The sequence below is a fragment of the Paraburkholderia sp. MM5384-R2 genome, assembly GCF_014201025.1.
Classification (GTDB): domain Bacteria; phylum Pseudomonadota; class Gammaproteobacteria; order Burkholderiales; family Burkholderiaceae; genus Paraburkholderia; species Paraburkholderia tuberum.
In genome coordinates this window covers 1-55851 of sequence record NZ_JACHDI010000023.1, presented here as the reverse complement: position 1 = coordinate 55851, position 55851 = coordinate 1, and the positions used below count along the sequence as shown (strand labels likewise).

The following is a 55851-nucleotide window of genomic DNA, read 5'->3' as shown; positions in this document are numbered from 1 at the left end:
TGCGCCACATCGGCGCGATCTGAACCCAACGCCAACAGGAGCGCCCATGCTGCTGCTCAACCCCGGCCCGGTGACGCTCACCGAACGTGTCCGCAACAGCCTGTTGCAGACGGATCTGTGCCATCGCGAGAGCGAGTTTTTCGATCTCCAGGAAGAGGCGCGCACGCGTCTCGTCGACGTGTACGGGCTCGACCCGAACGAATGGCAGGCAGTACTGATGACCGGCTCCGGCACGGCCGCCGTCGAAAGCATGACAGCCGCGCTGGTGCCGCACAACGGCAAACTGCTGGTCGTCGAAAACGGTGTGTACGGCGAGCGTATCGCGCAGATCGCCGCGCAATACGGCATCGCGCACGAAGCGCTGAAGCACGACTGGATGGACGCGCCCGATCTGGCGAAGATCGCCGACCGGCTCGACGCCGACAAGTCGTTCACGCACGTCGCGGTGATTCATCATGAAACGACCACGGGCCGTCTGAACGACATCGCGGCGCTCGGCGCCTTGTGTCGCGAGCGCGGTCTGCGTCTGCTGGTGGACGGTGTCAGCAGCTTCGGCGCCGAAACGATCGATTTCGCGGACGCGAGCCTCGACGCGCTCGCCGCGACCGCCAACAAGTGCCTGCATGGCGTGCCGGGCGCGTCGTTCGTGCTGGTGCGGCGCGCGGCGCTCGCACACGCGGCGAGCCGCACGTACTACCTCGATCTCGCGCGGCTCGCGCGTTTGCAGGATCAGCGCAACACGCCGTTTACGCCGTCGGTGCACGCGTATTACGCGCTGGTCGAGGCGCTGCGTGAGCTGGCCGACGAAGGCGGCTGGCGCGCGCGTCACGCGCGCTATGCGGCGCTTGCCGAGCAGGTGCGCGCTGGGCTGGCGGCGCGCGGCATCGACAGTGTGTTGCCGGCCGGGCAGTCGTCGGTGGTGTTGCGCGCGTACCGCTTGCCCAACGGTATCGCGTATCCGCAACTGCACGACGCGCTGAAGGCGCGCGGCTTCGTGATCTATGCGGGGCAGGGCGGGCTGTCGGCGGAGCTGTTCCGCATCTCGACGATGGGCAACGTTCACGCGGCCGATATCGACCGCCTGCTGCAGGGCTTCAGCGACTTGATGTGCTGACGCTGCGCCGAGCGGCGCGCCGCGACCGCGCCGCTCGCGGCTCCCTTACACCGGATCCTTGTCCGGCGGCCCGTCAGGCCGCTGCGGCTCCTCGACATGATGCCCCGGCGACGGCGGCACGAGCGGGTCGGCTTCCGGGTCGCGGTTCGGATCGGCGTTCGGGTCGGGAATCGGGCTGGTGTGCATGTCATAGCTCATTGCGTCACCCTTGCGGTTGAAATGCGCGGGTCCGGCCGAAGCGGCTTGATACCGCCGATGTGTGCCGCCGCGTCGGCTATCTGTCTTCAAGCGTAGGCGCTCGCCGCGCTTCCTGCTCGCTCCTTTTTGCTATTTCTTCGCGCGTTTGCGGCCGGCGCTGAGCTGCCAGTAGCGCTCGATCGCGAACACGTCGTCGTAATTACCGGCGCCGAACGCCCGCAACTGGCTCGCGTACGCGTTGACCGCTTCGCGTTTCAGATGCGCGCGGCGCTGCACGTCGATCGTGTGGCCCGCGCTCGGCGTTGCCGGCGTCGCGACGATGCCGCGCTGCGCGAGATCGGCGAGCCGCGCCTGCACCGCGCCCGGCGTGAGCCGGTGAATCGCTTCCTCGTAACCGAACCAGTCCAGATGCGTGAGCCGCGGCAGGATCTCGCAGCACGCTTCGAATACCCGCGCGTGATCGTCGTGATGCAGGCCAAGCGGCATCAGCAGCGTGTTCGCGGTCGTGCGGTAAATCGTTTCCTCCAGCGCCGCGGCCATCTGGCTGATCGACGGCGAGTCGGCGTACTGGCTGTCGCGAAACGGCATGCGCAGCGGGATCGCGTCGAGCACTTCGAGCGCGCGGTTGTCTTCGATCGTGCGTTCGCGGACCGCTTCATGGGCGTTCGCGAAGCCTGCTTTTTCGTCCCACTCCGTGTGCATGTCGTGTTCGGGCGGCGCGGCGAACACGGTGCAGACAGCGGCGTCGGGATGGGCGGCGAGCAAGGCGCCGCAACTGAAGACGGCGTCGTCGAAATGGGGCGAGACGATGAAAAGGCGTGGAGTGGTTTCGCTCATGGGCTTGCGTGTGGGGATTCGAGGCGGCACGGATGAGGCATCGAGGCTGCCGGTCGTCAAGGCGCCGCGTGCGCAAAAAACGTGACGTCACCTCAGCTTAGGCGCAATTGGCGCGGCTTGCGCGCGAAACTTGCGGGGCGCAAGGCGCGTGCCTGAAAGTCCGCGGATCGAACTCTCGATCCGTCCATCCAGTGACGGTCGTGGCTTTCCGGCTCGTCGCGCGCCGCCGTCAGGGGCCCTTGAAGCGCACGTTTTTTGTGTACTTCGCGAATTCTCCGAACACGAGTCCTTATAGCGACGCTCGCTCCAGAAACTTTCTGATCTCGAGAGAGTAGGCGCCAGGGTGCGAAAACCTGAACATGTGACCGGTGCGCGGCATGACGACTTCCCGCGAACCCTTGATGCCGTTCAGCAGGACCCCCGCGGCTTCTTTGCCGATCAGCTTGTCTTCCTCGGGAGTCAGGATCAGCGTGGGGACGTCGATCCTCCTCAGCAAGGCCGTATAGTCCGTCTTCTCGATCGAGCGGATGCGATTGACGTAGGCCTTATGCGAAGTCTCCCTGATGAAGAAGTCGCGGCTCTTTCTGGTTGACCAGGGTATCTCTCCCTCCTCGTCAAACGACGAAGCCAACTGCGCTGCGTGGAATGAAAGAGTTAGCTGTCGATAAAAGGGCCCGGGGAAGAACGGTGCAAGCGCCGCCAGCGTCTTGAGCAAGGGCGAAGCGATCGGGCTCCTGGCAAAACCACCAGAGAGCACGAGGCCTTTCAGGCCCTTCGGCTGCCGCGTCGCAACCGCGATCGAGCAGACCGCGCCATACGAATCGCCAACCAGCACATAGCTCTCGAGGTCCTTCACCTGGTCAGCGATGAAGTCGGCCAACGTTTCCAGCTCGCACACGTCGTCCGGCAAACGAAGTGTACGCATCGGGCGACCCTGCAAGCAGGTCAACTGGTTGAGCTGCCACGGAGCTCCTGCGAAGCAAGGGATCATGACCAGGGTGGGGTCTGTTCTCATGGGGTACTCCGAGCGGTTGAATAATCGACAACCGAACTCTATGTGGCCCGAGGTATTCGATCCAATGGCATTTACACAGCATGTCGATGCACGAGATTCATGGCCCCCTTGTCGCTGCAACCGCGGCAAGCCCCTGCCGATGTTCAGTGGGCGATCATCATGTTGGTAATCCACTGAACGGCGGGTTCGTTGGCGCGCCCTCGGGCTCGAATCACAAGCACCTCCCAGCTCGGTAACGCCAGGGGGAGCTCGAAAAGGCTCAGTTGCGCGGGATCCTGCATCCGGAGTGCGACCCGCTCGGCGATAACCGCAATCGATTGCGAAGCGCCGACCATGAAAGGAGCAGCCAGAAAGCTGGGGCAGGTCGCGCTCACCTTGCGGGTACGACCGACGGCCTCCAGCGCATCGTCGACAGCGCCTCGCGTATCGCCGCGCGGCGAGACCAGAATGTGCGGCAGCCGAGCGAAGTCATCCAGTTCCATGTGCAGCTTCTTGCCTCGCTTGACCAGAGCCGGGTGCCCCTTGCGCGCAATGCCGACGAAACGCTCCTTGTGGACAAGCTGGCAATCGAAACGCTGCGGGATCTGGGCAAAGGAGCCGGACCCTAGCACGATGTCGAGATCGCCGGCGTCCAACATGCGCAACGCGGATTCGCTATTGGCCGGCCTGAGCCTCAGCACGACACCCGGCGCAGCGGCCTGGATCCCGGCCAGAACGGGGGCGATGACGGTCAATATGGCGTGATCAGTGGCCGCCACTGAGAGCATCGCTTGCACGCGAGCTGGATCGAACGGGCCACGTGGACTGGCGACGAGCCTGACCGACTCGAGCACCGCCGCCACTCGCGGCATTAATTCGACGGCCAGCGGCGTCGGCTCGATCCCGCGGGGGTGACGAATGAACAGCTGATCAGCAAAGGCAGTACGCAGCCTCGATAAGGCGTGGCTGGTGGCGGACTGGGACAAATGCAGTCGTTCGGCGGCGCGGCCGACGTGCCTTTCGGTCCAAAGTGCCTCAAGTACAACCAGCAGGTTGAGATCGAAACGCGTCAAATCCAGGGGCTTCATGCCGTATCAGTGTTCCTTTCCTTGTCCGGCAAGATTCTCGATGTCGACCGGCTGCGGGCAGCCAGTCTCGGCGAGGCTGATGTTGGCGGCTAGAGCGTGCGCAAATCGTCCGGCGTGTCCACGTCGCGCAGAATGCCGGGATCGTCGACGTCGATGCGCGTCAGCGCGTGTGACCTGAGCAGTGCTTTCGCGCCGGTGTCGCCGTCCAGCGCGAGTAGCGCGTCGCGATGCTCGCTGCCGAAGCCGACCGGATGGCCGCGCTGGCCGTCGTAGAACGGCGCGACGAGCGGCGCGCCGTTGTCGAGCGCGCGGGCTACCGCTTCGATCGTCGGAACCGCAATGCGCGGCATATCGGCGAGCGCGACGATCCAGCCCTCGGCGTCATCGCTCGCTCCGATACCGGCGGCGAGGCTCGCGCCCATGCCGCGCTCGGCGCTCGCCGCAAACACGACATCACAGCCGGCATCGTTCAGCGCGCGAGCGAGCGCGTCGGAGCCCGGCCGCACGACAGCGAGCACCCGCGTCACGACCCGCAGCAGCCGATGCGCGGCTTCATGCGCAACCGGCGTGCCGTCGGGCATACGTGCGAGCAGTTTGTTGTGCAGCCCGTGCGGATCGAAGCGCGAGCCGAGACCGGCGGCGAGCAACACACCAGTGGCGAGCGAGGCGTAGGCCATCGGCGGATACCGGTAGACAGGAATGCCCCCGATTGTGCGATGCAACGGGGCGCGAAGCAAGCGGCAAGGCACGCCCGATGCAAGCCGCCCGCCGCTTTCGCTTTCACTCCAATTCCGGCACTGCCGCCGGTTCAGGTCCGCACCACCTTGTCCAGCGTGATCGGCAGATCGCGCACCCGCACGCCGGTCGCGTTGTACACCGCGTTCGCGATCGCGGCCACCACGGCCGTGATGCCGATCTCGCCGATACCGCGCACGCCGAGCGAGTTGATATAAGGATCGGGCCGGTCGATGAAGGTGATGTCGAGCGTGCCGATATCGGCATTCACCGGCACGTGATACTCGGCGAGGTTCGCGTTCGTGAAGCGTCCGAAGCGCGCATCGAGCGTGCTTTCCTCCTGCAGCGCCGCACCGATGCCCCATACGATGCCGCCCATCATCTGGCTGCGCGCGGTCTTCTGGTTCAGCACGCGGCCGACGTCGTACACCGCGACCACGCGCGGCACGCGGATCGTGCCGAGCTCGGCATCGACGCGGACCTCGACGAACACCGCGCCGAACGAGTGGAACGAGTACTTCTGCTTCTCGTCGCCGGGCTTCACGGTCGCGCTCGCCTCGATCGGCTTGCCGCCCGCGCGCGCGATGATCGCCGCGGCCGGATCGCGCTTGCCCGGTTGCGAGCGGCTCACGACCCAGCCGCTTGCGACGGTGACGTCATCGAGCGGCAGGCCATGCACGGGCGACGCCGCATCGGCAAGCGCCAGCGCGATCAGCCGGCTGCGCGCCTGGCTCGCCGCGTCGCGCACCGCGGGCGACACGCTGGCCGCCGACTGCGAGCCGCCCGAGACCGGCGCGCGCGGCAGCGACGAATCGCCGAGCGCGAAGCGGATCTGCTCGGGCGTGAAGCCGAGCGCATCGGCGGCGACCTGGGTCATCACCGTGTAGGTGCCGGTGCCGATGTCCTGCGTGCCCGATGCGACCACCGCGGTGCCGTCCGGCAGAATCTGCGCAAGCGCCGACGCCTCGCTGCGGTTGGCCGGATAGGTCGCGGTCGCCATGCCCATGCCGATCAGCGTGTTGCCGTCGCGCCTCGAACGCGGCGCGTGCGGGCGGCGCGACCAGCCGAACTTCTCGGCGCCGATCCGATAGCACTCGCGCAGCGACTTGCCCGACCACGGCTTGTGCTCCTGCGGATCGCTGTCCGCGTAGTTTTTCAGGCGCAGCGCGAGCGGGTCCATCTTCAGCGCGACGGCGAGTTCGTCCATCGCCGATTCGAGCGCGAACGAGCCGGTGGTTTCTCCGGGGGCGCGCATGAAGGTCGGCGTGCCGACATTGAGTTGCACGAGCCGGTGCGTCGTTATCTGGTTGGGCACCGCGTACAGCATGCGCGTGACCATGCAGCAGGTCTCGGTCCAGTCTTCGATCATCGACGTGTTCGAGATGCTGTCGTGACGCATCGCGCTCAGCGTGCCGTCATGCCGCGCGGCGATCACGAAGTGCTGCTCGGTGCGCGGCCGCGCGCCGACCGGGCCGAACATCTGCGGGCGTTCGAGCGCGAGCCGCACAGGCCGCCCGGTTTGCCGCGCGGCCATCGCGCACAGCGACACGTGCGACCACGACGAGCCCTTGCAGCCGAAGCCGCCGCCGATCAGCGGCGAGATCACGCGCACGTCGGACACAGGGATGGCGAACGTCTTCGCGAGCACCTGCGCGGCGCCGCTCACGCCCTGCGTCGAGTCGTAGACCGTCAACTGCGGGCCGTCCCATTGCGCCATCGTCGCGTGGGGCTCCATCGGGTTGTGGTGCTCGATCGGCGTCGTATAGGTCGCTTCGATATGCACGTCGCCGCTTTGCATGCCGTCCTCGAAGCTGCCGCGCTGCGTGTCGGTCTGGCGGCCCTGCGGCTTGTCCGGCGCATGCGCGTGCGCCTTCGCCTGCTCGAAGTCGAGCGCCGCGGCGCCCGGCTGATAGGCGATGCGCAGCTGGCGGGCGGCATCGGCCGCATGTTCAAGCGTATCGGCGACGACCACCGCGACCGGCTCGTTGCTGTAGTGCACTTCGTTATCCTGCAGAAGCGACAGATGCCGGCCGGCCGGCGGCGCGAGCGCGGGCCGCCCGCCATTCGGCAGGCGCGGCGCGTTCTGGTAGGTCATCACGAGCAGCACGCCGGGCACGGCCTCGGCGCGGCTCGCATCGATCGACGCGATCGTGCCGGCCGCGATCGTGCTCGTCACGAGCACCGCATGCGCGAGGCGCGCCCCGGGGAATTCGGCTGCATAACGCGCGTCGCCGGTCACCTTCAGCAGTCCGTCGACGCGATCGAGCGGTTGTCCGATCAGATTCATGCGACACCTCCCGCGTTGCCGGCTGCCTGATTGACCGCACGCACGATCGCGCGCTGCGCGAGCTGCACCTTGAAGGCGTTGTCGTGGCGCGGCTGCGCGCCGCTCAACGCGGCCGCGGCGGCGTTCTTCAGCGTGGCCTGGCTGAGCGGCTGGCCGCTCAGCATCTGCTCGGCCACGTTCGCGCGCCATGGTTTGTGCGCGACGCCGCCGAGCGCGATGCGCGCGCTCTGAACACGCTCGCCGTCCATCTGCAACGCGGCCGCGACCGATACGAGGGCGAACGCGTAGCTCGCGCGGTCACGCACCTTCAGATAGTGCGAATGCGCGCTGAAGAGCGGCGGCGGCAGATCGACCGCGGTGATCAGCTCGCCGGGCTGCAAGGTGGTATCGACATCGGGCCGGTCGCCCGGCAGCCGATGGAAATCGGCGAACGCGATCGTGCGCTCGCCGCTGGGGCCGCTCACGCGCACCAGCGCATCGAGCGCGGCCAGCGCGACGCTCATATCCGACGGGTTGACCGCAATGCATTGCGGGCTCGCGCCGAGGATCGCATGCGCGCGGTTATGGCCGTCGAGCGCCGCGCAGCCGCTGCCGGGCAGGCGCTTGTTGCACTGCGTGAACGCGGTGTCGTAGAAGTAGCCGCAGCGGGTGCGTTGCAGCAGATTGCCGCCGACCGTCGCCATGTTGCGCAACTGCGCCGAGGCGCCCGCGAGCAGCGCTTGCGACAGCAGCGGGTACTGCTCGCGCACCAGCGCGTGATTGGCCGCGTCGCTGTTGCGCACCAGCGCGCCGATGCGGATGCCGCCGCCGGGCAGCGTCGTCACCGAGTCGAGGCCGCCGATGTGCGTGATATCGATCAGCCGCACCGGCCGCGCGACGCCGCCCTTCATCAGATCGAGCAGATTCGTGCCGCCGCCGATGAATACCGCGCCCGGCTGTTGCGCGGCGCGCACCGCGCTGGCGACGTCGCCGGCGCGTTCGTAGGAGATCGCATCCATGTCGGTCTCCGTCAGGCGTTGTCGTGCGCGGCGCGGACCGCGGCGACGATGTTCGCGTACGCGCCGCAGCGGCAGATGTTGCCGCTCATGCGTTCGCGGATTTCGTCGTCGGTGAGCGCGGCGGGACGCGCGCGCACGTCGGCGGTCACGGTGCTCGCCGTGCCGTTGCGGAATTCGCCGAGCAGGGCGGTCGCCGAGCACAACTGGCCGGGCGTACAGTAGCCGCACTGGAACGCATCGTGTTCGATGAACGCGGCCTGCACCGGACTCAACGCGCCGTTGCTCGCGAGTCCTTCGACGGTCGTGATGTTCTCGCCTTCGTGCATGACCGCGAGCGTCAGACACGAGTTCATGCGCCGGCCGTCGACGAGCACCGTGCAGGCGCCGCATTGACCGCGGTCGCAGCCTTTCTTCGTGCCCATCAGACCCGCGTATTCGCGCAACGCGTCGAGCAGCGTCACGCGCGGTTCGAGCTGCAGCGTGTACGCGCGGCCGTTGACGGTCAACGTGACGGGGCGCGGCGGCACCACGGGGTTGCCTGGCGGCGCGGGTGAGGCGGGCGCCGGCGCTTGCGTTTGCGCGCGCAGATGCGGCGCCGCACCGATCGTCGCGGCGGCCGCCGCCGATTGCAGGAAGCGGCGTCGTGACAGTTGGGAAGGCGTGGTGGCGGGCTCGGCGGTGGACTCTGATGCGGGGGTGTCCCCGCAATGCTGACATTCTGTAGGCGTAGTCATGACGACTGTTGACTCCACTGAAAGGTCAATGCAGGCTGACGACGCGTCGATGTCCAACGCATCGCGTTGAAACAAAACCATTGCGCAGCAATTTGAATGTCGTTGCAGTTACCACGGTATTAAAAACTCGCTGCAAGCGCAAAGCCGATCTGCGCAATAAAGGCAGGCCAATATGCGCAATGACCGCGATGGAGCCCGGCTGGAGCCGCGCAAACACGGGCAAAGCTGCACGTCGCAACGGGGAAAATGCGAAATCGACCTCCGGGCTCAGCGCGCCCGGCAGGCTGCCAGGATGCCTCGCAGCAAATCGATCGGCGGCGGCGGACATCCGGGGATCGTCACGTCGACCGGCAAGATCGACGAAACAGGGCCGCACACCGCGTAACTGTCGGCAAAAATGCCGCCCGTGCACGCGCATTCGCCTGCGGCAACGACGAGTTTCGGGGCGGGTGTCGCGTCGTACGCGGCGAGCATGGCCGCTCGCATATTCAGCGTCACCGGCCCGGTCACGAGCAGGAGGTCGGCATGCCGCGGACTCGCGACGAATTTGATTCCAAGTCCTTCGATGTTGTAGTACGGGTTGTTCAGCGCGTGGATCTCCAGTTCGCAACCGTTGCATGAACCCGCGTCGATCTGCCGGATGCACAGCGCCCGCCCGAGCAGATCGAGAATATCCTCGCGAATGCGTCGCTCCTCGTGATGCCACGCGTGTTCCGCCGCCGGTGCGGGTTCGCCGGGAAAATCGGTGCGCGCGAATTGCCGGATCAGTTGCCACATCAGAGATCGTGCCCCGCGTAGTTCAGGTTGAACGACTTGTTGATCAGCGGGAAATCGGGAACGATGTTGCCGATGATCGCGTGCTCGAGCGCCGGCCAGTTCTGCCACGACGGATCGTGGCAATGGCATCGGGTGATGACGTCGCCGGGGGCGAGATCGAGGGCGACGAATACGTCCCCCCGCCAACCTTCCACCCAGCCTATGCCTTGCGCGGGCGCCGTTGCAGGCGTCGTGGCGACGACCACCGGACCATCCGGAAGATTGGACAGCAGCGTGCGGATCAGGCGCAGGGATTCATCGATTTCGGCGAAGCGCACCGCGACGCGCGCGGCAACGTCGCCGCGCGCGTCACTGACCGCTTTGACGGCGATATCGTCATATGGAGCGGGCCGCAAGTTGGCGCGAACGTCGAAGGTTCGACCGCTGGCGCGGGCGGCCATGCCACGCACGCCAAAATGCTCGACGACAGCGGGGGTCAATCGGCCTGTGCCGAGGAATCGATCCTGCAGCCCGGACTGGTCATCGTAGACCTTGCGCATGACGTGGACCTCGCGTTCGATGCGTTCGCATTGCTCCGCCAGCACCGCCGCGTCGTCGGGGCGAACGTCGATCGATACGCCACCCGGCACGATGCGATCCATCAGGTACCGATGTCCGAATGTACGGGCGTTCATCCGTATCCAGTCCTCCTTGAGCCGCGAGAACTGCGCGAGTCCGAAGCCGAACCCGGCGTCGTTGCCCAGCGCGCCGAGGTCGCCGAGGTGGTTGGCCACGCGCTCGCGTTCCAGCAGAAGCGCACGCAGATATAGTGCGCGCTTCGACAGTATCGTGCCGCTGGCTTGCTCGAGCGCCATGCAAAAGGCCCATGAGAACGCGACGGTCGAGTCGCCCGCAATCCTGGCGGCCACCCGATGACCGCGCGATGCAGGAGTACGCTCGAACAGACGCTCGACGCCGCGGTGGGCATAGCCGAGACGTTCTTCAAGGCGCAACACCTTCTCGCCGACGACCGAGAACCGGAAATGCCCCGGTTCGATGATGCCGGCATGAATCGGCCCGACCGCGATCTCGTGTACGCCATCGCCCGCAACCTGCACGAATGGGTAGTCCGCCTCGCTCGAATCAAAGTCTTCGACACCCGTCGCCTGCCGTTGCAGCGGGAAATAATCTTCGGGCCAGTTGCCGTGATTGAGCCACGGCCGCGTGTCCTCGGCGCCACGCGCCCGCAGGCCGAGCAGATCGAAGATCGCCCGTTGCATGCGAGTCGCGCACGGGAAAACGGTGGCGAGATCGGGATAGTCTCCACCGGCATCCTGCTTACGCCCGATCGCGAGGCGTACCCACAATATGCCGTCATCGCATTCGTACGCGGCATTCACCGAGAAACCGTCTTCGACTGCTTCGCTGCCCCACATTGCAACGAGGCGCCGCTGCTCGGATCTCGCGGTTCGCGCCAACTCGAGCCACCCTGATTCATCGGCGCTCACCACATGCGCTGGAATCTGGCCCGCACGGTGCGTGAGGCGGGTGGCGGCAATTTGCGTCGATTCGAGTCGCATCCGTCACCCCGCCAACATCGTTGCGGCCTGGCGATACCACGTCGCCAGGTAGGGTGGCACATAAAGCCCAAGCATCAGCCCCAAACCCAGATGCACGAATACCGGCAGCGGCGCGGGGCGATGCTCGAGCGGTCTGGCCGTCGTCGTTTCACCGAACACCATTTGCTGCACGCGCGCGAAGATCGCCGCGAATGCGACGGCGAGGCCGAGCAGCAACAACGGCGCCGTCCACGGTATCGTGTTCATCGCGGTGGTCAGGATCAGGAATTCGCTTGCAAACACACCGAACGGCGGCAGGCCGAGAATCGCGAGCGCGCCGAGCAACATGCCCCAGCCGACCGTCGGGCTGACCTGAAGCAGCCCGCGAATGCCTTCGATCGCCTGGGTACCGGCCTTCTGCGTCGCGTGGCCAACCGCAAAGAAGATTGCCGACTTGACGAGGGAATGGACGGTCATGTGCAGCAGACCGGCGAACGTCGCGACCGGGCCGCCGAGGCCGAACGCGAACGTCATCAATCCCATATGCTCGATCGACGAATACGAGAACAGCCGCTTGACGTCCTTCTGCCGAAACAGCGAGAACGAGGCGATCAGCACCGACACGAGCCCGAACCCGACCAGCAATCGCCCCGGCAGGCCGTTGCCAAGCGCACCGTCCGCCAGCACCTTGCAGCGCAGCACCGCGTACAGGGCGACGTTCAGCAGCAGCCCGGACAGCACCGCTGAAATCGGTGTCGGGCCTTCGGCGTGCGCGTCCGGCAGCCAGTTGTGCATTGGCACGAGTCCGACTTTCGTGCCGTAGCCGACCAGCAGGAACACGAAGGCGATCGACACGATGGACGGGTCGAGGTGCGTCTTGACGGCGGCAAGGCTCGTCCACAGCAGCGCATCGCCGTCGGTCAGTTGCCGGCTCGCGGCGAGGTACAGCAGGATCGTGCCGAACAATGCCTGCGCGATGCCGACACCGCACAGGATGAAGTACTTCCAGGCGGCTTCGAGGCTCGCGGCGGTCCGATAGACGCTGACGAGCAGCACGGTCGCGAGCGTGGCGCCTTCCATCGCGACCCACAGCACGCCAAGGTTATTGGTCAGCAGCGCGAGCAGCATCGCGAACATGAACAACTGGTACATGCTGTGATAGAGGCGCATGCGCGTCGCCGTCATCCGGCCGCGCGCCTCTTCGACCTGCATGTACGGCCGCGAGAACAGCGACGTCGTCCAGCCGACGAACGCAGTCAGCGCGACGAGGTACACGTTGAAGGGATCGACGAAGAATGCGCGTTCGAACGCGAATGACGGTCCATGTTCGACGGTACGCGCGGCGAGCACGAGCGTCGCCGCGAACGTCACGGCGCTGAAGCCGGCGTTCAGGTTGCGCGCGACATGAGCGGGTCGCACGGCCGCAAGAGAGGCGGCCGCGACGAGCGGAATGCCGAGCACGGCGAGCACGACGTGGGCGTCATTCATCTTTGAGTGTCTCGAGGTGACGGATGTCCAGGCTGTCGAACTGCTCGCGAATCTGGAACATGAACACGCCCAGAATCAGAATCCCGACCAGCACGTCGAGTCCGATACCGAGTTCCACGATCATCGGCATGCCATTGGTGGCGGCCGTCGCGGCGAAGAACAGCCCGTTCTCCATCGACAGGAAGCCGATCACCTGGGGAATCGCCTTCGCGCGCGTGATCATCGCCATGAACGACAGCAGCACGCACGCAAGCGCGATCCCCAGCGTGCCGCGCGCCGCCGACGTCGCGAGCTGGCTGATCGGCGACGCGACGTTGAACGCGACGATCACGAGCACGATGCCGATCAGCAGCGTCGTCGGAATGTTGATGAGCGGCTCGACGTCGGCCTGAATGTCGAGCTTGCGCACGAGGCGATACAGGAGCCACGGAATCACGCCGACCTTCAGCACGAGCGTCAGTCCGGCCGACACGTACAGATGCGCATCACCGGTCACGAAACCGAGGATCAGGTTGGCCAGAACGAGCGCGACACCCTGTAGCGTATAGAGGTGGATCAGCGACAGGATCCGACGCTGACTCAGCATCGCGAACGACAGCATCAGCAGCACCGCCGCGAGAAAATTGATCAGTTGCGTCGCGTAGGTGTGCATTCATGCTCCCAGTAGCAGGTGAACGAGCATGCCGATCACCGCGAGCAGGAAGGCGGTCGCGAGGAACTCCGGGACCCGGAAAATCCGCATCTTCGCGTTGGCGGTCTCGACCACGGCCAGCGCGGCGCCGCCCGCCATCAGCTTGACGAAGAGTGCCGGCACCGCGAGCAGCAGCGCGAGCGGATTACCCGCCGCGGCGATCCCCCACGGCATGAACAGCGCAATGCCGATGCACGAGTAGGCGAACAGTTTGAGGCTGGCCGCCCATTCCATCAGCGCGAGGTGCCGCCCCGAATATTCGAGGATCAGCGCCTCGTGGATCATCGTCAGCTCGAGGTGGGTGGTCGGGTTGTCGACGGGCAGCCGCGCATTCTCGGCGAGCGACACCAGCGTGAACGCTATGCCGGCGAACGCCAGGCTCGGATAGATCGTCAGCTCGCTGTGTCCGAGCGTCGCGACGATGCTCGTGAGCAGGGTCGACTGCGTGATCAGCGAGGCCGACAGCAGCACCATCAGCAAGGCCGGTTCTGCCAAGAAACCGACCAGCATCTCGCGGCGCGCGCCGAGCGTGCCGAACGCCGTGCCGATATCCATCGCCGCGAGCGACAGCGCGACGCGCGCGAACGCAAACAGGCCGACGAGCGCGATCGCATCCGCGGCGGGAGACAGCGGCAATTCGGTCGACAGCGTCGGCACGATTGCACAGGCGAGCGTCATCGCCGCCCACACGACATACGGCGCGCCACGGAACACCGGACTCGCGCCATAAGCGACGACGGATTCCTTGTTGAACAGCTTGTGGAGCATCCGGTACGGCTGCCAGATGCTGGGCGCGCGCCGGTTCTGCAGCCACGCGCGGCACTGGTTGACCCAACCCGTGAGCAGTGGCGCCGCGGCAAGCGCCAGGACGATCTCGAGGGTTTGCGATAGCACGCCGGATACGGTCACCATCGTCTCACCAGCAGCAGGAACACGATCAGCACGGCGAAGCTGTAGGTCAGGTACACGGCAATCTTGCCCGTCTGCAGCCGCCCCGCCCATTCCGCCGCGCGTTGCGTGAGTGCCGCGATACGGTCGTAGAGAATCGACCACGTGCGGTCAGCGACCGAGACCCGGTAAGCCGGCTGTGCGTCGAACGGCGTCGGCAGTTGCCGCTCGATGCGCAGCAGCGGCGCGAAGATCTCCCGGATCGGTTGCCCGAAGCCTTCCGCCGTATCCTGCATCCGCGCGGTCGTAAACGGGAAGCCGCAACTCCACGGCGCGGCCCGTCGCAGCCGACCGTGGTAGAAGCGCCGTACCAGCACCCACGCAAGGCCGCAGCAGGCGACGAAAAACAGCATGAACACGACGGGCATGTAACTCGCCCGTGCGGTCGACACCGGCACGAAGATCAGCCAGCCATGATTTTCCGCGCCGATCCCCGCACCGACGAGCACGCGCGTGACCCGGTCCAGCACCTTGACGAACTGCGTAGGCATCAGTCCGAGCAGTACACCGGCCACCGCGAACCAGCAGAACGCGAGCCGTTCCCAGGTATTCGCGTCATGTGCGCGACTCAGTTTCGCTTCTCTCGGCTGCCCGAGGAAGACGATGCCGTAGAACTTGACCATCGTGTAACCGGCGAGAGCTGCCGTCATCGCGACGAGCGCGGCCGCAATCGGCACCGTCATCGCCAGCACGGAATTCTGCAGACCCGGCGTGAACAGGAAGCTTTGCAGCAGGAGCCACTCCGCGACGAAACCACTCATGGGAGGCAAGCCGGCGCTGGCTGCGACGCCAGTGAGCACGGCCCAGGCGGTCCACGGCATGACACGGATCAGGCCGCCAAGCTTGCCGAGATTGCGCTCCCCGGTGGCGTGCAGCACGGCCCCGGTGCCGAGGAACAGCAGGCTCTTGAAGGCCGCATGCGCGACGATCTGGTAGAGCATCGCGCTCAGCGCAAGCGCGGACAGGGCCGTCATCCCGTACGCGCGAAACAGCACCGCGAGCCCGAGCGAGACGATCATCAGGCCGACGTTGTCGATCGACGAATACGCGAGCAGGCGCTTCATATCGACCTGGATCGTACTGAACACCACGCCGAGCAGCGCGGTGCCGATACCCAGCACGAGCAGCAGCACGCCCCACCAGGCGAGCTGCACGTGCAGCAGGTCGAACACGGTCCGGATCAGGCCATACAGGCCGACCTTCAGCACGAATCCACTGAGCAGCGCCGATACGGGGGACGGCGCCGCGGGATGGGCGTCCGGCAGCCACACGTGCAACGGGAACACGCCCGCCTTGGCACCGAATCCAACCAGCGCGAACAGGAACGCGAGCGATGCCCACAACGCGTCGGGCGACTGCGCGCGCAGATTGGCAAACGTGTAGTCACCGGTGCGAGCCTGCAGGATGCCGAAGCAAAGCAGCAGCGCGAGCGCGCCGACGTGGGAGATCAGGAAATACAGGTAACCTGCGCGGCGGATCTCGGCGATCCGATGGTTGGTCATCACGAGGAAGGTCGCGGACAGCGTCAGCGTTTCCCAGGCGACCATGAACACATACGCATCGTCGGCGATGAGCACGAGCGCGATGCTCGCGATGCAAACATGGTATTCGAAGCAGATGAGTCCCGGCGCGGACCCTTCGCCCTTACGGAAATAACCGGCGGAGAAGGCGCCGATTCCCGCGCTGACGACACCAAGCACGAACAGGAAATAGCCGGATAGCCCATCGACGCGCAGATGGAACGGCAACCCGGGCAGTCCGATCGGCAGCACCGCGGTGGTCGGTTCGGAGAAGATGCCGGCGAGTCCCGCCGCGCCCAGCAGCAGCCCTCCCAGCGCGCCGAGCGGAAACAACCCGTGTGCAACGAATCGCGTGCGATGCAGAACTCCGAGACCCAGCGTGCCGGTCGCAAGCCAGGCGGCCGCGACCAGCAGGACGAAATGGACGACCGTGAAGGGTGCCATCCGGAATGTCTCCAGTACGCTCGGATTGGGACGAGGAGCATGGAATGAGCTCCGGCTTGCCGGGCTCACTCAAACCGCATTATGACATCAGAAAACCAATCTGGATAACAGGATATGATAATGGCGTTATCATGTGAAACACATGTTCGAGCGAATCGGGCGCCTCTGTGCGCAACTCATTGAGTGAAGATCCTATGCCTGCGCAGTACTTTCGAAGCCTGACGGGGAAACACCGCAGCACGACCGCGAACCGTCAGCTCGGGTTTTCTCTTGCCTTCGTGGCCGGCGCCACCAATGCCGGCGGCTTCCTCGCGGTCAAGCAATACACGTCCCATATGAGCGGCATCGTGTCGGCGATCGCGGACCAGACGGCGCTCGGGGACATCCGGCTCGTGTTGGCCGGCATCGGTTCGCTGGCATCGTTTGTCCTCGGAGCGGGGTGCTCGGCCGTGCTCGTCAACTGGGGGCGCCGCCGCGGCCTGCAAAGCCAGTACGTGCTGCCACTGGCGGTCGAGGCCGCGCTGCTGCTCCTGTTCGGTCTGCTCGGCAGCCACCTCGCGCTACGCGAAGCGTTCTTCGTCCCCGTGACCGTGATCCTGCTGTGCTTCATCATGGGGCTGCAGAATGCGATGATCACCAAGCTGTCCGGCGCGGAGATCCGTACCACACACATGACCGGCATCGTCACGGACCTCGGAATTGAGTTGGGTAAGCTTTTTTACTGGAATCGATCGGCGCTCATTGACGACGCGCACGCGGTCATCGCAAACCGCGCGAAGCTGAAGATCCACGGCACGATGCTCACGTCGTTTTTCGTGGGTGGCCTGATCGGCGCAATCGGTTTCAAGCATGTGGGCTACGTGTCGACCGTGCCGCTCGCCGGCGTGCTCGTCACACTCGCGATCGTGCCCGTCGCCGACGATGTGCTGGCCTATCTCTATCGGTTCGAGCGCAGGCACTGACCTCATAGGAGGCGGGGTGAATCCTCGTCGAAAGCAAATGCATTATAATTTGGTTAGCATATTCGCCGACCCGTCCTCGTAATGGAAACGAAAACCGCACGCCTGACCGTCCTGATCGACCCCGCCAAGAAAGAAGCATTTGAAATGCTCTGCTCGGCGCAAGATCTGACGCCGTCACAAGTCGTCCGCCAACTGATCCGCGAGTATCTCGAGAGTCACGGCGTGACCTACAAGACCAAGAGTCCACTCGCCAAGCGGGGAAAGTGACGCCCAGGTCGAGGCGCGGTGCCGGTCAACCGCCGATTTCCCAGTGCCCTTGCCCTTGCGCATGCCAGATCAGCCGCTTCGGATCGAGGCGCTCTCCCGCTTTCAGGTGGCGAGCAGTGACGGACAGCTTGAGTTCGCCTGCAAAGTCAAACGAGAGGGCGCGCTCGAACAGGACCTGTCTGGGCGGCAAACGACGCCCGCTTTTCCAGGCAAACGCGACTAAGTTGCTGTCGTCGCCGCACCGAACGATCGCATAGGAAACGCCAAATACCGATTTCAGCCGCTCGAGGTGCCGCGGTATGGCCGGATCATCGTCCGTAAAGTTGATGACGAGGACGCCCGTCTCGGTTAAACGCTCGCGACAGGCGGCGAAGAACGCGATGTCCGCACACCGGCTCGCCATCCCTTCCGCACCAAACGCATCAAGCAGGATCACGTCCGTGCGGACGTGATCCTTCGTCAAGTAGTCCGCGCCATCGGCGCAAACCACCTTGAACCGCGCGTCGTCCGCCGGAATCCTGAACACGTCACGCAGCGCGATCACCTCGGGGCTGATCTCGACTGCGTCGATCGCGACCTCGGGCAGATGCCGATAGCAATACTTCGCCAGCGATCCCCCGCCTAGTCCGATCATGCAGATGTGCGTGGGAGCTGGCTGCAGCACCAGAAATCCCATCATCGCGCGTGTATAGCCGAGGGTGAGCTTCTCCGGATTCCTGAGCGACATGAAGCTCTGAGTGGCGAAGTGATCGAAGTGTAGCGACACCGCGTGCTGCGTCTCCAGCACAAACGGTTGCTCATTACTGATCGGCGTGGACATGAATTTGACGAACGCGTCGTACGAGGTTCGATCCTCAGCCATTCTCGGTATGCTCGGGTAGCCAGACAGTCGAGTGAATCATGCACTGCGGACCGCGCTTCCGGGCGGGGCCGCCAACGGGGAACGGCCCGTCAGACCTTCTTCAGAAAGCAGGCCTTGAGCATGAAGCTGCCGGCGTCCGTCTTGCAGTCGATTTCGTGATCGCCACCGACGATCCGGATGCTTTTCACCTTGGTGCCCATCTTCAGCGTGATCGACGAGCCCTTGACGCGCAAATCCTTGATCAGCACGACCGAATCACCGTCCGACAGCGCGTTGCCGTTCGCATCCTTGACGACGCTGCCCGCAGGTTCATCGCTCGCGTCGGCGCCAGCGTTCGCCGACCATTCGTGACCGCAGTCCGCGCACACGTACAGCGTGCCGTCAGGGTAAGTGTTTTCCATTGCGCATTGCGGGCATGAAGGGGCAGCGTTCATTGCAGCTTCCATTGAAACGATTTTGAGTCAGTCAGTAAAAAAACAGGCGAGCAACCCGCCAGGCCTGAGCCGGTCGTCGTGCCGGCGGCTCGTGGGTGCACAAAATTATAATGCAATACACATGCTCTTACCGTCCAATTATCATCGAACTTTCAGTCCCATTCATCAGACTTACGGGCAGCTTCGCCGCGGATGTCGACAGGTTTGAACTGGATGGAAAATGTCCGCTTTGCGGGTGATAAATTTGGAACTGGCCAACCGGGCCAAAATGGAGTCGGTGCTATGAGCAAAACCGATCGGGGATAACACCCTGATTGCCGCACGCGTTCGCGGGCGACCGAGTATCGCGACGTCGCGGCGCAATAGGCGAGGGAGGGATGATCATGGCGAAGCTGCGCATTGCGACGTTCAACATCAACGGTATCCGCTCGCGGCAGGCGGCGCTATTGCAATGGCTCGAGCGCGAGGCGCCGGACGTCGTCTGCCTGCAGGAACTGAAGGCGGTGGATAGCGCATTTCCAGTCGACGCATTGCGCGACGCCGGTTATGGCGCCGTGTGGCAAGGCCAGAGCGCATGGAACGGTGTGGCGATTCTGGCCAAAGGCGACGCACCGCTCGAACGTCGTCGCGGTCTGCCCGGTTTCGAAGACGACACGCATAGCCGTTACATCGAGGCCGCGGTCGGCGGCGTGCTGATCGTGTGTCTGTACCTGCCGAACGGCAATCCGCAGCCCGGCCCCAAGTTCGACTACAAGCTCGCGTGGTTCGATCATCTGATCGCGCATGCGGCGCAGCTCTACCAGAGCGGCCACCCGGTCGTGATCGCTGGGGACTTCAACGTCGTGCCGACCGACGAAGACATCTACAACCCGCGCTCGTGGCTAAAGGACGCGCTGCTGCAGCCGCAGAGCCGCGAGCGTTATCGCAGGTTGCTCGCGCAAGGCTGGACCGATGCGCTGCGCACGCATTTCGGCGACGAACGCGTGTACACGTTCTGGGATTATTTCCGCCGTCATTGGGATACGAATTCGGGGCTGCGCATCGATCATCTGCTGCTGAGCGCCGAGCTCGCGCCGCGCCTGCGCGATGCGGGCGTCGACCGTTGGGTGCGCGGCGAACCGCATGCCAGCGACCACGCGCCGACGTGGATCGAACTGGAAATGGGCGCCGGCCGCAAGAAGAAAAGCGGCTAGTGAAGCGGCGGGCGATCCGCTTGCGGCGGATCGCCCGCTTTGGCGCGACTGCTGCGCCCTGTTGTTCGGCGCCGATGATCCGGCGCCGTGCCTGCTTCAGTCGTAGTCGCGACCGCCGCGCGACCACAGCGCGCCCATCACGAACCCGGCGAGAGCAACCACGGCCAGCGTCGTGAACGGGTTTTCGGCCGTCGCATCGCGCACGAGGCTCGTCGTATTCGCGCATAACTGCTGCGCCTTGCCGCTCAATTCGCGCGCCTTGCCCGCCACCTGCGCGCTGGTGTCGCCGACGGCATCGCCGACCGCGCTTTGCACCTTGCCCGCGACTTCCTTTACCGCGCCTGCCGCTGAATTCGTATCCATATGCATCGCTCCTGTTGTCATATTTACGTGCGGGCCCGCTGCAATTGCAACGCGCTCGCACAAGGGTGCCGCGCAAGCCGTGCCAGTGCGGCGTGAGCCTGCGTCAGTGACGAAAGGGGTGCAAGAAGTGCGCCCGGCGACGGGACGCCATGCATCCGGCCAAACGGGACGTGCTGGAACATCATCGTCGGCGCCCGAAATTGATGCCGACGAACACGGCCAGCAGCATCAGAAATCCGCCGAACAGCAGCGCGGCATTGACGAGCACCTGGCGCAGCCCGAGCGTTTCGACGTCGATGAACGGATACGGATAAAAATCCGACAGGCTGCCGCGCCAGAACGTGATGCCGAGATAGGCGAGCGGATAGACGAGCCACAGCGGAGCGTGGCGCAACCGCAGATGAAAACGCGGCACGAATAGGACCCAGTAGAGCGCGGCGAGCATCGGCAGCACGCTGTGCAGCGACTCGTTGAGCAGGCGCCGGTAGGGCGACAGCGGCCACAGTCCGCGCAACAGCAGGTTGTACGCGAGGCCGACGAACACGATGTACGCGACCACCGCGGTCACGACCGTGGGCTGGCGGAAAAAGCGCACGAGCGGCGAGCGGTGCTTCCGCAGCACGATGCAGGTGAAGCAGAGCGCACTGGCGAGCACCGTCAGATTGGTCAGGTAGCTGCTCATGCGCGCGAGCGCGTCGAACACGGTGAGCCCGCGCGCGAGCGAGCGATCGATCGACAGGTCGGCTTGCGCGAGGATCGCCATCCACGCGATCAGCGCAATGACCGCCGCCAACGTCAGCGACGACACACTGGGCGTATGCAGCGGCAGCTCGGGCTCGCGCTGCGGAGCGAGGGTAGGGCGCATGCGCTCGATTCTACGCGCGGTGCGCGCGCGGCTGCATGTGCTTTCGCGCCCACGCGCGCCGGCGTTGGCAAAATACTACGGCGTACTACGCGAGCTACTGGCTGGCTGTCAAGCGGGTTGCAAAGCGGGTTGCAAGCTCGCCGCGACGGCTGCAAGCGCCGCGCTCACTGGCGGCGATTCATCGTGTGTTTCGACCCGTTATGATCGCGGCTGCAGCCCTCGATGTTAACGACGCCGTGCGCGGCAAGCAGTCTCTGTCAGCGCCGGCTCAAGACTCGCAAAACGGAGAGAAAGCATGAAAGCCAGCACCATTGCCGAACGGGAAGCGCGCGGCCGCGCCGCGCGCGAGCATTCGAAACGCTCGAGTCACCGGGCGGTCGGCGAGTTGCACCGCGATCCGATCGAGCTGCTGAAACAGAGCAGCGCGGAGCGCGTCGAGAATCTGGTGCCGCTGCGCTATGGGCGCATGGCTGCCTCGCCGTTCTCGTTCTTTCGAGGCAGCGCGGTTCTGCAGGCGCACGATCTGAGCAAGGTGCACGACACCGGCCTCACCATGCCGATCTGCGGCGACGGCCATCTGATGAATTTCGGCGGCTTCGCAACGCCCGAGCGGCAACTGGTCTTCGACCTGAGCGACTTCGACGAAGTCTCGATCGGCCCGTTCGAATGGGACCTGAAACGCCTGTGCGCGAGCCTCGTCGTGGCCGCGCGCCAGATGCGCCTGAGCCGCGGCACCGCCGAGAGTCTGGTGATGAGCGCGGTCGGCTCGTATCGCGATCGCGTCGCGCAATACGCGCAGTTCGGTGCGCTCGACCTGTGGTACGACCGCATCACGTTCGACCGCATGGCCGAGATCGCACTGACGCCCGAGCGCCGGCGCGCGGTGCGGCGCGGCATGGAGAAGGCCGCGAGCCGCACGCATGAAAGCCTGCTCGAAAAAATGGCCTCGTTCGACGGCAATCGTTGGACCATCCACGATGCGCCGCCCGCGCTGTTTCACGTGCACGGTGCGAACACGTTGTTGACGGCCGAGGAAACCGAAACCTACCGGACCGGCAACGTCGACAAGATGGTCGAGCAAGTGTGGGACGACTACCGCAAGACGATGTCGCACGATCGGCGCGAACTGCTGGATCAGTTCACGAGGCACGACGTCGTGTTCAAGGCGGTCGGCGTCGGCACCGTCGGCACGCGTTGTCTGGTCGTGCTGCTCGTCGATCACATGGGCAAGCCGTTGTTCCTGCAATTGAAGGAGGCGCGGCCGTCGGTCATCGCGCAGTTCTACAAGTCGCCGGCGGTCACGCATCAGGGCGAGCGCGTCGTGCAAGGACAGCGGCTGCTGCAGGCCGCGAGCGACGTCTTCCTCGGCTGGGGGACCGGGCCGCTCGGGCGGCATTTCTATTTCCGCCAGCTGCGCGACATGAAGCTGTCCGCGAATATCGAGCTGTTCGACAGCGATCTGCTCGACGGCTATGCGCGGCTATGCGGCTGGAGCATGGCGCGCGCGCATGCGAAGGCGAGCGGCCAGGCGATCGAGATCAGCGCGTACATCGGCCGCGGCGATCAGTTCGGCGAAGCGCTGAGCGGCTACGCGAGCGCCTACGCGGATCAGGTCGAGCGCGACTACGACGTGTTCATGAAAGCGTGCCGCGACGGCAAGCTCAAAGCGCGCACCGACGAGGACATGGCGGCGGATTTCCGTGTGTAGCGCTGCGTGCGCGTGGTGTCACTTCACGCGCACCGTCACGCTTCGGCGCGCGCTTCGCGCAGCGTGACGAAACGCAGATGGCGCTCGCGCGCCGCTTCGATCACGCTCGGCAGCACCGCGAGAATCAGCGGCTGGCCGTCGATCGTCAGCGCGGCGTTGCCATCGTGCAACAACAGGATGTCGCGCGCGGCGAGACCATCGAGCAGCCGCCGCGCAACCACCTGAGGGTCACGCTCGCGCGTATCGTAGCCGCGCCGTGTCCAGGCCGCGAGACGCAGATCGAGCTTGCGCAGCACCGGCTCCAGGAAGAGGTTGCGCAGGCCGGCGGGCGCGCGGAAAAACATCGGCCGCGCGCCGCTGACGGTTTCGAGCGTGCGTTGTGCGGCGGCGATCTCGCGCGTCAACGCGCGCGGAAACGTGACCGAAAACGTATGCACGTGCACCTGCGAGTGATTTTCGAGCCCATGCCCACGCGCGACGATCTCACGCGCGAGTTGCGGATAACGCTCCACCTTCACGCCGATGCAGAAGAACGTCGCGCGCACGTCGAACGCGTCGAGCAGATCGAGCACTTGCGGCGTGATGGCGGGATCGGGACCGTCGTCGATGGTCAGCGCGATTGCATCCGCGTTGCGTGGGTTTGCGGGCAGGCGGGTCCAGTTGGGCCCGAGCAGGGTGGTGCGCGGCAATAGTCCGGCGATCGTGAACAGCGCGTGATTCGCGACGATCGCGGCGAGCCACCATGGCCACGCGGCCGGTGCGACAGCCACGCCGATCAGCACGATCACGTGCCAGCCGATCGTGCCGTTCAGCAGTGCGGAGTTGCGGCTACGCGGCCAGCGGCGCGGCGGGTTCGGGCATTCATTCATCGAACGTGCTTCCAGTACGCCTTCCTCCGTCCCGGGAAGGCCGTGAATCTTGCGCGATGCGCAACCGCGAACGATACCATTGTTGCGCTAGTCGACGTGCCGCGTTCGGCGGCCACGTACCCCGCTGAAAGCGCGCTGAAAGACGTCGCGCGGTTTGCGATCGCCGATTCGCTGTTGTATGGTGCGGGGCGAAAAGAGTCGCGCGTGTCGATGGCGATCGGACCGATCGTCGCAACAAGCTCGCGTCGCTACCCAACACAACAGGAGATGCGTGATGTTGGAAACAGGAAACGGAAAAGTGGCGCTGGTGACAGGCGCGGGCAGCGGCATCGGTCGCGCGTGCGCACTGACGCTCTCGCAGCACGGCTATAGCGTGGTGCTCGCCGGCCGCCGCCAGGCCGCGCTCGATGCGGTCGCGCAGGAAGCGCGGGCGCTGCGCGGCGACGCGCTCGCGGTTGCGTGCGACGTGACCGACGCCGACAGCGTCGCCGCGCTTTTCGACACGATCCGCGCGCGCTTCGGCCGGCTCGACCTGCTGTTCAACAACGCGGGACGCAACGGCTCGCCCGTCGATCTCGACGAAGTGAGCATCGACGAATGGCGTTCCATCGTCGATACCAATCTGAACGGCGTGTTCCTGTGCACGCGCGCGGCGTTCGGCCTGATGAAGACGCAGAGCCCGCGCGGTGGCCGCATCATCAACAACGGCTCGATCTCCGCGCATGCGCCGCGTCCGAACAGCGCCGCGTACACGGCGACCAAACACGCGATTACCGGACTCACGAAGGCGGTGTCGCTCGACGGCCGCAAATACGACATCGTGTGCGGTCAGATCGACATCGGCAACGCGGGGACCGAGATGGCCGCGCGAATGGCGCGCGGCGTGCCGCAAGCGAACGGCGAGATCGCGGTCGAGCCGCTGATGGACGTGCAGCACGTCGCCGACGCGGTGCTGCACATGGCGAGCCTGCCGCTGTCGGCGAACGTGCAGTTCATGACGATCATGGCGAGCAAGATGCCGTTCGTCGGGCGCGGCTGAGCGGCGCGCAGCACCGGCTCACAACGCCGGGGCGGGGAGCGGGGCGCGCGCGTTCAACTTATACTGGGCGCTCCGCCGTCTTTCCACGCAAAGCAAGCCGCCGTGCCCCGCGCCACACCCAGCGACGACCCGCCGCCGCAGCCGCCCGTGCGGCCCGATCTCGACGACTGCTGTCATAGCGGCTGCACGCAGTGTGTGTTCGATCTCTACGATGAAGCGCTGGAGCGCTACGAGTTCGCCCTGGCTGCGTGGCACAAGCGGCAGGCGCAGAAGGCGCGGCCGGCGCGGCGACCGGACACGCAGGGCGCGAAGTCGAAACCGCAAGCCGACGCGCGTCGCTCGACACCCACGCGCGGCAAACCGAGCCCTCGCCGCTGATTCGCGCACGAATTCGCGCACGATCGTCCACCGTCCCCGTTATGACCGACCTTCAGCTCACGCCGACCGAATCTCTCGCCGATCCGCACACGCTCGACGATCTGCATCGCTTCGTGCAGCGTCATCCGCGCCTGTTCGTGCTGACCGGCGCGGGCATCAGCACTGACTCCGGCATCCCCGGCTACCGGGACGACAACGGCGCATGGAAGCGCTCGCCGCCGATCACGCTGCAGGAGTTCCTTGGCACGCCGGCGATGCGTCAGCGCTACTGGGCGCGCAGCATGGTCGGCTGGCCGCTCGTCGCGCGCGCGCAGCCGAATGCCGCGCATGTCGCGCTCGCGCGGCTCGAAGCGGCCGGTCACGTGCCGACGCTGGTCACGCAGAACGTCGACGGCTTGCATCAGCGCGCGGGCAGCCGCGACGTGATCGAGCTGCATGGCGGCATCGACGGCGTCAGTTGTCTCGACTGCGGCATGCAGCACTCGCGCGCGGCGATCCAGCAGACGCTCGAAGCCGACAACCCCGCTCTGCTCGACGTCACGGCCGAAGCCGCCGCCGATGGCGACGCGCATCTCGAGTGGCACGATGTCGGCGGTTTTCGCGTGCCGGCATGCGCGAACTGCGGCGGGTTGCTGAAGCCGTCGGTGGTGTTCTTCGGCGAGAACGTGCCGAAGGCGCGCGTCGAAGCGGCGTCGCATGCGCTCGATGCGGCCGACGCCGCGCTCGTGGCCGGCTCGTCGCTGATGGTGTATTCCGGCTACCGCTTCTGCGTGTGGGCGCAGCGCCAGGGCAAGCCGATCGCGGCGATCAACCTCGGCCGCACGCGCGCCGATCCGCTGCTGTCGCTGAAGGTGGCCGCGCCGTGCGGCGATATCTTGAGCGCGCTCGCCGGTCTGCTGGCTGGCGATTGAGAATGAGTAGATCCCGTGGATCACCGTCAAAACCTGAGGAACACCAGAGCCGACCATGACCGACTCCCGGCAACATTCGCCATCCGCCGAACGCAATCGCGAACCGATCCTCGCCGTGCTGCGCGAGGCGCTGCCGGCGAGCGGCCGCGTGCTCGAAATCGCGAGCGGCACCGGTGAGCACGCGATCTGCTTCGCCGGCGCGCTGCCCGGTCTCGACTGGCAGCCGAGCGATGCCGATGCGCAGGCGCGCGAGTCGATTGCGGCGTGGACCGCGCACGCGGGGCTCGCGAACCTGCGCGCGCCGCTCGCGCTCGACGTGCATCAGCCGGACTGGGGTGTCGATGCGCTCGACGCCGTCGTCTGCATCAACATGATCCACGTTTCGCCGTGGAGCGCGGCGCAGGCACTTTTCGACGGTGCGGGGCGGCGCCTCGTCGACGGCGGCGTGCTCTATCTATATGGTCCTTACCGGCGCGGCGGCGCGCACACGGCGCCGAGCAACGAAGCGTTCGATCAATGGTTGAAGAGCCGCGATCCCGAATGGGGCGTGCGCGATATGGAAGCGGTCGTGCGCTCGGCGACACGGCGGGGCTCACCTGCGAACGGGTGGTCGTGATGCCCGCGAACAACTTCAGCCTGGTGTTCACGAAGCGGGCAGGGTAGCGGGTGCACCGACGGCCCGCGCATTCGTCCACGCCTTGCGCCAAACCTCGGTCCGGTCCCAAACCGAACCCGCCGCGCAAACACCGACGCGCGCACAATACCTGTCGTCACGCGCAAACATGAGCACGACAGGAGCACGAGCAACTGGCGTGCTTGCCCCCTCCCAAGCGGCAAGCGCGCATTTCTTTTATCCTTTCACCCTCGACGCCGCGCCCGCCGTTTTCATGGCGCGGCGCCTCGACATTTTTTTGGACTCTGGAGAATTCAAATGGGCAAACAGGCAATCGGCGTGGTGGGGCTAGCGGTCATGGGCCGCAATCTGGCGCTCAACATCGAGAGCCGCGGCCACGCGGTGTCGGTCTACAACCGTAGCCGCGCGAAAACCGACGAACTCATCGCCGAATTTCCGGACCGCAAACTGGTGCCGGCTTTCACGCTGGAAGAGTTCGTCGACTCGCTCGAAAAGCCGCGCCGCATTCTGATGATGGTCAAGGCCGGCGAGCCGACCGACGCGACCATTGCCTCGCTCAAGCCGCTGCTCGAAAAAGACGACATCCTGATCGACGGCGGCAACACGCCTTTCACCGACACGATCCGCCGCAACCAGGAACTCGCGAAGGCGGGTCTGCATTTCATCGGCACCGGCGTCTCGGGCGGCGAGGAAGGCGCGCTGAAAGGCCCGTCGATCATGCCGGGCGGCCCGCGCGACGCGTACGACCTCGTCGCGCCGATCCTCACCGAGATCGCCGCGAAGGCGCCGGACGGCGAGCCCTGCGTCGCGTACATGGGACCGGACGGCGCGGGCCACTTCGTGAAGATGGTGCACAACGGCATCGAGTACGGCGACATGCAGCTGATCGCCGAAAGCTACGCGGTGTTGAAGCAGGTCGTCGGATTGTCGAACGAGGAACTCGGCAAGGTCTACACCGAGTGGAACAAGGGCGAACTCGACAGCTATCTGATTGAAATCACGTCGAAGATCTTCGGCAAGAAGGACGACGAAACCGGCAAGGACCTCGTCGACGTGATTCTCGACCGTGCCGCGCAGAAGGGCACCGGCAAGTGGACCAGCCAGAACGCGCTCGACCTCGGCGCGCCGTTGCCGCTGATCACCGAGGCGGTGTTCGCGCGCGTGCTGTCGTCGCTGAAGACGCAGCGCGTGGCCGCGAGCAAGGTGCTGGAAGGTCCGCAGGCGAGGCCGCTCGAAGGCGCGAAGGACGCGTTCATCGAATCGGTGCGCCGCGCGTTGTACTTCAGCAAGGTGATCTCGTACGCGCAGGGCTTCGCGCAGTTGCGCGCCGCGTCGGAAGAGTACAACTGGGATCTCGACTACGGAACGATCGCGAAGATTTTCCGCGCGGGCTGCATCATCCGCGCGCGCTTCCTGCAGAAGATCACCGACGCCTATTCGAAGGACAAGGCGCTCGCGAACCTGCTGCTCGACCCGTACTTCCGCGACATCGCGAAGAACTACCAGGCGGCGCTGCGCGAAGTCGTGGTGGCCGCGGTCAACGCGGGTGTGCCGGTGCCGGCATTCGCGTCGGCGATCGCGTATTTCGACGCCTACCGCTCGGAGCGTCTGCCCGCGAACCTCGTGCAAGCGCAGCGCGACTTCTTCGGCGCGCATACGTTCGAACGCGTCGACAAGCCGGGCAGCTTCCACGCGCAGTGGAGCTGAGCGGTTGAAAAAACGGCCCGGCGCGCCATGGAGACAGGGCGCGCCGGGCCGTTGCTCCGTTTGGATCCACAAGGAAACGCCGCATTATTACCAAATGTCTTGCGGGCTAAACGCGGACTTAAAGAATGACCAAATGATTATTGCGACGGCAGCAATAGAGTTTCACTGGTTTAAGGGTTTACCCTAGATCAAGACACCTCTAAACTTGTTTTCAATCGCTGAGGGATAAGCAGAAACCCGAAGCGCACCACACAACAAGTCCTTTGGAGGTTAATCATGAAGACCCTGATTTCCGCTGTTGCTATCGCCGCCGCCCTCGTTGTTCCGGTCGCGTCGTTCGCTCAAGCGAGTCAGCCGGCGACCCGTGCTCAGGTTCGCGCTGAACTGATTCAACTCGAAAAGGCCGGCTACAACCCGAGCGCCAGCGACGTGAACTACCCGGCCGACATCCAGGCAGCGCAAGCACGCGTCGATGCGCAACGCGGCACGGCCATCGCGGCCAACCCCGCAGACACCAGCGGCTACGGCGCTCCGGCTGCCGGCACGTCGCAAGCCGGCCACGCTGTCATTCCGGCGAAGGCCAACCGTGACTCGGTGTACTTCGGCAACTGATCGCAGTAGCAGTCCGCAGGTGTAGTGGGTAGTTGTAGTGCGCTGTAGGCGCCGCTTCGTGGAATAGCGCGAACGCGGCGGGCAAGAAAAAACGCCATCCAGTTCGTTCGGATGGCGTTTTGTCGTTTACGGCGCCGTGCTGCGACGTTCCCGTCAATGCAGCGTTCGCTGCCGCCGGCCGATGTCATCGAACAGCGCGCGGCTCGGCTCCAGCGCGAGCAGCCACGATTCGTCGTAGTCGCTCAGGTTGTCGAGCGCCTCGCGCAGCCGTTCGAGCGCCACCGCCGGCAGCTCGACGCTCGCCTCGACCCCGCTCGACAGTCCCGCGATGCTCGCCAGTTGCACGAGCGCATCGGCGGCCTCGGCAACTTCGGCGGCGAAGATCAGATGCGTGTTCAGCAGTTCGACGAGGCCGGTAGACGCCGCCACATCGTCGACGTTGAGTTGCACGGCCAGAAAGGTGGCTTTGTTCATCCTCGATTCCTCCCAGAATCCCAACGTTGTCGTGAGCTGCTCCGCGCGGCTTGACTGAGTATAGGCGATGGTCGATCGCCTGCAATGATCGGACGGAACGGCCGTGGCGGCTTGCTCGCCCAGACGCGCGGGCCACGCGACCTATAATAGGGCCAGCCGCGCGAGCGCCGATGCCGTGGGCGCACGGCGCCGCCCGCCGGGCTTGCGCGCTTGCCAATTGCTCATCGACCATGAAGATCATCCGCAGCAGAAGCTTCACCGCGTCGCGTGCCTGGGGCGCGCTCGAGATCGCGAACATGAGCGGCGTCACCACGCGTCTGCATTGGACCGACCAGCCGTACAAGTGGCACGTGAACGACGGCGAGGAGGTATTCGCCGTGCTCGACGGCCGCGTCGAAATGCGCTATCGCGAAGACGGCGTCGAACGCACGACAGTGCTCGAAACCGGCGACGTGTTCCATGCGTCGGTCGGCACCGAGCATGTCGCGCATCCGCTGGGCGCGGCACGCGTGCTCGTCGTCGAAAAGCAGGGCAGCGTCTGAAGAACACGGCAGTTTGACGGCGCGCGTGTGGCGGTCGCGCACGATATCCAGGCGGCAGCGGACAACCGCGACCGTGTGCAAGCGTGACGGCACGGCAATTGCTGCGGCGTCGATTGAATCGGATTGAGACACAGGTCGAGGAAAAGCAGATGACACAACAATGGCAACCGACGGCGATCCGCCTGCTGATGGCGGCGGCGCTCGGCGTGGCGATCGCCGGCTGCACGACGATGCCGTGGGAAAGCACGCCGTTTTACAGCAACGCGCCGTCGAGCACGACCAGCCTCGCGACCGTCCCGGTGCCCGCCGGCTACTATCGCGTCAATCCGGGCGATACGCTGTCCGGCATCGCTTCGGCCTATGGACGAAGGCCGCAGGAAATCGCGGCCTGGAACGGCTTGCCGGTCAACGCGGCGGTCGCGCCCGGCCAGGTGCTGCGCGTTTCACCGCCGATGGCCTCGGGCAGCGTGGTCACGCCGCCGGTCGCGGTGGCGCCGGGTGCGCCAGCCGCGCCGGGCGCGACGGCGAACGTGCCGCCGGGCGCCGTACCCGGTGCGCCGGCCCCTGCCGCCGTACCGCAGCAGGGCGTGCTGCAATGGCCATTGCGCGGACCGATCCTGCGCGCGTTCGCGCCGGGCAAATCCAACGGCATCGTGATCGGCGGCCAACCCGGTGATCCGGTCAAGGCCGCGGCGACCGGCCGCGTGGTGTACGCGGGCACCGGCATCGAAGCCTACGGCCCGCTCATCATCATCAAGCACAACGATTCGCTGATCACCGCGTACGGCCAGAACAGCCAGCTACTCGTCAAGGAAGGCGATGCGGTGGCGCAAGGGCAGACGATCGGCGAGGTCGGTGTCGATAGCCGCGGCGTCGCGTCGATCCAGTTCGAAGTGCGTGAGAACGGCCAGCCGGTCGATCCGCTCCAGTGGTTGCCGAAGCCTGGCGGCTGAGCGCCCCGTCGCGACTGTCGGCTCATCGCAGCCGGATCGGCGCGCTTCTCGGGGATGCGCCGATTTTCAGCGTCGTCTGAATTGAATACACTGTATGGCTCGTTTGCCGGCGCGCGCGTTCCTCCCGGGATGCACGGGCGGCCGGTTGCCGTAGGCTGTCATTCATGGACGCACAGGGACACACAATGATCGATTTGCGCAGCGATACCGTTACCCGTCCGACTCCGCCGATGCTCGCGGCGATGTCGGCGGCCGAAGTCGGCGACGACGTCTGGGGCGACGACCCCACCGTCCTGCGTCTGCAGGCCACGCTGGCCGAGCGCACCGGCAAGGAAGCGGGGCTGTTCTTCCCGAGCGGCACACAAAGCAACCTCGCCGCGTTGATGGCGCACTGCGCGCGCGGCGACGAATACATCGTCGGCCAGCTCGCGCACACCTACAAATACGAGGGCGGCGGCGCGGCCGTGCTCGGCAGCATCCAGCCCCAACCGCTCGAAAACGCCGCCGACGGCTCGATCCCGCTCGACAAGATCGCCGCCGCGATCAAGCCGATCGACGATCACTTCGCGCGCACGCGGTTGCTCGCGTTGGAAAACACGATCGGCGGCAAGGTGCTGCCGGCGCAGTACGTCGTCGATGCGACGCGGCTCGCGCGCGAGCGCGGCCTCGCGACCCACCTCGACGGCGCGCGCGTGTTCAACGCGGCGGTCGCGGCGGGCAAGCCGGTCGCGGCGCTCGCCGAGCCGTTCGATTCGGTGTCGATCTGTTTTTCGAAGGGACTGGGCGCGCCGGTCGGCTCGGTGCTGGTCGGCAGCCGCGCGCTGATCGACGTCGCGCATCGCTGGCGCAAGGTGCTCGGCGGCGGCATGCGCCAGGCTGGCGTGCTCGCGGCGGCGTGCCTGTACGCGCTCGATCACAACGTCGAGCGGCTCGCCGACGACCACGCGAACGCCGCGCATCTGGCGGCGGGGCTGGAGACGATCGAGCAGGTGAAGGTGCAGTCGGTCGCGACGAACATGGTGTTCGCGCAGTTTCCGCAGCAGCATTGCGCGCCGCTCGAGGCGTGGCTCGAGGAGCGCGGCATCCTCACGCAGATGCTGTATGCGTCGCGCTTCGTCACGCACATGGATGTGTCGCGCGACGATATCGACACGTTCATTGCCGCGGTGAAGGGGTATTTCGCGGCACGTTGATCGCGCCGCATGGGTCGCAAGCGAGGCGGCTCGCGTGGTTGCCGCCTCGTCTTCCCGCACTGGCTCCAACTCGTGCGCGCTCGTTCGAGGCGCGCTTCATTCAGGCTTCATCCCGCCTCACGCGCCGTCCGGCGCATATCTCACTTGACCGCCGCCTTCGCCTGCACGCCCGCGCGATGCGACGGCGCGAGCAGCCGCAAGCCGCTCGCCAGGCTCGCCGCGGCGGCGAAGAACGCGCCGAGGCCGAGCGCGAGCGTCGGCCCATGCTGGCGGCCGGCAATGCCGAAGCACAGCGCGACCAGCGCCGCGCCGGTCGCCTGTCCGAGCAGCCGCGCGGTCGCCACGATGCCGCTCGCGCCGCCGCTGCGCTCCGGCGGCGCGCTCGCCATCAGCGCCTTCAGGTTCGGCGACTGGAAAAAGCCGAAACCCGCGCCGCAGATCGCCATACGGATGCCGATGTCGAGCACGTGCGGATGGGCGGGCAGCATCGCCAGCGAGGCCATCCCCGCCGACAGCACCGCGAGCCCGATCGCGCCGAGCAGCCCCGGCGGGTAGCGGTCCGACAGGCCGCCCGCGAGCGGCGCGGCGAGCGCGACCACGACGGGCCACGGCGTCATCAGGAAGCCGGTTTCGACCTGGCTGCGCAGCAGCACGTCCTCGAAATAGAACGGCAGCGACACGAACGCGAGGCCCTGCGCGGCGAACGAGCACACGGCCGTCACCGCCGACAGCGCGAACACGGGCCGCTTGAACAGATCGACAGGCAGCATCGGCGCGGGGTGGCCGGCCTCGCGGCGGATCAGCAGCAGCCCGAACACGCCGGCGAGCGCCGCGGCGCTGAGCACGATCTGCAGCGACGCGCGTTGCGCCGCCTCGCCGAGCGCGAAGATCAGCGCGGCGAACGTGACCACGTTGAGCAGCGCCGCCACCGGATCGAGCGGGTGCCGGCTCTGCGCGGTATGCGGTAGCGCCGGCATCGCGAAGCTCAGCGCGAGTACACCGAGCGGCACGTTGACCGCGAACAGCCACGGCCAGGTCGCGACCGACAGAATCAGCGACGCCACCGTCGGCCCGACCGCGAACGACACGCCGACGATCAGCGCATTGGTGCCAAGCCCGCGACCGAGCCGATGCGGCGGGTACAGATAGCGGATCAGCGCGGTGTTGACACTCATGATCGCGCTGGCGCCCAAGCCCTGCACGATGCGCGCGGCGGCGAGCAGCGGCAGCGTCGGCGCCATCGCGCAGCCGAGCGAGCTCAGCGTGAACAGCGCGATGCCGCCGATATAGATGCGCCGATGTCCGACGATATCGCCGAGCGCGGCGAGCGGCAGCAGCGTCGCGACCATCGCGAGCTGATATGCGTTGATGATCCAGACCGAGGCGGCCGGCGCCGCGTGCAGGTCGCCGGCGATCGCGGGCAGCGCGGTGTTGGCGATCGCGGTATCCAGCGTGGCGAGCGCGACGGCGAGCATGATCGCGGCCATCGCGCGGCGGTTGGCGGCCGACATCGGGCCGTCGGTGGGGAGAGTCGGCGTGGGGACGCCGACGGCGGGGCTGAGCTTATCGGACAAGGCGTGGCTCGCGGGGTTGGGCATGCCGGTGTCGGTCGCTTCCGGAGAGGCGACGCGCTCGGGCGGCGGTTTCGTCGTGGGTGAGGCGCGCGCTGTCGGTCCACGGCGGATCAGCGTGGCGGCTTGTGCGGCGCAACGTCGCGATTGTTGCAGAGACGGCACGATCGTGCAGGGAGGCGGGCAGGGACCGGGAGGTGGCTTGAAGATGAGGCGCTTTGATTTCAATGAAACGCAACTAACCGCCAATCCCGCCCTCCATCTCCAAATCGGTGCGCGCACCGCGTCAAATCCAACACGCATACGACAGAACCGCCCGGCAGAACGGGCCGCCCGATTCGATCACAAAATCAGGCTATTCGGGGCTTCATCCGCTCGTCACGCATCGGAAAAATAATCGATGTGCGGCTCGCAGATGCTTCGGGCGTTTGCCTTCCCCAACCCGCTTTCATCACCCGACTCACGCGCGCCGATGCCCACCCAGAGTGCCGCTGCCACGCAGCTTTGCACCGCGTCCGGGCGCCCGCCGCGGCTCGGTCGCGCGGCAGCGGGCGAGCTTGCCGGGCACGCCGTATGCATTACCGTCCTCTCGCGCGCCAGTGTGCGCGATCCCTAAAATGTCCTACTCTGTTTTTTTAAACCGCTCCGACAGGCACGCGCCTCCCGTCCGTCTCCCGTGCGGTTCGCGTTTGCCATGTCGACCTTCCCGGAGGCTTCGATGACAGCCGTCGATCTGGAATTCGACCAGCTCAACAGTACCGTCGACGCGCTACGGCGCTCAATTTCGAATCGCATGATGTACGGCGTCGGCAAGGACGCCGTCACCGCTCACCCGCACGACTGGCTGCACGCGGCCGCGCTGGCCGTGCGCGACCGGCTCGTCGCCCGCTGGATGAAGACCACCCGCCTGCAATACGAGCAGGACGTGAAGCGGGTCTACTACCTGTCGATGGAGTTTCTGATCGGCAGGACCTTTACCAACGCGCTACTCGCGCTCGGCATTCACGATCAGATGAAGGAGGCGCTCGCGAGCCTCGGCGTCGACATGGACGCGCTGATCGATCTCGAACCCGACGCAGCGCTCGGCAACGGCGGTCTCGGACGGCTCGCGGCGTGCTTTCTCGACTCGATGGCGACGCTCGGCATTCCGGGCTTCGGCTACGGCATCCGTTACCAGTACGGCATGTTCCGTCAGGAAATCGTCAACGGCGAGCAGGTCGAGGCGCCCGACTATTGGCTGCGCGCCGGCAATCCATGGGAATTTCCGCGACCCGAAATCAAGTACATGGTGCACTTCGGCGGCCGCACCGTGCAGCGTGGCGACAAGACCGAATGGATCGACACCGAGCATGTGAATGCGACCGCCTACGACACCGTGATCCCCGGCTACGCGACCGACGCGACCAACACGCTGCGCCTATGGTCCGCGCGCGCGACCGAGGAACTCGACCTCGGCGCATTCAACCGTGGCGACTACCGCAACGCGGTCGACACCAAGAACATGTCGGAGAACGTGTCGCGGCTGCTCTATCCGGACGATTCGACGCCGGCCGGCCGCGAGTTGCGGCTGCGCCAGGAGTACTTCTTCGTGTCGGCGACGATGCAGGATCTGATCCGCCGCTATCAGCGCACGCACAGCACGTTCGGACGCTTCTCGGAGAAGGTCGCTGTGCATCTGAACGACACGCACCCGGTGCTCGCGATTCCCGAGCTGATGCGCCTGCTCGTCGACGAGCATCATGTGCCGTGGGACAAGGCGTGGAAACACTTGACGCAGATCTTCTCGTACACGAATCACACGCTGATGCCCGAGGCGCTCGAAACATGGGATGTCGAAATGTTGTCACGCCTGCTGCCGCGGCATCTCGAGATCATCTTCGAAATCAACGCGCAGTTTCTGAAGCACGTCAGCGAGCACTCGGGCCACGACGCCGAGATGATCCGCCGCATTTCGCTCGTCGATGAATATGGGCAGCGGCGCGTGCGCATGGCGTATCTGGCGATCGTCGCGAGTCACAAGGTGAACGGCGTGTCGAAGCTGCATTCGCAACTGATGACGCGCGACATCTTCGCCGACTTCGCGCGCATCTATCCGGACCGCTTCACCAACGTGACCAACGGCATCACGCCGCGCCGCTGGCTCGCGCAGGCGAGTCCGTCGCTGTCGTCGCTGATCGACGCGCGCATCGGCACACACTGGCGCAGCAATCTGTTCGAGCTCGAGCAGCTGCGTAATCTGCGCAAGGACGACGAGTTCGTCGAAGCGTTCCGCGAGGCCAAACGACAGAGCAAGCTGCGGCTCGTGCACCGGCTCGCGCATCACACGAAGCAGCACTTCGATCCGGACGCGCTGTTCGATCTGCAGGTCAAGCGCATTCACGAATACAAGCGCCAGTTGCTGAACTTGCTGCACGTGATCGTACGCTACAACGAGATTCGCGCGAATCCGGAGCGCGACTGGGTGCCGCGCGTCGTGCTGTTCGCGGGCAAAGCCGCGTCCGCGTACCGGATGGCCAAGACGATCATCAAGCTGATCGGTGACGTCAGCGAGAAGGTCAATCATGATCCGCTGATCGGCGACAGGCTGAAGGTCGTGTTCGTGCCGAACTACGGCGTCAGCGTGGCCGAGCTGATCATTCCGGCGGCCGATCTGTCGGAGCAGATCTCGATGGCCGGCACCGAGGCGTCGGGCACCGGCAACATGAAGCTCGCGCTCAATGGCGCATTGACGATCGGCACGATGGACGGCGCGAACATCGAGATCTGCGACGCGGTGGGGCGCGAGAACATCTTCATCTTCGGTCACTCCGCCGACGAGGTGGACGACCTGCGCGCAAGCGGCTATCGGCCGCGGCGGATTTACGAGGAAAACGAAGCACTGCGCACCGCGCTCGATCAGATTCGCACGGGCTACTTTTCGCCGGACGATCCGCTGCGCTTCTCGGATATCTTTCACACGCTGGTCGACTGGGGCGATCACTATATGGTGCTCGCCGATTTCGACGCGTTCGCGAAGGCGCAGAACGAAGTGGATGCGCGTTTCGTCGACAAGCACGCGTGGGCCGAAAGCGCGATCGAGAACGTCGCGGGGATGGGGCAGTTCTCGTCGGATCGAACGATCGGCGAGTATGCGCGCAATATCTGGCGCGTGAGTCCGCTCAGTCTCGACTGAGCGCGAGATGACGGCAACGTAGTCGTTGCTTGCGGGCAAGCAGATCGAAAGCCGTGCGAGGCTGGTGCTGATCCGTCGCGCACGGCTTCGTCATGTTCGATCGTCGCCCCGCGTCAGGCCTTCGGCGCGGCAGCCGCGGCCTTCGCCCGATGCACTGCCTCGCCGACGCGTTCGACGAACTCGCGATCCGTACTCATCAGCGCTTCGCGCTCGCCGTCGGCCGTCTTGACCATCAGCCGATGCGTGATGTCCTGGGTCACCCAGGTAAGCCAACCGACCACGATCAGCATCACCCCGCATACGAGTCCCGACGCGGAGTGCAGCACGCCCCCGACGATTGCGCCGAGCAGCCCGGCCACCGAGATCACGAGCGGCACGACCTTGTTCTTCTGCACGGTCACGACCTGCACGTCGACGATATCGCGCAGCGGGAAGACCTGACCTGCGGATGAGAGGGCGTTGCGCGTGACCGACACGCCGCGATCGTTGAAAGGGCTTTCCATCGTTTCAATGCGAGGGTGGTGAGGCGAGCAGCGTAGCAGACTTCCTTCAAATTCCTAAAGTTACGGACTTTTGTTACGGACTTTTCTATCCCCTCTCAGGCCCGTGTTGCAAGGGAGAGCGATTCCAATGACTAAAAAAACAGTTGAGGGATTTTGACTAAAATATGGCGGCGCGAGTCAAAGACTGGTTGCGGCAGCCTTTGTGGCACATGGGAAAGACACGACCAGCGGAATCTGCTTGAGGTCATGAACCATATCGGCGAGGACTACAGGCGCATGAACAATTGCGATCATGAACTGTTCACGGCTCTGGCGCTCGACGCCAAGGGTATTCCGGACCGTCGTCTTACTCCCCGCGATGCGGCGGACCTGCTGGCCGATGCGGCGCAAAGCGTTCAGGACAGACTTGCGACTCCTGGCACGACCACGACGAAGCACTAACTGGCTCTGTCAGCAATCCAATGAAGGCGGCTTGATGCCGCCTTTTTCAATTGCACGGCGAGAAGCAGACGTTTATTCGTTTTGCATATTGTGTCTGCATATGTTGTCACGCGCGTCCATCAGATAAATCATGTGCCTCCCGACCCGACCCGAACGAAACGCGGGAGGAGATGCTGGCCATGATTGAGCGCATCGCCGATCTTCTGGAGGCGCGCGCTCGCGGCGACGCCACGCTTCTCTCTACCACACTGCGCTATCACGAGCAGCAGGGCCGACCGTTTCCCGCGCGCGATCGACTCGCATGCGTCGTTCGCCATTAGGTGTTGCTGCACCCGTTTATCACGCATTTCCATCTCGAAAAAGCAAAGGATTCCGATTTAACGATCATTCACAAAATCGTTGGCAATTTCGCACAGGGTGAGTGGAGTGATTGACGGGCAGCGGGTACCGCCCTAGATTTTTTCGGTTGAAGGTAGCTGACGCAACAGTTGTGCCTCGTTTCTTTAACCATACAGGGATGTGTGGATGAATGCTGTCACGAAAAATTTTACCGCCGCGCTCAGCCATCCGAGCGCGCGCCTGACCCAGCACCTCAGGATCTGGATCGGCTCCCAGCCCCATGACCTCGACGTGCTCGATTTCAAGGCCAGCGGTGGCTTCTGCAAGGACTACCGCGTCGACGTCACGGTTACGTCGCCACGGCTGGAGATCGACGGCAAGCAGTATGTGGGCCGTCGCGCGGGCCTGCAGATCGACGAGCAGGCGGCGGTGCCCTCGGTGAGCTACGTGCAGCCCGTCAGTCACGACGCCGCCACCTTCAACGGCGTGGTGACGAGCTGGAAGCGCATCCGCACGAGCCGCGACGAGTCGGCTTACCAGATGCGCATCGAGCCGCGCTTTGTGGCCCTCTGCAAACGCATCATCAAAAGCGACACATTTAAAGATGTGACTTTGCAGGAGCTGATCACCCAGGCGCTGGTCGACCGCAAGAATTTCGATGCCTTCGATGTCGAATTCCAGATCGAAGGGCTGCAGGAGAAGATGGAGCAGGTGGTGATGCTGGAGGAGTCGCTCTGGAGTTTCGTCGTCCGCCATTGCCGCCGCCTCGGCGTTTTCTGGTTCTACAAGCAGGGACGCGGCAAGGATGGCAAGCTCGACACCATCGTGTTCGCCAACAATCCGCGCGCCTATATCCGCTCGGTCGACGTGCCGCTGCTGGATGCCTCGGGCCTGCACGCGAGCTGGCACGAAGCGGCGCAGGCCGTGCATGAGCAGCGCGCGCTGGTGCCGGCCACCATCGAACTGTGGGAGCGCAACTACTGCACGCCGGACGATCCCCTTCGCGCCACGGCGAATGTCTCCAGCGAGACGGATGACCGCTCGTCGTTCGGGCAGATCAGTCGCAGCGTCGAAGGCCATCTGACGCCAGCGCAGGGCGAAGCATTCGCGCAGACGCGGCGCGAGGAGCAGATCGCGCGTCAGGCGACGCTGGCGGGCGGGACCGACGCCAAGGGCATCGCGGCGGGCGTGGTAATGAAGCTCACCAATGCGAAGATGCCGAGCGCCGAATACGGCTTCGTGATCACTTCGTTCAAGATGAAGGGCAGCCGCACCAAGCCGGCCTATACACGCTTCAAGGCGATGCCGGCGAACCTGACCTACCGGCCGAGGTTTGACTTTGAGCGGGACTGGCGTTTTCTGCCTGGTCCCGCTGTGGGCGTGGTCACGACGAGCGACTCCGCCCCCTACGGCGACATGGACGACCACGGGCGTTATAGCGTGCTGCCGAAGTTCCTGCAGGGCTCGGGCAACACCGGCAACAAGCTGCTGAGGCTGCGCCTGCTGCGTCCGTCATCGTCCTACCAGGGCGGCTTCCACTCGCCCCTGCTGCCGGGGACCGAGGTCCTGCTCGACGCCGAAAATCGCGACGTGGACCGCATCTACATAGCGGGGGCCATGCACGACTACGCCCATCCGGACGTGGTGCGCGGAGACCAGTCGCTGTTTAGCTATGCCATCTGGCGCTCGCCGCTGCTCGGTGCGGAGGTGGTGTTCAACGATCTGCAAGGAAAGGAGAGCGCCCGCATAGCGACGGTCTACAGCCAGACGGCGTTCAATCAGGGCTATCTGCTCAACAGCAAGAAGCTCGCTCGCGGAGAGGGGTTTGAGGCCACCACTAAATCGTGGGGCACGGCACGCGCGGCGAAGGGCCTGTTCCTCTCGGCGGACGCGGCAGCCGGGCCGGATACCCCGCACCTGGACATGCCCGCCGCTGTCGCGCAGCTCAAGGCGGCCCTGCAGCGCGTGACGGATCTGGCAACGGCGACCACGCAGGCCGGTGCTGATCCGGCCGACCGCGCCACGCAGTCGGCGCTGCTCGACGGGCTGAACCAGCTTCGCGACGCAGGGCTGCTCGCGAGCGCCCCCGGCGGCATGGCGTTCGTGACGCCGAAATCAATGCAGCACTCGGCGGGGCAGAACGCGATTGTCACGGCAGGCCAGGACATGGACGTGAGCGTCGTTAGGCGCCTGCGCATGGCGGTGGGCGGCATGATCTCGCTGTGCGCGCACAAGCTCGGCATCAACCTGACTGCAGCAAAGGGCAAGTTCACGGCCTCAGCGCTCACTGACGGCATGGACCTGCTCGCGAAGCAGCAGGTACGCATGGCCAGCGAAAGTGCGGACGTGCAGGTCTCGGCGAAAACGAAGATCGCGCTCAACAGCGGCGGAGCGTCGCTTGAGATCCAGGGCGGCAACATGACGTTCCACTGTCCCGGCGCGTTCACCATCAAGGCGGCCTCGTTCACCTTCGTTGGCCCCAACAATGTGCCGACCCAGTTGCCGTCCCTGCCGAAAGGCAGCCTGCAGATTTCCGATCCGTATTCGTCATCCCATTGAAGCCATGATCATCAGCCCTCCATTCCTTCCCGCGTCGGGTCTGACGGCCAGCGACGCGTCGAAACCGGACCCCATGATGGACCTCATCGACCAGTTCGAGATCGGCCATCACGGGGCCTGGCCGGTCACCTTCGACCGGCGTTCTCATTGCGGCATCCATCTGAACCCAGGTGAGCAGACGGAACCTGTCCGCGCGATCGCTGATGGGGATGTTGTTGCGTACCGGGTCTCCAAGAACGCCATCTCGGATGGCACGGTGGACCCGCAAACCGGGCAGCCGGTACTGAATTCGAACACGGGCTTCGTCCTGCTCCGGCACAAGACCGACACGGGCGACGGACGCACGATCACGTATTACTCGCTCTCCATGCACCTGCTGGACATGACCAGCCAGGAGCACATCGTCCCCCAGCCTAACGATCCGCCAGAGACCGGCTCGGCGAATGCGTTGCCCAGATGGCTGCTCGATACGGCAGGGGGCAAGGATGGGGTGGTCCAGACGGGCGGCACGAAGAAGGTGTACCGCAAGGACATGCTTGGCTACGTCGGCCAGCATCAGGGCGTGGCGCATCTGCACTTCGAAGTCTTCATGGCGGACGGCGATTTCACGACCTGGTTCGACAAGGTACAGATCGGGGTGAAAAAACCGGCCCAGCCGACCACGGGCGACTATTGGGGGCACAGCTATTTCGTCATTTCCGGCCCGCAGGAGTTCTATCCGCAGCCAGCGGGCATGGATGAGAAGTGGTTTCCCCGGGTGCCGGGCGGCCCGCTTGGCGCAGGTGACACGCTCTATGTCGAGGCGTGGTTCAACAAGGGGCAGAGGCAAATACGCGGATGCATCGCTCCAGACGCTGCTCAACGGTGCGGACGCGCAGGGGCTATTCAATACGTCCCAGACGGTGCCAGGTATCTACACGCGGGCCGCATGGGACGGCATGATCGCGGACGCGATTGACCGGACCGCGCGCGAGCGGCGCGTCAGCGGCGACTGGGTGCTGACCGGCGCGCAGCCATCGCAGACCATCGGCAATACGCTCGCACAGGGTGCGGTCCGCACCGGTGCCGCGATCGACGAAAAGCGCGCGGCGGAGCAACTGAAGCAGCGCCTGACCGCGCGCTACTTTGCGGAATACACGGCGGCCTGGCAGACCATGCTCAACAGCCTCCAGTGGCAGCCAGCGAAGAACCTGAACGGTGCGATCGACCAGCTCACCCGTCTCGCCGATGCGCAGACCTCGCCGCTGATCGCGCTGATGAGGTCGGTGCAGTATCAGGCGCAGGCGGGACGACCCTCGCAGGCGCTGACCGATACGCTGGTCCGCAAGGCACAAAGCCTGATCGGCAACGACGACGCACAGACACCGACCGTCAGTCCGCTGGACAAATCATTCGGTCCGCTGCTCGCGCTGATGGCCGCACCATTCAACGCGACGATGAGCGGACGCTATCCGTTTTTCGACACGCAGGCTGATGCGTCTTTCGCGGAACTCGGGCGCTTCGTCCGTCCCGACACTGGCCTGGTCGCCCGTTTCATCTCGACGCAACTCGCGGGCGTACTCAAGCTCGAAGGCGATCACTGGACACCGAACGAACTGGCACCACAGGCACTCCAGTTCGATCCGAAGTTCCTTGCAGGCCTGCGCCAGCTCTCGACGGTCGGCGCGCAACTCTACATAAAGGGCGATGCCAACGAGCGCTTCGAGATGATGGCCTTGCCGACGCCAGACGTGACGCGCTCGGAACTGTCGGTGGACGGCAAGCAGATCGTCTACTTTAACCAGCAGGAAAGCTGGACGCCGCTCGCCTGGCCCGGCGATGGCCTGAACGGGCATGCGGGTCTGACGTGGCAGACACTCAATGCGGGCCTGAGGCAGGCGTTCGATTCGACGGGCGACTGGGCATTCCTGCGCCTGCTCGCAAAAGCCGATGTGAAGCAGCTGGACAGTACCCGCTACCAGCTCACGTGGAACGACGCAAATGGCGACCCGTTGCGCTACGTGCTGCGCACCCAGGTCGGAGCCGGTCCGCTCGAACTGCTGAAGCTGCGCGGCTTCCAGATGCCCGAAAGGATTTTTGTTGTCGGCAAGGCTGGTGCCGCACCGATGCTTCCTCCCCTGCCACCGGAATTGCAACCATGACCGCACCCTGGAAGAAAAACCCGACTGAGCACGAGAATCCGTTCCTCAAGTACTACGACGAAGAGATGCGCTACCTGCGCGAGGCAGGCCGCGAGTTTGCGCAGGCGCAGCCTGACGCCGCGCGTCGCATGGGGATGCTCAACGGCGAACCTGAGGGGGCTGTGCGCGCGGTGAACGAAGCCTTTGCATTTCTCTCGGCGCGGCTACGCATGAAGCTCGACGACGGGATGCCCGAGGTGACCGTATCGGACTTCACCGGGATTGCATCGGTGCGCAACCTCACGGCACCGTCCATGCCGCTCTATCCGCCGCGCTATTACCCGGGCTACGACTGGCGCGTATTGGGGCACTTTACGGCGGGTGGCGCGAACGAACTGAACCGGATCCATATGGAGGGCGCACCGGCGCTGCGCGAGACGCTGGAACTCTACGACTGGACGCCAGACGACGGGGTCTCGCGTCGTATCGACGCGATCAGGGAGGTACGTTTCTCCGAGAAGCAGAAGGTGGAGCGGGCATACGTACAACGTATTGCGTGCGCATATGTCGAACTCGATCCGACCGCGTTCGACGGGCCGGGCGATGCTGGGCTATTCGGCGAAGTGCTCAATCACTTTCTGGGGCGCTACGCGAGCCTTCATGTTTCCATGCAACTGGTACTGAGCATCGGTGGCAAGGAGACCGTCTATCCTCGCATCGACTTCGAGGGAGCACCTTTGTGATGAGTGTCTGGATTTTGCGGGGTGCGCTCGGCGTGGGCCTCGCGCTGGCCGTCTCGGCATGCGGGACCTGGCAGTCGGTGAAGGACGGCACCGTGGATGTCACACGCGCGGTGTTCGAGACGAAAGTCAAACAGATGAACCTCGTGGTGACGGCACGCGGCGCACTGAACGAGGATGTGCGTGGCGCGTCGCTTCCGGTTGTGCTGCGCATCTACCAGTTGAAGGACGACAAGCCTTTCGTAACAGCGACCTACGCGCAACTGCTCGCGGGCAACGAGGCGCTGAAGGCCGCGACGCTCTGGAGCCGGGACGTGACGCTGGGGCCGGGGCAGACATTGAAGATCTCGGAGCCGATCGGCGACGCAGTGAACTACGTGGGCGTGGCGGCGTTCTTCCTCGATACGGCCAACACCGAATGGTCCGTGCTCGTGCCGAAATCACAGTGGAAGAAGGCCGATCCAGTGAGGCTGCTGGCAGTGGACCGCACACTGCAAATTGACGCGGAGCATCGATGAGGCTTCTGTACAGCTCGATGGTGGCCGTTACCGCTATCTCGCGCCGGGTGGTAACAGCGTGACCTACGTCGAATACAAGGGCAAGGTCTATGTTGGTGACTTGCTTCAGTCCGGCGATATCCATGACGTTCGGCCTGCCGCGTACAACCGCATTGCCGCCGATTTCATCTCCCAGGAGCAGCAGCGGATCGGACTATCGCAGTAGCCCGCCTGAGGGACACTTAGGCGATTTTCTCCTTGTCGGAAAGTCCGCGCGGCGGCGGATCGCCTGCCTTCAGCCGTTTTGCGATTTCGGGCGGGACAGTCGTTGGCATGTTGACGTGAATGCCGAGCAAGCCCGGCGGCTTTTGCGCGGCCATCTTGTCGGCGATCACCGAGCCCCAGTCTCCGCCCTGCGCGACGTAGTGCTGATAGCCCAACCGCCGCATCAGTTCTTCCCACGCTCGCGCGATGTGATCAGGCGTCCAGTCGGCCGTTGCCGGCTTGCCCGAAAACCCATATCCGGGGATCGATTGCGGAACCAGATCGAACGAATCCTGCGCCTGTCCTCCGTACGCTACCGGGTCAGTCAACGGTCCGATCACCTTGAGCTCTTCGAAGACCGAGCCGGGCCAGCCATGCGTCATGATGAGCGGCAACGCACCGGGATTTTTCGAGCGTACCCAGATGAAGTGAATATCGACGCCGTCGATCGTGGTCACGTACTGCGGCAGCGCGTTGAGCTTCGCTTCAGCGTTGCGCCAGTCGTAGTCGGTGCCCCAATACTGCACGAGCGCCTGCAGCTTCGCGAGCTGCGCGTCTTGCGACCGATCCGTCACCGTCTCCGGTTGCGGCCAGCGCGTCTGCGCGATGCGTTTCTTCAGGTCGGCTAGCTGCGCGTCGGAAAAGTGCGCCGTGAACGGTCGGATCGCCGTGTCGTCCGTCGACGCAGCCGACGTCGCGGGCGCTTCGGCCGCAAGCGCGGTCGCCGGCAAGTTCGCGATGGCGGGAGCCGCCATCAGCGCGGTGACGAGTAGGGATTTGAGGACTTTCATGAGGAGTTCTCCTGACCTGCGATAAGGAAACGGTGACTAGAATGGGAACTGAAAGAGTCGGTCGACCGCTGGTGCGGAAGGATCGTCGAGGGCCGCTTATTCGCGTTCAATCAAATCCGCGCATCCATAGCGCATTTATATGGGCGGCCGCCGAGATCGCAAAGGACGTAGAAACTATGGTTTCAAGACACCACTCAAAGGAATCGCCGTGCCGTCAGTCGCGTTCGTCGTGTTCGATGGGTTTCACGCCATGTCGCTCGCCGCGCAGCCGGTGTTTTCGTTTGCCAATCAGAAATTCGGTGAATCGTTCTACGAAGTACTCACGCTGTCGGAACATGGCGCGCCGGTCAGACCGATCGGTGGTCCCACGGTGATGACCGAACCCTTCGAAGAGCGAACGTTCGACACGGTCCTTTTCACGGGCGGCGATCCGGGCGCGGCGCGGCTGTCCTATGGGCTGCTCGCCTACGCACGTCACAGCGCGGCGACGGCCCGGCGCGTCGCCGCTATTTGCACGGGCGCCTTCGTGCTGGCCGAAGCGGGCCTTCTGGACGGCAAGCGCGCCACCACGCACTGGGTCTATGCGTCCGCGCTGCGGAAGCATTTTCCGCGCATCCGTGTGGAGGAAGACCGGATTTACGCGGTCGACGGTTCGTGCCTATCGCGTTGGAGCGAACGGGCTGGAAGCTCACCGATCATCGCTGTGGCGCAGCATGATTCAATTGACCGTCGCCAACGAAGCGGCATATCTTGAGCATTGCCGACGCTACGCTCTCGACCACCTGGGCCAACAGGTCGGATAGCGAGGTATCGGTTGCATGTCCGCGGCAGGTTCGATCTCATCGCTGCACGCGCGATAACCCGCGAGAAGTCAGGCGCCTGCATCGAACAACAGGACAGACCAGGCCCATCTTTTGCGGTCTGCGCGCGCACGTCGTTCTTGATTAGGGTGGAAGATCATCATGTCGAGACAGCCCGGTTGGTCAGTCGTCATCGGTGCAATCACACTTGTGTTTCTCGCGCTCACTTCGCTTTACCTCGTGATCGGCGGAGCATGGCTGATTGCCGTGGGCGGGTCGTGGTACTACCTGATCACGGGCCTGCTGCTCGCAGTAGTGACGTGGTTGCTTTACCGGCGCAAGCCCGCTGCGCTCGTTCTCTATGCGCTCGTGATGATGGCGACGGCGGTCTGGGCACTGTGGGAGTCCGGCACGGACTTCTGGGCATTGGCTCCGCGCTCCGGGGTGCTGGTCATTTTCGGCGTGTGGCTACTGCTGCTCGTGAGCTGGCGGATGGAGGGCGCACGCGGGCTCGGCATTGGTTCGCTCGTGGTTGCATTGGCTGTCTGGGCGGGCGTGCTCATCTACGCGAACTTCAACGACCCGCAAACGGTCAACGGGAGCTTCAGTGCGGCATCGGCGGCCCCCGCAGAGACCGGTGATAGCGCCGCCGACTGGCCGGCCTACGGGCGCACCCAGGCCGGTACCCGCTATTCCCCGCTGACTCAAATCACGCCTGCAAACGTCAAGGACTTACAGGTCGCGTGGACCTTCCGGACCGGGGATAGCAAAGGCCCCAACGACCCCGTCGAGATTACGGACGAAGTCACGCCGATCAAGATCGGCGAGACCTTGTTTCTATGCTCACCGCATCAGATCCTATGGGCGTTGGATGCGCGGACCGGCAAGTTGAAATGGAAATTCGATCCGCAACTGAAGGCCGATCCGTCGTTCCAGCACGTGACCTGCCGTGGTGTGGCTTACGTCGATCTTTCCGCGGCCGGTCCCGCGCCGACGGCTGATCAGCCCTCGGGCGCATCGGCCGCGGCGCCGGATCAGCAGGCAGCGTCGGCCGCGGCGCCCGCTCAGCAGCAACCAGCGTCTGCGCCCGCTGCGACTGCCGCGACCGCCGGGGCCTGCACGCGCCGCATCTATCTTCCCGTCAACGATGGCCACCTGTATGCGCTCGACGCGGAGACAGGGGCGCTGTGCAAAACCTTTGCCAACGGCGGCGATCTCGATCTCCAGCACAACCAGCCGGTGACGACCCCCGGCATGTATGAGCCGACCTCGCCGCCGGTCATCACGAACGACGTGATCGTCGTCGCGGGCGCGGTCGAGGACAACTATTCGACGCGCGAGCCGTCGGGCGTGATCCGCGGCTTCGATGTGCGTTCCGGCGAACTGCTGTGGGTGTTCGACCCGGGCGCGAAGGACCCGAATCAGAATCCTCCCGCCGGCGGTCACTACACGCTCACGTCCCCGAACTCGTGGGCGCCCGCTGCATACGATCCCAAGCTGGACATCGTCTATCTGCCGATGGGCGTGACCACGCCGGACATCTGGGGCGGCAACCGGACGGCGGAGCAGGAGCGTTTCGCGAGCGGCCTGCTCGCGCTGCACGCGTCGACGGGCAAGCTCGCGTGGTTCTATCAGACGGTCCACCACGACCTGTGGGACATGGACCTGCCATCGCAGCCCACGCTCGCGGACATTACCGACGTCAAGGGCAATACCGTGCCTGTCGTGTATGCGCCGGCCAAAACCGGCAACCTGTTCGTGCTCGACCGGCGCACGGGCGTGCCGGTGGTGCCGGCTCCGGAGCGTCCGGTGCCGCAGGGTGCGGCGCCCGGCGACCATGTTTCGCCTACCCAGCCGTTCTCCGGACTGACCTTCCGGCCATCGAAGGATCTCACCGATGCCGACATGTGGGGCGCCACGATGTACGACCAGCTGGTATGCCGGATCATGTTCCACAAGCTGCGCTATGAAGGCACCTTCACACCTCCATCAGAGCAAGGAACGCTGGTCTTTCCGGGCAATCTCGGCATGTTCGAGTGGGGCGGCATGGCGGTCGACACAGATCGCCAGATTGCGGTCGCCAATCCGATTGCGCTGCCGTTCGTTTCGCGGCTGATTCCGCGTGGCCCGGGCAATCCGATTCAGCCGGTACCGGGCGCGAAAGGTTCGGGGACGGAGACCGGAATTCAGCCGCAATACGGCGTTCCGTTCGGCGTGACACTGAATGCGTTCATGTCGCCGGTCGGTCTTCCTTGCAAGCAACCTGCCTGGGGCTTCATTTCGGCGATCGATCTGAAGACCAACCAGATCGTATGGAAGAAGCGGATCGGAACGGTGCGGGACAGCTCGCCGATTCCGTTGCCGTTCAAGATGGGGATGCCGATGCTCGGCGGCCCGATCATCACGGCGGGCGGCGTGGCGTTCATCGGCGCGACGGCCGACAACTACATTCGCGGCTTCGACGTGAACAACGGCAGGCAGCTCTGGCAGGCGCGTCTGCCCGCCGGCGGGCAGGCAACGCCGATGAGCTATTCGGTCAACGGACGTCAGTTCGTGGTGATTGCGGCAGGCGGTCACGGCTCATTCGGTACGAAGCTCGGCGACTACGTGATTGCCTATGCGTTGCCGCAATAGCAAAGCGGTGAAGCAGGGTGGACGTGCGTGGACTGGACCGCCACGTCCACGCACGGCAATGCGGTCATCTGTTTGTCACTGACTTGCGGCGGACGGCGAACTGCTCGCCGCCGAATCCGCGTTGGCTGTTCCACCCGCCTTATCGGCGGGCTTGCAGCCCGCGCACATCGCGGCGATCGTGATCGCGCTCGCGAGAAGCTGGCGGTAGAGGATTAGTTTCATGACATCTCCTGGTTGGGTGGCATCCGATCAATACTTGCGACGCAATCAGACAGCGCTCGTCGGGCTATCCTGGAGAGCTACGCATCTCCTATTCCCACTACTTTGAATTCACGTCGGTGCGAGAATCTGTCGGTCACTCCGTGTACTGAGAAACCCAATATGGGCTCCGACCTTGCCGGATAAAACCCAAGAAAAATCATACTTTGACTGGACGGATTGGCTAAGATGTCGCAGGGTCGCGCGCGCTCCGGATGACGACAAAGCCTTGCCGCATTCCGATGCGCCTCGGCGTCGCGCCGGGAAAACAGAAAACGTTGTCACGCTCCCGCTCGGAGGCCATTCATGACTATTGGCGTATATGCCACGCTGGTCGCGACGTCGCTCGTGCTGCTGCTCGGCGAAAAGCTCGTGCAGTGGATCGGCGTGCTAAGGACCTATTCGATTCCGGCGCCGGTGGCAGGCGGGCTCATCGTCGCGTTCTGCGTGCTGATCATGCGCCTCACCACCCACGTGCAGGTCAGGTTCGATTCGACGATGCAGGCGCCGCTGATGCTCGCGTTCTTCTCGACGATCGGTCTGAATGCGCATCTATCAAGTTTGAAGGCGGGCGGCCCGGTGTTGATCCGCTTTCTCGCGCTGGTCTGCGGGCTGCTGATCCTGCAGAACGTGGTCGGCTTGCTGCTCGCGTTCGCCCTCGGCGTCGATCCGCTGCTTGGGATTCTCGGCGGCTCGGTCACGTTGTCGGGCGGCCACGGTACCGGCGCCGCGTGGAGCCAGATCTTTACCGAGCGTCACGGACTGGAGTCGGCGACCGAGATCGCGATCGGCTGCGCGACGTTCGGCCTCGTGATGGGCGGCGTGCTCGGCGGTCCGATCGCACGGCTGCTGATGCGGCGGATCAGCGCCGACGAGTTGCTGCGCGTCAAACAGCTAGAGGACGAAACGCTGGTCTTCGAAGAACCGAAGGCGCAGCAGGCCACCACGCCCGCCGCGATCATCACGACGCTCGCGCTGATCTCGATCTGCCTCGCGGGCGGCGAAATGTTTGCCGACTGGATCGCGGACACCGCGTTCGAATTGCCGACGTTCGTCTGCACGCTGTTCATCGGCGTGATCCTGAACAACGTGCTCGCGCTCGTGCGTGTGCGGATCGACCAGCACGCGGTCGCGCTTGTCGGCAACGTCGCGCTCGCGCTCTTTCTCGCGATGGCGCTGATGCGGCTCGACCTATGGGGGCTTGCCGCGCTCGCGGTGCCGATCATCTCGATCCTCGCGGCACAGACGCTGCTGATGGCGCTCTACGCGGTATTCATCACGTTCCCCGCGATGGGCCGCAACTACGACGCGGTCGTGTTGTGCGCGGCGCAATGCGGCCTCGGACTTGGCGCCACGCCGACCGCGATCGCGAACATGCAGGCGATCACGAACCGCTTCGGCCATTCTCATCTCGCGTTCCTGATCGTGCCCTTGACGGGCGCGTTTTTCATGGACATCGTCAACGCGATCGTCATCAAACTGTTTCTCGCGCTGCCGTTTTTCCATTGAGCCGCGGTGGCATTGGCACATCAACCCAAGCGAGCAAATACCATGAGCGATCCACGACACATCGCACCCGACAGTACCGCGGCGCGCGTCGCGTTATGGCGTGCGCTGCACGTGCAGGCCGACGCGCCGCCGCACGTGCTCGAAGACGAAGTCGGCTTGCAGTTGCTGGCACCCGCCGAAGACTGGCGCAGCCGTGGCGATATGGATCCGCGGTTCACGCGGCCGTTTCGCGCGTCGATCGTCGCGCGCGCGCGCTTTATCGAGGATCTGGTCGTCGAGCAGACCGGGCGCGGGGTGGATCAATACGTGATTCTGGGCGCCGGTCTCGACAGCTTCGCGCAACGCCGGCCCGACATTGCGTCGCGGCTCACCGTGTTCGAGGTCGACCCGCCGGGACCGCAAACGTGGAAGCGTCAGCGGCTCGGCGAGCTTGGTTTCGGCCTGCCGGACTGGCTGCGTTTCGTGTCGGTCGACTTCGAAGCGGGCGATAGCTGGCGGCAGCGTCTCGTCGCCGAAGGCTTCGACCAAAGCAGGCCGGCCGTCGTCGTGTCGACCGGCGTCAGCATGTATCTGACGAAAGAGGCGAATGCGGCGACGCTGCGCGAAGTGGCCGGGCTAGCGCGCGGCTCGACGTTCGCGATGACGTTCCTGTTGCCGCTGGAGACGGCGGACCCGGACGTGCGCCCCGGACTCGAAATGGCAGAGAAGGGCGCGCGTGCGAGCGGTACACCGTTCATCAGCTTTTTCATGCCGCAGCAGATGATCGCCATGGCGCGCGAAGCGGGCTTTGACGACGCGCGGCACGTGTCCGCGGCCGATCTGACGCAGCGCTACTTCGCGGCTCGGACGGATGGGCTGCGACCGCCGGGCAATGCGGAGGAATTGCTGGTGGCGAGCACCTAGGGGCGATGACGCCAACCGAAGTTACCAACCCAGCATGTGAGTGGTGAATACGCAATCGCTTTCCCCGCACCGCTATAATCGCGCTCGACCATGGCCTCCGAAGTCTACTCATGAAAAAGATCGCTGCCTTCGCACTCGTCGCATGCGCACTCGCCGCCTGCTCGTCCCCGGAAAAGCAGGCGCAACGCGCCCAGCAGGAGATCCTTCATAGCGAGCCGAACCTTCGCGCCGCGCAACGCGACGCGGTGATCGACTGCACACCGGCGAATTGCGATGCCGCGTGGGCGGCGACGAAACGCTATATCGAGCAGCATTCCGACACGCACGTGATCCGCGCAGACGCGGTCGCGATCGATACCGACGTGCCCGACGATTCGGGCAAAGCCGCTTTCTCAGCGACCCGCGCGAACAGGAGCACGGGCGGCGCGACGCTGTCGCTGTTCGCGCAGTGCCGCGGCATGTATGGGCCCGACAACGCGAAGGGCGACGACTATGACGAGTGCGCCGAGAAGATCCTGAAGATTCAGAACGGCTACGTGCCGTATCTGCGCTCGCACGCATCGGCGCAATAGGCGGCAAGCTACCGGAACCACCGGGCCCCGAACGCGGCACTCGCGTAGCGATTCGCCGAACCCTCGTCACGATGCGGCGGGAGGCGCTATGCTGATGCGTCTTCGCCTCGCGGAACCTTCTCATGCAAGCTCCTGGCGCAACCGTACCGATCTCGCTCGTCAACGGGTTCCTCGGCAGCGTCGGGACCCGGCCGGATATCGTCGACCGGCATCTGTCGGGCGCGAACATTCCGCGCGCGCTTCTGGACCAGCCTGGAGCGCGCGTCACCGAGGAACAGTTCTCCACGCTCTACCGCTCGCTCGCGATCGAACTCGACGATGAGATGCCCGGCGTTTTCTCGCGCCCGCTGCGCAGCGGCGCGCTCAAGTTTCTCTGCCTGAGCCTGCTGGATGCGCCGAATCTCGAATCCGCGATGCACCGGTTCGGCCAGTTCTTCCATCTCGTGCTGGACGACTTCCGCTTCGAGTCGCGCCGCGGCGACCTCGTCGCGAGCCTGGCGCTGCGTCCGGGAAGCACGGGAGCGCAACCCGGCATGCTGGGCCAGGAGCTGATGCTGAAGCTCGCGCATGGGATCGCGTCCTGGCTGATCGGTCAACGGATTGCGTTGTTGCAGGTGCAGTTCGCCTTTCCCCGTCCCGCTCACGCGCTCGAGTATCTTTATTTGTTTCCCGGACCGGCGAAGTTCGATTGCAATCAGACCTCGATGCAGTTCAGCAGTAGCTATTTCGACCTGCCCGTGCGTCAGCGCAAGGCGAACCTGCGCAGGTTTCTCGCTCGCGCGCCGGAAGACTGGATCTTCGTTTCGTTCAGCGAGCAGCTGTTCAGTCATCGCGTGCGGGAACATCTTGCGTCCCGGCTGCCCGACGTCCCGTCCATCGAAGAGGCGGCGGAAGCCCTGCACTGCTCGGTCAGAACGCTGTGCCGTCATCTTGCCGCCGAGGGCACGGCGTTCCAGGTGCTCAAGGACGAATTGCGCCGCGACATCGCGATCCAGCGCCTGACGGGCACGCACGAGCCCATCGCCATCATTGCGGGCGACGTCGGCTTCGGCGACCCCACCGCATTCCACAGAGCGTTCCGTCACTGGACCGGCAGCACCCCGGCGGCCTATCGCCGGGGTGGCTGATCTCGTCATATCGATGCGTCGGCAACACCCGCCGACGCAGTTCCCACGGGGCGCTTACTCCCTCCGACGTGGCCAGAGATGTCAATAGATCGTCCGGTTTGGACAACCGGGCAGGGCCTGTCCGACGCTACGATTCAGCCATACGTTACCCCGGCCGCATCGGTGCCAGACGGGTGACTTTCCCTACGGACTATCTGATCGGAAGAATGGTAATGAGCTACGTCGCGCCTCTCAAAGAAATGTTGTTTGCACTCACGGAACTGGCCGGAATCGACCAACTGGCGGGCTTGCCCGGCTGCGAGGACGCAACCGCCGACACCGCTCGTGCGGTGCTCGAAGAGGCCGCGCGGCTGCACGAAGGCGTGCTCGCGCCGCTGAACGTCGACGGCGACCGCAGCCCGAGCACCTGGAAGGACGGCGTGGTGAGCGCCACGGCCGGTTTCAAGGACGCGTTTCGCCAGTTCAGCGAAGGCGGCTGGCAGGGTTTGCAACATCCGTCTGAATACGGCGGTCAGGATCTGCCCAAGCTGCTGTCGACGCCCTGCATCGAAATGCTCAACGCCGCCAACCTGTCGCTGGGGCTGTGCCCGCTCCTGACCGACGGCGCGATCGAAGCGCTGCTGACGGCGGGTAGCGAGGAGCTGAAGCAGCGCTATGTGCCGAAGATGATCGCAGGTGTTTGGACCGGCACGATGAATCTGACCGAGCCGCAAGCCGGCTCCGACCTCTCGCTCGTGCGCACCCGCGCCGAGCCGCAGGGCGACCACTCGTACCGGATCTTCGGCACGAAGATTTTCATCACCTGGGGCGAGCACGACATGACGGAAAACATCGTGCATCTGGTGCTCGCACGCACGCCGGGCGCGCCTGAAGGCGTGAGAGGCATTTCGCTGTTCGTCGTGCCGAAGTTCCTCGTCAACCAAGACGGCTCGCTCGGCGAGCGCAACGACGTTCACTGCGTATCGATCGAACACAAGCTCGGCATCAAGGCGAGCCCGACCGCCGTGCTGCAGTTCGGCGATCACGGCGGCGCGATCGGGCAGCTCGTCGGCGAGGAGAACCGCGGTCTGGAGTACATGTTCATCATGATGAACGCCGCGCGCTTCGCCGTGGGGGTACAGGGCGTGGCGATCTCGGATCGCGCGTACCAGCAGGCCGTCGCGTATGCGAAGGAGCGCGTGCAGAGCCGTCCCGTGGACGGCTCCGCGAAGCAGTCGGTCGCGATCATCCAGCATCCCGACGTGCGGCGCATGCTCTCGACGATGCGCGCGCTGACCGAAGGCGCACGCGCTCTGGCCTATGTGTCGGCGTCGCATTGCGATCTCGCGCATCGTCATCCGGACGGCGCGACGCGTGCGAATCATCAGGCGATCTACGAATACCTGGTGCCGATCGTGAAGGGCTGGAGCACGGAGATGTCGCTGGAGGTGACGAGTCTCGGCGTGCAGGTGCACGGCGGCATGGGCTTCATCGAGGAAACCGGCGCCGCGCAGTACTACCGCGATGCGCGCATTCTGCCGATCTACGAAGGCACGACGGCGATCCAGGCCAACGACCTCGTCGGCCGCAAGACCATGCGCGACAACGGCGAGGTGGCCGGGATGCTGCTCGCGCAGATCGACGCGACCCTGGCCGCGGTGCAAGCGCACCCCTCGTATGGTTCGAGCGCGGCTTTTCAGGCGATGCATCGTCATCTGTCCGCCGGCCGCGAGGCGTTGTACAGCGCGGTGCGCTACGTGGTCGAGAACGTCAAAAGCGATCCGAATGCGGTGTTCGCCGGCAGTGTGTCCTATCTGATGCTCGCGGGTATCGTGCTCGCGGGTTGGCAAGTCGCACGGTCGCTCGTGCTGGCGGCTGACAAGCGCGACGAAGATCCGTCCTTCCATGACGCGAAGATCGCGACCGCGCATAGCTACGCGACGCAGGTGCTGCCTCGTGCAATCGCGCTCGAAGCGGCGGTTCGCGGTGCTCGCGATGGCGAAGGCGCGCTGGCGCTGCGCGAAGACCAGTTCTGATCGATCAACGGACGTAATGTGTCATTCAAAGCGGTAGGGCTCGGCCCTATCGGTGTGGGAAGGAGAGTGTCGTGAGAGTTCTTGTAGCAGTCAAGCGAGTGGTCGACTACAACGTGAAGGTCCGCGTGAAATCGGACGGTACGGGCGTCGATATCGCGAACGTGAAAATGTCGATGAACCCGTTCGACGAAATCGCGGTTGAAGAAGCGGTGCGTCTGAAGGAAGCGGGCGTCGCGACCGAAGTGATCGCCGTGTCGGCCGGTGTTGCGCAGGCGCAGGAAACGCTGCGCACCGCGCTCGCGATCGGCGCGGATCGCGCGATCCTGATCGAATCGAACGAAGACCTGCAGCCGCTCGCCGTCGCGAAGCTGCTCAAGGCGCTCGTCGACAAGGAGCAGCCGCAACTGGTGATCCTCGGCAAACAGGCGATCGACGACGACTCCAATCAGACCGGCCAGATGCTCGCCGCGCTCGCGAATCTGCCGCAGGCGACGTTCGCGTCGAAGCTTGTCGTGGCGGACGGCAAGGCGACGGTGTCGCGTGAAGTGGACGGCGGCGCGGAAACGCTGTCGCTGACGCTGCCCGCCGTGGTCACGACCGATCTGCGCCTGAACGAGCCGCGTTACGTAACGCTGCCGAACATCATGAAGGCGAAGAAAAAGCCGCTGGAAACGGTCAA

The 55851-nt window shown here is 64.9% G+C and carries 54 protein-coding genes and 2 pseudogenes (1 of these 56 only partly in view); 32 read left to right on the top strand and 24 right to left on the bottom strand.

The features are described 5' to 3' along the window. Together aepY and HDG37_RS29275 are read left to right on the top strand one after the other, a co-directional pair. Nucleotides 1-23, top strand: partial view of a phosphonopyruvate decarboxylase gene (gene aepY / locus HDG37_RS29280; RefSeq protein WP_184053697.1) — the 3' end only. Its footprint begins 1141 nt before the window's first position; the window shows 23 of its 1164 coding nt (coding positions 1142-1164); the start codon falls outside the window, past its left edge; the stop codon is at nucleotides 21-23. A gap of 23 nt (nucleotides 24-46) precedes the next feature. Continuing rightward, a complete protein-coding gene (locus tag HDG37_RS29275) occupies nucleotides 47-1114 on the top strand; it encodes a 2-aminoethylphosphonate aminotransferase (RefSeq protein WP_184053694.1) in 1068 nt (355 codons plus the stop codon). A 45-nt stretch (nucleotides 1115-1159) separates the two neighbouring features. On the opposite strand, the gene HDG37_RS29270 is transcribed toward HDG37_RS29275, so the two are convergent. The 14 genes from HDG37_RS29270 to hyfB form a co-directional block, all read right to left on the bottom strand. Then, the gene (locus HDG37_RS29270) at nucleotides 1160-1312 is read right to left on the bottom strand and encodes a hypothetical protein (RefSeq protein WP_008921009.1); all 153 of its coding nucleotides are present in this window, start codon (nucleotides 1310-1312) and stop codon (nucleotides 1160-1162) included. Nucleotides 1313-1441: 129 nt separating this feature from the next. Next, nucleotides 1442-2149, bottom strand: coding sequence for a PIG-L deacetylase family protein (locus HDG37_RS29265; protein WP_184010585.1), 708 nt, complete (start codon nucleotides 2147-2149; stop codon nucleotides 1442-1444). Between the two features lie 289 nt (nucleotides 2150-2438). Further along, nucleotides 2439-3164, bottom strand: coding sequence for an alpha/beta fold hydrolase (locus HDG37_RS29260; protein ID WP_184053691.1), 726 nt, complete (start codon nucleotides 3162-3164; stop codon nucleotides 2439-2441). Nucleotides 3165-3307: 143 nt separating this feature from the next. Further along, nucleotides 3308-4231 (bottom strand): LysR family transcriptional regulator, encoded by a 924-nt coding sequence (locus HDG37_RS29255; protein WP_184053688.1) that lies wholly within the window; start codon nucleotides 4229-4231, stop codon nucleotides 3308-3310. Between the two features lie 89 nt (nucleotides 4232-4320). Beyond that, entirely contained in the window at nucleotides 4321-4908 is a 588-nt protein-coding gene (locus HDG37_RS29250; RefSeq protein ID WP_184053686.1) for an NTP transferase domain-containing protein, read from the bottom strand. 131 nt (nucleotides 4909-5039) lie between these two features. Then, on the bottom strand, nucleotides 5040-7253 hold the full coding sequence (locus HDG37_RS29245; RefSeq protein ID WP_184053684.1) for a xanthine dehydrogenase family protein molybdopterin-binding subunit: 2214 nt from the start codon (nucleotides 7251-7253) through the stop codon (nucleotides 5040-5042). Continuing rightward, nucleotides 7250-8251: a xanthine dehydrogenase family protein subunit M gene (locus HDG37_RS29240; protein WP_184053681.1), complete on the bottom strand. Its 1002-nt coding sequence runs from the start codon at nucleotides 8249-8251 to the stop codon at nucleotides 7250-7252. The genes HDG37_RS29245 and HDG37_RS29240 overlap by 4 nt, the downstream gene beginning before the upstream one ends. Nucleotides 8252-8262: 11 nt before the next feature. Further along, nucleotides 8263-8985, bottom strand: coding sequence for a 2Fe-2S iron-sulfur cluster-binding protein (locus HDG37_RS29235; protein ID WP_184053678.1), 723 nt, complete (start codon nucleotides 8983-8985; stop codon nucleotides 8263-8265). A 267-nt stretch (nucleotides 8986-9252) separates the two neighbouring features. Next, nucleotides 9253-9762, bottom strand: coding sequence for an NADH-quinone oxidoreductase subunit B family protein (locus tag HDG37_RS29230; RefSeq protein ID WP_184010575.1), 510 nt, complete (start codon nucleotides 9760-9762; stop codon nucleotides 9253-9255). Further along, on the bottom strand, nucleotides 9762-11321 hold the full coding sequence (locus tag HDG37_RS29225; protein WP_184053674.1) for an NADH-quinone oxidoreductase subunit C: 1560 nt from the start codon (nucleotides 11319-11321) through the stop codon (nucleotides 9762-9764). Before HDG37_RS29225 ends, HDG37_RS29230 begins: the two co-directional genes overlap by 1 nt. Before the next feature lie 3 nt (nucleotides 11322-11324). Then, nucleotides 11325-12788, bottom strand: a complete 1464-nt coding sequence (locus HDG37_RS29220) for a hydrogenase 4 subunit F (protein ID WP_184053671.1) — start codon at nucleotides 12786-12788, stop codon at nucleotides 11325-11327. Next, complete coding sequence (locus tag HDG37_RS29215; protein WP_184010569.1) at nucleotides 12781-13440, bottom strand: formate hydrogenlyase; 660 nt, start codon at nucleotides 13438-13440, stop codon at nucleotides 12781-12783. The genes HDG37_RS29220 and HDG37_RS29215 overlap by 8 nt, the downstream gene beginning before the upstream one ends. Continuing rightward, on the bottom strand, nucleotides 13441-14391 hold the full coding sequence (locus tag HDG37_RS29210; RefSeq protein ID WP_184010567.1) for a respiratory chain complex I subunit 1 family protein: 951 nt from the start codon (nucleotides 14389-14391) through the stop codon (nucleotides 13441-13443). Continuing rightward, on the bottom strand, nucleotides 14385-16391 hold the full coding sequence (hyfB, locus tag HDG37_RS29205; protein WP_184053668.1) for a hydrogenase 4 subunit B: 2007 nt from the start codon (nucleotides 16389-16391) through the stop codon (nucleotides 14385-14387). The genes HDG37_RS29210 and hyfB overlap by 7 nt, the downstream gene beginning before the upstream one ends. A gap of 194 nt (nucleotides 16392-16585) precedes the next feature. On the opposite strand from hyfB, the gene HDG37_RS29200 reads away from it, so the two are divergent. After that, nucleotides 16586-17353, top strand: coding sequence for a YoaK family protein (locus tag HDG37_RS29200; RefSeq protein ID WP_184053665.1), 768 nt, complete (start codon nucleotides 16586-16588; stop codon nucleotides 17351-17353). A gap of 81 nt (nucleotides 17354-17434) precedes the next feature. Continuing rightward, nucleotides 17435-17620, top strand: coding sequence for a CopG family transcriptional regulator (locus tag HDG37_RS29195; RefSeq protein ID WP_184010563.1), 186 nt, complete (start codon nucleotides 17435-17437; stop codon nucleotides 17618-17620). Between the two features lie 25 nt (nucleotides 17621-17645). On the opposite strand, the gene HDG37_RS29190 is transcribed toward HDG37_RS29195, so the two are convergent. Both HDG37_RS29190 and HDG37_RS29185 read right to left on the bottom strand, forming a co-directional pair. Continuing rightward, a complete protein-coding gene (locus tag HDG37_RS29190) occupies nucleotides 17646-18482 on the bottom strand; it encodes a spermidine synthase (RefSeq protein WP_184053662.1) in 837 nt (278 codons plus the stop codon). An 89-nt stretch (nucleotides 18483-18571) separates the two neighbouring features. Next, complete coding sequence (locus tag HDG37_RS29185; protein WP_184053658.1) at nucleotides 18572-18916, bottom strand: zinc ribbon domain-containing protein YjdM; 345 nt, start codon at nucleotides 18914-18916, stop codon at nucleotides 18572-18574. A gap of 383 nt (nucleotides 18917-19299) precedes the next feature. Between HDG37_RS29185 and xth the strand changes: the two genes are divergently transcribed. Further along, a complete protein-coding gene (gene xth, locus HDG37_RS29180) occupies nucleotides 19300-20109 on the top strand; it encodes an exodeoxyribonuclease III (protein ID WP_184053655.1) in 810 nt (269 codons plus the stop codon). A 96-nt stretch (nucleotides 20110-20205) separates the two neighbouring features. On the opposite strand, the gene HDG37_RS29175 is transcribed toward xth, so the two are convergent. Together HDG37_RS29175 and HDG37_RS29170 are read right to left on the bottom strand one after the other, a co-directional pair. Beyond that, complete coding sequence (locus tag HDG37_RS29175) at nucleotides 20206-20472, bottom strand: CsbD family protein (protein ID WP_018424751.1); 267 nt, start codon at nucleotides 20470-20472, stop codon at nucleotides 20206-20208. A 181-nt stretch (nucleotides 20473-20653) separates the two neighbouring features. Continuing rightward, the gene (locus HDG37_RS29170; protein ID WP_184053652.1) at nucleotides 20654-21337 is read right to left on the bottom strand and encodes a Pr6Pr family membrane protein; all 684 of its coding nucleotides are present in this window, start codon (nucleotides 21335-21337) and stop codon (nucleotides 20654-20656) included. A gap of 295 nt (nucleotides 21338-21632) precedes the next feature. Between HDG37_RS29170 and HDG37_RS29165 the strand changes: the two genes are divergently transcribed. Continuing rightward, on the top strand, nucleotides 21633-23045 hold the full coding sequence (locus tag HDG37_RS29165) for a DUF2252 domain-containing protein (protein ID WP_184053649.1): 1413 nt from the start codon (nucleotides 21633-21635) through the stop codon (nucleotides 23043-23045). A 35-nt stretch (nucleotides 23046-23080) separates the two neighbouring features. Here the strand turns inward: HDG37_RS29165 and HDG37_RS29160 are convergent, their stop codons facing one another. After that, nucleotides 23081-23914, bottom strand: a complete 834-nt coding sequence (locus HDG37_RS29160) for a polysaccharide deacetylase family protein (protein WP_184053646.1) — start codon at nucleotides 23912-23914, stop codon at nucleotides 23081-23083. Between the two features lie 274 nt (nucleotides 23915-24188). On the opposite strand from HDG37_RS29160, the gene HDG37_RS29155 reads away from it, so the two are divergent. The 6 genes and pseudogenes from HDG37_RS29155 to HDG37_RS29130 all read left to right on the top strand — a co-directional run bounded on the left by HDG37_RS29155 (nucleotide 24189) and on the right by HDG37_RS29130 (nucleotide 29195). Next, entirely contained in the window at nucleotides 24189-24953 is a 765-nt protein-coding gene (locus HDG37_RS29155) for an SDR family oxidoreductase (protein WP_184053643.1), read from the top strand. 102 nt (nucleotides 24954-25055) lie between these two features. Further along, nucleotides 25056-25331, top strand: a complete 276-nt coding sequence (locus HDG37_RS29150) for an oxidoreductase-like domain-containing protein (RefSeq protein WP_184053641.1) — start codon at nucleotides 25056-25058, stop codon at nucleotides 25329-25331. A 41-nt stretch (nucleotides 25332-25372) separates the two neighbouring features. Next, nucleotides 25373-26242: an NAD-dependent protein deacetylase gene (locus tag HDG37_RS29145; protein WP_184053638.1), complete on the top strand. Its 870-nt coding sequence runs from the start codon at nucleotides 25373-25375 to the stop codon at nucleotides 26240-26242. 55 nt (nucleotides 26243-26297) lie between these two features. Further along, nucleotides 26298-26905: pseudogene (locus tag HDG37_RS29140) on the top strand (DUF938 domain-containing protein). Nucleotides 26906-27173: 268 nt separating this feature from the next. Further along, a complete protein-coding gene (gene gndA, locus HDG37_RS29135; RefSeq protein WP_184053635.1) occupies nucleotides 27174-28583 on the top strand; it encodes an NADP-dependent phosphogluconate dehydrogenase in 1410 nt (469 codons plus the stop codon). A gap of 276 nt (nucleotides 28584-28859) precedes the next feature. Next, the gene (locus HDG37_RS29130) at nucleotides 28860-29195 is read left to right on the top strand and encodes a DUF4148 domain-containing protein (protein ID WP_184037122.1); all 336 of its coding nucleotides are present in this window, start codon (nucleotides 28860-28862) and stop codon (nucleotides 29193-29195) included. Nucleotides 29196-29348: 153 nt separating this feature from the next. On the opposite strand, the gene HDG37_RS29125 is transcribed toward HDG37_RS29130, so the two are convergent. After that, nucleotides 29349-29669, bottom strand: a complete 321-nt coding sequence (locus HDG37_RS29125; protein ID WP_184053632.1) for a hypothetical protein — start codon at nucleotides 29667-29669, stop codon at nucleotides 29349-29351. A 230-nt stretch (nucleotides 29670-29899) separates the two neighbouring features. Between HDG37_RS29125 and HDG37_RS29120 the strand changes: the two genes are divergently transcribed. The 3 genes from HDG37_RS29120 to ltaE all read left to right on the top strand — a co-directional run bounded on the left by HDG37_RS29120 (nucleotide 29900) and on the right by ltaE (nucleotide 32357). Then, a complete protein-coding gene (locus tag HDG37_RS29120) occupies nucleotides 29900-30211 on the top strand; it encodes a cupin domain-containing protein (RefSeq protein WP_184053628.1) in 312 nt (103 codons plus the stop codon). Between the two features lie 149 nt (nucleotides 30212-30360). Next, entirely contained in the window at nucleotides 30361-31164 is an 804-nt protein-coding gene (locus tag HDG37_RS29115; protein ID WP_184037114.1) for a peptidoglycan DD-metalloendopeptidase family protein, read from the top strand. A gap of 185 nt (nucleotides 31165-31349) precedes the next feature. Then, entirely contained in the window at nucleotides 31350-32357 is a 1008-nt protein-coding gene (gene ltaE / locus HDG37_RS29110) for a low-specificity L-threonine aldolase (protein ID WP_184053625.1), read from the top strand. A gap of 140 nt (nucleotides 32358-32497) precedes the next feature. Here the strand turns inward: ltaE and HDG37_RS29105 are convergent, their stop codons facing one another. Further along, the gene (locus HDG37_RS29105; RefSeq protein ID WP_184037324.1) at nucleotides 32498-33868 is read right to left on the bottom strand and encodes an MFS transporter; all 1371 of its coding nucleotides are present in this window, start codon (nucleotides 33866-33868) and stop codon (nucleotides 32498-32500) included. A 778-nt stretch (nucleotides 33869-34646) separates the two neighbouring features. Here HDG37_RS29105 and HDG37_RS29100 point away from each other — a divergent pair. Further along, the gene (locus tag HDG37_RS29100; RefSeq protein ID WP_184053622.1) at nucleotides 34647-37100 is read left to right on the top strand and encodes a glycogen/starch/alpha-glucan phosphorylase; all 2454 of its coding nucleotides are present in this window, start codon (nucleotides 34647-34649) and stop codon (nucleotides 37098-37100) included. A 113-nt stretch (nucleotides 37101-37213) separates the two neighbouring features. On the opposite strand, the gene HDG37_RS29095 is transcribed toward HDG37_RS29100, so the two are convergent. Next, a complete protein-coding gene (locus HDG37_RS29095; protein WP_184053618.1) occupies nucleotides 37214-37603 on the bottom strand; it encodes a DUF6232 family protein in 390 nt (129 codons plus the stop codon). A gap of 246 nt (nucleotides 37604-37849) precedes the next feature. Between HDG37_RS29095 and HDG37_RS29090 the strand changes: the two genes are divergently transcribed. The 8 genes from HDG37_RS29090 (at nucleotide 37850) to HDG37_RS29055 (ending at nucleotide 44525) form a co-directional block, all read left to right on the top strand. Beyond that, nucleotides 37850-38044, top strand: coding sequence for a hypothetical protein (locus tag HDG37_RS29090; RefSeq protein WP_184053615.1), 195 nt, complete (start codon nucleotides 37850-37852; stop codon nucleotides 38042-38044). Nucleotides 38045-38223: 179 nt separating this feature from the next. Next, nucleotides 38224-38364 carry a hypothetical protein gene (locus HDG37_RS29085; RefSeq protein WP_184053613.1) on the top strand — a complete coding sequence of 47 codons (141 nt, stop codon included), beginning with the start codon at nucleotides 38224-38226 and terminating at the stop codon, nucleotides 38362-38364. 205 nt (nucleotides 38365-38569) lie between these two features. Next, entirely contained in the window at nucleotides 38570-40942 is a 2373-nt protein-coding gene (locus tag HDG37_RS29080) for a type VI secretion system tip protein VgrG (protein ID WP_184053610.1), read from the top strand. 4 nt (nucleotides 40943-40946) lie between these two features. Continuing rightward, nucleotides 40947-41900: a hypothetical protein gene (locus tag HDG37_RS29075; RefSeq protein WP_260335112.1), complete on the top strand. Its 954-nt coding sequence runs from the start codon at nucleotides 40947-40949 to the stop codon at nucleotides 41898-41900. Then, nucleotides 41797-43083 (top strand): ImcF-related family protein, encoded by a 1287-nt coding sequence (locus HDG37_RS29070; protein WP_260335123.1) that lies wholly within the window; start codon nucleotides 41797-41799, stop codon nucleotides 43081-43083. Before HDG37_RS29075 ends, HDG37_RS29070 begins: the two co-directional genes overlap by 104 nt. Continuing rightward, nucleotides 43080-43805, top strand: a complete 726-nt coding sequence (locus HDG37_RS29065; protein WP_184053607.1) for a type VI secretion system baseplate subunit TssF — start codon at nucleotides 43080-43082, stop codon at nucleotides 43803-43805. Before HDG37_RS29070 ends, HDG37_RS29065 begins: the two co-directional genes overlap by 4 nt. Then, nucleotides 43805-44320, top strand: coding sequence for a type VI secretion system lipoprotein TssJ (tssJ, locus tag HDG37_RS29060; RefSeq protein ID WP_184053604.1), 516 nt, complete (start codon nucleotides 43805-43807; stop codon nucleotides 44318-44320). Before HDG37_RS29065 ends, tssJ begins: the two co-directional genes overlap by 1 nt. Then, complete coding sequence (locus HDG37_RS29055) at nucleotides 44301-44525, top strand: hypothetical protein (protein WP_184053601.1); 225 nt, start codon at nucleotides 44301-44303, stop codon at nucleotides 44523-44525. Before tssJ ends, HDG37_RS29055 begins: the two co-directional genes overlap by 20 nt. A gap of 19 nt (nucleotides 44526-44544) precedes the next feature. Here the strand turns inward: HDG37_RS29055 and HDG37_RS29050 are convergent. Then, nucleotides 44545-45354, bottom strand: a pseudogene (locus HDG37_RS29050) (epoxide hydrolase family protein); the annotation flags it as partial. A 139-nt stretch (nucleotides 45355-45493) separates the two neighbouring features. On the opposite strand from HDG37_RS29050, the gene HDG37_RS29045 reads away from it, so the two are divergent. Then, nucleotides 45494-46108, top strand: a complete 615-nt coding sequence (locus tag HDG37_RS29045; RefSeq protein WP_260335111.1) for a DJ-1/PfpI family protein — start codon at nucleotides 45494-45496, stop codon at nucleotides 46106-46108. Between the two features lie 208 nt (nucleotides 46109-46316). Beyond that, a complete protein-coding gene (locus tag HDG37_RS29040) occupies nucleotides 46317-48788 on the top strand; it encodes a glucose/quinate/shikimate family membrane-bound PQQ-dependent dehydrogenase (protein ID WP_184053598.1) in 2472 nt (823 codons plus the stop codon). A gap of 75 nt (nucleotides 48789-48863) precedes the next feature. On the opposite strand, the gene HDG37_RS29035 is transcribed toward HDG37_RS29040, so the two are convergent. Then, entirely contained in the window at nucleotides 48864-49010 is a 147-nt protein-coding gene (locus tag HDG37_RS29035; protein WP_184053595.1) for a hypothetical protein, read from the bottom strand. A 342-nt stretch (nucleotides 49011-49352) separates the two neighbouring features. Between HDG37_RS29035 and gltS the strand changes: the two genes are divergently transcribed. The 6 genes from gltS to HDG37_RS29005 all read left to right on the top strand — a co-directional run. After that, a complete protein-coding gene (gltS, locus tag HDG37_RS29030; protein ID WP_184053592.1) occupies nucleotides 49353-50555 on the top strand; it encodes a sodium/glutamate symporter in 1203 nt (400 codons plus the stop codon). Nucleotides 50556-50597: 42 nt separating this feature from the next. Continuing rightward, nucleotides 50598-51458 carry a class I SAM-dependent methyltransferase gene (locus tag HDG37_RS29025; RefSeq protein WP_184053589.1) on the top strand — a complete coding sequence of 287 codons (861 nt, stop codon included), beginning with the start codon at nucleotides 50598-50600 and terminating at the stop codon, nucleotides 51456-51458. Between the two features lie 110 nt (nucleotides 51459-51568). Then, complete coding sequence (locus HDG37_RS29020; protein WP_184053585.1) at nucleotides 51569-52030, top strand: hypothetical protein; 462 nt, start codon at nucleotides 51569-51571, stop codon at nucleotides 52028-52030. A 122-nt stretch (nucleotides 52031-52152) separates the two neighbouring features. Next, complete coding sequence (locus HDG37_RS29015) at nucleotides 52153-53157, top strand: AraC family transcriptional regulator (RefSeq protein ID WP_184053582.1); 1005 nt, start codon at nucleotides 52153-52155, stop codon at nucleotides 53155-53157. 212 nt (nucleotides 53158-53369) lie between these two features. Further along, nucleotides 53370-55172, top strand: coding sequence for an acyl-CoA dehydrogenase (locus HDG37_RS29010; protein ID WP_184053579.1), 1803 nt, complete (start codon nucleotides 53370-53372; stop codon nucleotides 55170-55172). 71 nt (nucleotides 55173-55243) lie between these two features. Continuing rightward, nucleotides 55244-55851 (top strand): electron transfer flavoprotein subunit beta/FixA family protein (locus HDG37_RS29005; RefSeq protein WP_184053576.1); only part of this gene is annotated, 608 nt, incomplete at its 3' end.

Excerpts from the sequence above, each read along its gene's own strand:
- HDG37_RS29250 (WP_184053686.1), bottom strand. The coding sequence starts at position 4,908 with ATGGCCTACGCCTCGCTCGCCACTGGTGTGTTGCTCGCCGCCGGTCTC.
- HDG37_RS29025 (WP_184053589.1), top strand. The coding sequence starts at position 50,598 with ATGAGCGATCCACGACACATCGCACCCGACAGTACCGCGGCGCGCGTC.
- HDG37_RS29090 (WP_184053615.1), top strand. The coding sequence starts at position 37,850 with ATGAACCATATCGGCGAGGACTACAGGCGCATGAACAATTGCGATCAT.
- HDG37_RS29075 (WP_260335112.1), top strand. The coding sequence starts at position 40,947 with ATGATCATCAGCCCTCCATTCCTTCCCGCGTCGGGTCTGACGGCCAGC.
- tssJ (WP_184053604.1), top strand. The coding sequence starts at position 43,805 with ATGAGTGTCTGGATTTTGCGGGGTGCGCTCGGCGTGGGCCTCGCGCTG.
- HDG37_RS29175 (WP_018424751.1), bottom strand. The coding sequence starts at position 20,472 with ATGGATACGAATTCAGCGGCAGGCGCGGTAAAGGAAGTCGCGGGCAAG.
- HDG37_RS29195 (WP_184010563.1), top strand. The coding sequence starts at position 17,435 with ATGGAAACGAAAACCGCACGCCTGACCGTCCTGATCGACCCCGCCAAG.
- ltaE (WP_184053625.1), top strand. The coding sequence starts at position 31,350 with ATGATCGATTTGCGCAGCGATACCGTTACCCGTCCGACTCCGCCGATG.
- HDG37_RS29010 (WP_184053579.1), top strand. The coding sequence starts at position 53,370 with ATGAGCTACGTCGCGCCTCTCAAAGAAATGTTGTTTGCACTCACGGAA.
- HDG37_RS29160 (WP_184053646.1), bottom strand. The coding sequence starts at position 23,914 with ATGAATGAATGCCCGAACCCGCCGCGCCGCTGGCCGCGTAGCCGCAAC.
- HDG37_RS29230 (WP_184010575.1), bottom strand. The coding sequence starts at position 9,762 with ATGTGGCAACTGATCCGGCAATTCGCGCGCACCGATTTTCCCGGCGAA.
- HDG37_RS29220 (WP_184053671.1), bottom strand. The coding sequence starts at position 12,788 with ATGAATGACGCCCACGTCGTGCTCGCCGTGCTCGGCATTCCGCTCGTC.
- HDG37_RS29145 (WP_184053638.1), top strand. The coding sequence starts at position 25,373 with ATGACCGACCTTCAGCTCACGCCGACCGAATCTCTCGCCGATCCGCAC.
- gndA (WP_184053635.1), top strand. The coding sequence starts at position 27,174 with ATGGGCAAACAGGCAATCGGCGTGGTGGGGCTAGCGGTCATGGGCCGC.
- HDG37_RS29215 (WP_184010569.1), bottom strand. The coding sequence starts at position 13,440 with ATGCACACCTACGCGACGCAACTGATCAATTTTCTCGCGGCGGTGCTG.
- HDG37_RS29040 (WP_184053598.1), top strand. The coding sequence starts at position 46,317 with ATGTCGAGACAGCCCGGTTGGTCAGTCGTCATCGGTGCAATCACACTT.
- HDG37_RS29185 (WP_184053658.1), bottom strand. The coding sequence starts at position 18,916 with ATGAACGCTGCCCCTTCATGCCCGCAATGCGCAATGGAAAACACTTAC.
- HDG37_RS29065 (WP_184053607.1), top strand. The coding sequence starts at position 43,080 with ATGACCGCACCCTGGAAGAAAAACCCGACTGAGCACGAGAATCCGTTC.
- HDG37_RS29045 (WP_260335111.1), top strand. The coding sequence starts at position 45,494 with ATGGGCGGCCGCCGAGATCGCAAAGGACGTAGAAACTATGGTTTCAAG.
- HDG37_RS29105 (WP_184037324.1), bottom strand. The coding sequence starts at position 33,868 with ATGTCGGCCGCCAACCGCCGCGCGATGGCCGCGATCATGCTCGCCGTC.
- HDG37_RS29100 (WP_184053622.1), top strand. The coding sequence starts at position 34,647 with ATGACAGCCGTCGATCTGGAATTCGACCAGCTCAACAGTACCGTCGAC.
- HDG37_RS29245 (WP_184053684.1), bottom strand. The coding sequence starts at position 7,253 with ATGAATCTGATCGGACAACCGCTCGATCGCGTCGACGGACTGCTGAAG.
- HDG37_RS29210 (WP_184010567.1), bottom strand. The coding sequence starts at position 14,391 with ATGGTGACCGTATCCGGCGTGCTATCGCAAACCCTCGAGATCGTCCTG.
- HDG37_RS29015 (WP_184053582.1), top strand. The coding sequence starts at position 52,153 with ATGCAAGCTCCTGGCGCAACCGTACCGATCTCGCTCGTCAACGGGTTC.
- HDG37_RS29265 (WP_184010585.1), bottom strand. The coding sequence starts at position 2,149 with ATGAGCGAAACCACTCCACGCCTTTTCATCGTCTCGCCCCATTTCGAC.
- HDG37_RS29165 (WP_184053649.1), top strand. The coding sequence starts at position 21,633 with ATGAAAGCCAGCACCATTGCCGAACGGGAAGCGCGCGGCCGCGCCGCG.
- HDG37_RS29130 (WP_184037122.1), top strand. The coding sequence starts at position 28,860 with ATGAAGACCCTGATTTCCGCTGTTGCTATCGCCGCCGCCCTCGTTGTT.
- HDG37_RS29240 (WP_184053681.1), bottom strand. The coding sequence starts at position 8,251 with ATGGATGCGATCTCCTACGAACGCGCCGGCGACGTCGCCAGCGCGGTG.
- HDG37_RS29155 (WP_184053643.1), top strand. The coding sequence starts at position 24,189 with ATGTTGGAAACAGGAAACGGAAAAGTGGCGCTGGTGACAGGCGCGGGC.
- HDG37_RS29035 (WP_184053595.1), bottom strand. The coding sequence starts at position 49,010 with ATGAAACTAATCCTCTACCGCCAGCTTCTCGCGAGCGCGATCACGATC.
- HDG37_RS29115 (WP_184037114.1), top strand. The coding sequence starts at position 30,361 with ATGACACAACAATGGCAACCGACGGCGATCCGCCTGCTGATGGCGGCG.
- HDG37_RS29235 (WP_184053678.1), bottom strand. The coding sequence starts at position 8,985 with ATGACTACGCCTACAGAATGTCAGCATTGCGGGGACACCCCCGCATCA.
- HDG37_RS29200 (WP_184053665.1), top strand. The coding sequence starts at position 16,586 with ATGCCTGCGCAGTACTTTCGAAGCCTGACGGGGAAACACCGCAGCACG.
- gltS (WP_184053592.1), top strand. The coding sequence starts at position 49,353 with ATGACTATTGGCGTATATGCCACGCTGGTCGCGACGTCGCTCGTGCTG.
- HDG37_RS29125 (WP_184053632.1), bottom strand. The coding sequence starts at position 29,669 with ATGAACAAAGCCACCTTTCTGGCCGTGCAACTCAACGTCGACGATGTG.
- hyfB (WP_184053668.1), bottom strand. The coding sequence starts at position 16,391 with ATGGCACCCTTCACGGTCGTCCATTTCGTCCTGCTGGTCGCGGCCGCC.
- HDG37_RS29020 (WP_184053585.1), top strand. The coding sequence starts at position 51,569 with ATGAAAAAGATCGCTGCCTTCGCACTCGTCGCATGCGCACTCGCCGCC.
- xth (WP_184053655.1), top strand. The coding sequence starts at position 19,300 with ATGGCGAAGCTGCGCATTGCGACGTTCAACATCAACGGTATCCGCTCG.
- HDG37_RS29270 (WP_008921009.1), bottom strand. The coding sequence starts at position 1,312 with ATGAGCTATGACATGCACACCAGCCCGATTCCCGACCCGAACGCCGAT.
- HDG37_RS29095 (WP_184053618.1), bottom strand. The coding sequence starts at position 37,603 with ATGGAAAGCCCTTTCAACGATCGCGGCGTGTCGGTCACGCGCAACGCC.
- HDG37_RS29275 (WP_184053694.1), top strand. The coding sequence starts at position 47 with ATGCTGCTGCTCAACCCCGGCCCGGTGACGCTCACCGAACGTGTCCGC.
- HDG37_RS29260 (WP_184053691.1), bottom strand. The coding sequence starts at position 3,164 with ATGAGAACAGACCCCACCCTGGTCATGATCCCTTGCTTCGCAGGAGCT.
- HDG37_RS29085 (WP_184053613.1), top strand. The coding sequence starts at position 38,224 with ATGATTGAGCGCATCGCCGATCTTCTGGAGGCGCGCGCTCGCGGCGAC.
- HDG37_RS29255 (WP_184053688.1), bottom strand. The coding sequence starts at position 4,231 with ATGAAGCCCCTGGATTTGACGCGTTTCGATCTCAACCTGCTGGTTGTA.
- HDG37_RS29080 (WP_184053610.1), top strand. The coding sequence starts at position 38,570 with ATGAATGCTGTCACGAAAAATTTTACCGCCGCGCTCAGCCATCCGAGC.
- HDG37_RS29190 (WP_184053662.1), bottom strand. The coding sequence starts at position 18,482 with ATGGCTGAGGATCGAACCTCGTACGACGCGTTCGTCAAATTCATGTCC.
- HDG37_RS29120 (WP_184053628.1), top strand. The coding sequence starts at position 29,900 with ATGAAGATCATCCGCAGCAGAAGCTTCACCGCGTCGCGTGCCTGGGGC.
- HDG37_RS29225 (WP_184053674.1), bottom strand. The coding sequence starts at position 11,321 with ATGCGACTCGAATCGACGCAAATTGCCGCCACCCGCCTCACGCACCGT.
- HDG37_RS29170 (WP_184053652.1), bottom strand. The coding sequence starts at position 21,337 with ATGCGCCCTACCCTCGCTCCGCAGCGCGAGCCCGAGCTGCCGCTGCAT.